The sequence below is a fragment of the Cucumibacter marinus DSM 18995 genome, from assembly GCF_000429865.1.
GTDB classification, from domain to species: Bacteria; Pseudomonadota; Alphaproteobacteria; order Rhizobiales; family Devosiaceae; genus Cucumibacter; species Cucumibacter marinus.
This window is the reverse complement of record NZ_KE386979.1, coordinates 1-55,463: the sequence shown is the minus strand read 5'-3', so window position 1 is coordinate 55,463 and position 55,463 is coordinate 1. Positions and strand designations below refer to the sequence as shown.

Annotated in this window: 60 protein-coding genes and 1 tRNA gene (1 of these 61 running past the window's edge); 34 read left to right on the top strand and 27 right to left on the bottom strand. The window is 62.7% G+C overall.

Going from position 1 to position 55,463, the window contains the following annotated elements:
• Nucleotides 1-571 carry the beginning of a GNAT family N-acetyltransferase gene (locus G489_RS0115840; protein ID WP_029042342.1) on the bottom strand. 593 nt of this gene lie to the left of the window's left edge, so the window shows 571 of its 1,164 coding nt (coding positions 1-571); the start codon lies at nt 569-571; its stop codon lies off the left edge, out of view.
• Nucleotides 568-1,971, bottom strand: a complete 1,404-nt coding sequence (locus G489_RS21045) for an oligosaccharide flippase family protein (protein ID WP_051332731.1) — start codon at nt 1,969-1,971, stop codon at nt 568-570. Before G489_RS21045 ends, G489_RS0115840 begins: the two co-directional genes overlap by 4 nt.
• 173 nt (nt 1,972-2,144) lie before the next feature.
• Between G489_RS21045 and G489_RS0115830 the strand changes: the two genes are divergently transcribed.
• Nucleotides 2,145-2,366 carry a sulfurtransferase TusA family protein gene (locus G489_RS0115830; RefSeq protein ID WP_155889421.1) on the top strand — a complete coding sequence of 74 codons (222 nt, stop codon included), beginning with the start codon at nt 2,145-2,147 and terminating at the stop codon, nt 2,364-2,366.
• Between the two features lie 37 nt (nt 2,367-2,403).
• Here the strand turns inward: G489_RS0115830 and G489_RS21040 are convergent, their stop codons facing one another.
• Both G489_RS21040 and G489_RS0115820 read right to left on the bottom strand, forming a co-directional pair.
• Nucleotides 2,404-3,522: a D-alanyl-D-alanine carboxypeptidase family protein gene (locus tag G489_RS21040; protein WP_051332730.1), complete on the bottom strand. Its 1,119-nt coding sequence runs from the start codon at nt 3,520-3,522 to the stop codon at nt 2,404-2,406.
• Nucleotides 3,523-3,701: 179 nt separating this feature from the next.
• Nucleotides 3,702-4,274: an NADPH-dependent FMN reductase gene (locus G489_RS0115820; protein ID WP_029042340.1), complete on the bottom strand. Its 573-nt coding sequence runs from the start codon at nt 4,272-4,274 to the stop codon at nt 3,702-3,704.
• Between the two features lie 182 nt (nt 4,275-4,456).
• Here G489_RS0115820 and G489_RS21035 point away from each other — a divergent pair, with 182 nt between their 5' ends.
• Together G489_RS21035 and G489_RS0115810 are read left to right on the top strand one after the other, a co-directional pair.
• Complete coding sequence (locus G489_RS21035; RefSeq protein WP_035873178.1) at nt 4,457-4,876, top strand: winged helix-turn-helix transcriptional regulator; 420 nt, start codon at nt 4,457-4,459, stop codon at nt 4,874-4,876.
• Nucleotides 4,877-4,949: 73 nt separating this feature from the next.
• The gene (locus G489_RS0115810) at nt 4,950-5,603 is read left to right on the top strand and encodes an HAD family hydrolase (protein WP_029042339.1); all 654 of its coding nucleotides are present in this window, start codon (nt 4,950-4,952) and stop codon (nt 5,601-5,603) included.
• Between the two features lie 45 nt (nt 5,604-5,648).
• On the opposite strand, the gene G489_RS0115805 is transcribed toward G489_RS0115810, so the two are convergent.
• Entirely contained in the window at nt 5,649-6,611 is a 963-nt protein-coding gene (locus G489_RS0115805; RefSeq protein WP_029042338.1) for a threonine ammonia-lyase, read from the bottom strand.
• A gap of 175 nt (nt 6,612-6,786) precedes the next feature.
• Between G489_RS0115805 and G489_RS0115800 the strand changes: the two genes are divergently transcribed.
• Nucleotides 6,787-7,428, top strand: a complete 642-nt coding sequence (locus G489_RS0115800) for a LysE family translocator (protein WP_029042337.1) — start codon at nt 6,787-6,789, stop codon at nt 7,426-7,428.
• A 215-nt stretch (nt 7,429-7,643) separates the two neighbouring features.
• Here G489_RS0115800 and G489_RS0115795 read toward each other — a convergent pair.
• Nucleotides 7,644-7,730 (bottom strand) — tRNA-Leu (locus G489_RS0115795).
• A 279-nt stretch (nt 7,731-8,009) separates the two neighbouring features.
• On the opposite strand from G489_RS0115795, the gene G489_RS0115790 reads away from it, so the two are divergent.
• The 4 genes from G489_RS0115790 to G489_RS0115775 all read left to right on the top strand — a co-directional run bounded on the left by G489_RS0115790 (nt 8,010) and on the right by G489_RS0115775 (nt 9,665).
• Entirely contained in the window at nt 8,010-8,219 is a 210-nt protein-coding gene (locus tag G489_RS0115790; RefSeq protein WP_029042336.1) for a cold-shock protein, read from the top strand.
• A 61-nt stretch (nt 8,220-8,280) separates the two neighbouring features.
• Complete coding sequence (locus tag G489_RS0115785; RefSeq protein ID WP_029042335.1) at nt 8,281-8,481, top strand: hypothetical protein; 201 nt, start codon at nt 8,281-8,283, stop codon at nt 8,479-8,481.
• Between the two features lie 94 nt (nt 8,482-8,575).
• Nucleotides 8,576-9,157: a YqaA family protein gene (locus G489_RS0115780; protein ID WP_029042334.1), complete on the top strand. Its 582-nt coding sequence runs from the start codon at nt 8,576-8,578 to the stop codon at nt 9,155-9,157.
• Between the two features lie 10 nt (nt 9,158-9,167).
• A complete protein-coding gene (locus G489_RS0115775; RefSeq protein ID WP_029042333.1) occupies nt 9,168-9,665 on the top strand; it encodes a disulfide bond formation protein B in 498 nt (165 codons plus the stop codon).
• A gap of 21 nt (nt 9,666-9,686) precedes the next feature.
• Here G489_RS0115775 and G489_RS0115770 read toward each other — a convergent pair whose 3' ends face one another.
• The 3 genes from G489_RS0115770 to G489_RS0115760 all read right to left on the bottom strand — a co-directional run bounded on the left by G489_RS0115770 (nt 9,687) and on the right by G489_RS0115760 (nt 11,655).
• On the bottom strand, nt 9,687-10,244 hold the full coding sequence (locus G489_RS0115770; RefSeq protein WP_029042332.1) for an HNH endonuclease: 558 nt from the start codon (nt 10,242-10,244) through the stop codon (nt 9,687-9,689).
• 101 nt (nt 10,245-10,345) lie between these two features.
• On the bottom strand, nt 10,346-11,023 hold the full coding sequence (locus tag G489_RS0115765; protein WP_035873172.1) for an alpha/beta hydrolase: 678 nt from the start codon (nt 11,021-11,023) through the stop codon (nt 10,346-10,348).
• A complete protein-coding gene (locus G489_RS0115760) occupies nt 11,020-11,655 on the bottom strand; it encodes a DNA-3-methyladenine glycosylase family protein (RefSeq protein ID WP_029042330.1) in 636 nt (211 codons plus the stop codon). The genes G489_RS0115765 and G489_RS0115760 overlap by 4 nt, the downstream gene beginning before the upstream one ends.
• Before the next feature lie 59 nt (nt 11,656-11,714).
• Between G489_RS0115760 and gluQRS the strand changes: the two genes are divergently transcribed.
• Nucleotides 11,715-12,608 (top strand): tRNA glutamyl-Q(34) synthetase GluQRS, encoded by an 894-nt coding sequence (gene gluQRS, locus G489_RS0115755; protein ID WP_051332729.1) that lies wholly within the window; start codon nt 11,715-11,717, stop codon nt 12,606-12,608.
• Here the strand turns inward: gluQRS and G489_RS21030 are convergent.
• A complete protein-coding gene (locus tag G489_RS21030) occupies nt 12,605-13,579 on the bottom strand; it encodes an NAD-dependent epimerase/dehydratase family protein (RefSeq protein ID WP_162142447.1) in 975 nt (324 codons plus the stop codon). The genes gluQRS and G489_RS21030 overlap by 4 nt on opposite strands.
• Nucleotides 13,580-13,689: 110 nt before the next feature.
• Between G489_RS21030 and G489_RS21025 the strand changes: the two genes are divergently transcribed.
• From G489_RS21025 to G489_RS0115725, 5 genes are all read left to right on the top strand, one after another.
• Nucleotides 13,690-14,640 carry a LysR family transcriptional regulator gene (locus tag G489_RS21025; RefSeq protein WP_081691631.1) on the top strand — a complete coding sequence of 317 codons (951 nt, stop codon included), beginning with the start codon at nt 13,690-13,692 and terminating at the stop codon, nt 14,638-14,640.
• A gap of 3 nt (nt 14,641-14,643) precedes the next feature.
• Nucleotides 14,644-14,841 carry a twin transmembrane helix small protein gene (locus G489_RS0115740; RefSeq protein ID WP_029042328.1) on the top strand — a complete coding sequence of 66 codons (198 nt, stop codon included), beginning with the start codon at nt 14,644-14,646 and terminating at the stop codon, nt 14,839-14,841.
• 1 nt (nt 14,842) lies between these two features.
• Nucleotides 14,843-15,427 carry a cob(I)yrinic acid a,c-diamide adenosyltransferase gene (locus tag G489_RS0115735; protein ID WP_029042327.1) on the top strand — a complete coding sequence of 195 codons (585 nt, stop codon included), beginning with the start codon at nt 14,843-14,845 and terminating at the stop codon, nt 15,425-15,427.
• A 36-nt stretch (nt 15,428-15,463) separates the two neighbouring features.
• Nucleotides 15,464-16,144, top strand: coding sequence for a rhomboid family intramembrane serine protease (locus G489_RS0115730; protein ID WP_029042326.1), 681 nt, complete (start codon nt 15,464-15,466; stop codon nt 16,142-16,144).
• 68 nt (nt 16,145-16,212) lie between these two features.
• Nucleotides 16,213-16,404 carry a putative motility protein gene (locus tag G489_RS0115725; protein WP_029042325.1) on the top strand — a complete coding sequence of 64 codons (192 nt, stop codon included), beginning with the start codon at nt 16,213-16,215 and terminating at the stop codon, nt 16,402-16,404.
• Nucleotides 16,405-16,434: 30 nt separating this feature from the next.
• Here G489_RS0115725 and G489_RS0115720 read toward each other — a convergent pair whose 3' ends face one another.
• Nucleotides 16,435-17,019: a TlpA family protein disulfide reductase gene (locus tag G489_RS0115720; RefSeq protein ID WP_051332728.1), complete on the bottom strand. Its 585-nt coding sequence runs from the start codon at nt 17,017-17,019 to the stop codon at nt 16,435-16,437.
• Nucleotides 17,020-17,164: 145 nt separating this feature from the next.
• Between G489_RS0115720 and argH the strand changes: the two genes are divergently transcribed.
• Entirely contained in the window at nt 17,165-18,556 is a 1,392-nt protein-coding gene (gene argH, locus G489_RS0115715) for an argininosuccinate lyase (protein ID WP_029042323.1), read from the top strand.
• A 5-nt stretch (nt 18,557-18,561) separates the two neighbouring features.
• Complete coding sequence (gene lysA / locus G489_RS0115710; protein WP_035873164.1) at nt 18,562-19,827, top strand: diaminopimelate decarboxylase; 1,266 nt, start codon at nt 18,562-18,564, stop codon at nt 19,825-19,827.
• Nucleotides 19,828-20,034: 207 nt separating this feature from the next.
• On the opposite strand, the gene G489_RS0115705 is transcribed toward lysA, so the two are convergent.
• Both G489_RS0115705 and G489_RS0115700 read right to left on the bottom strand, forming a co-directional pair.
• A complete protein-coding gene (locus G489_RS0115705; protein ID WP_029042321.1) occupies nt 20,035-20,448 on the bottom strand; it encodes a response regulator in 414 nt (137 codons plus the stop codon).
• Nucleotides 20,448-21,317 (bottom strand): zinc-ribbon domain-containing protein, encoded by an 870-nt coding sequence (locus G489_RS0115700; protein WP_029042320.1) that lies wholly within the window; start codon nt 21,315-21,317, stop codon nt 20,448-20,450. Before G489_RS0115700 ends, G489_RS0115705 begins: the two co-directional genes overlap by 1 nt.
• A 190-nt stretch (nt 21,318-21,507) precedes the next feature.
• On the opposite strand from G489_RS0115700, the gene ftsE reads away from it, so the two are divergent.
• The 4 genes from ftsE to G489_RS0115680 all read left to right on the top strand — a co-directional run bounded on the left by ftsE (nt 21,508) and on the right by G489_RS0115680 (nt 24,492).
• Entirely contained in the window at nt 21,508-22,167 is a 660-nt protein-coding gene (gene ftsE, locus G489_RS0115695) for a cell division ATP-binding protein FtsE (RefSeq protein ID WP_029042319.1), read from the top strand.
• Nucleotides 22,160-23,086, top strand: a complete 927-nt coding sequence (locus G489_RS0115690; protein WP_029042318.1) for a cell division protein FtsX — start codon at nt 22,160-22,162, stop codon at nt 23,084-23,086. Before ftsE ends, G489_RS0115690 begins: the two co-directional genes overlap by 8 nt.
• A gap of 134 nt (nt 23,087-23,220) precedes the next feature.
• The gene (locus tag G489_RS21020; RefSeq protein WP_051332727.1) at nt 23,221-24,027 is read left to right on the top strand and encodes a lysophospholipid acyltransferase family protein; all 807 of its coding nucleotides are present in this window, start codon (nt 23,221-23,223) and stop codon (nt 24,025-24,027) included.
• Nucleotides 24,028-24,138: 111 nt separating this feature from the next.
• Complete coding sequence (locus G489_RS0115680; RefSeq protein WP_029042317.1) at nt 24,139-24,492, top strand: hypothetical protein; 354 nt, start codon at nt 24,139-24,141, stop codon at nt 24,490-24,492.
• A 126-nt stretch (nt 24,493-24,618) separates the two neighbouring features.
• Here G489_RS0115680 and gloB read toward each other — a convergent pair whose 3' ends face one another.
• Nucleotides 24,619-25,386 (bottom strand): hydroxyacylglutathione hydrolase, encoded by a 768-nt coding sequence (gene gloB / locus G489_RS0115675; protein WP_029042316.1) that lies wholly within the window; start codon nt 25,384-25,386, stop codon nt 24,619-24,621.
• A gap of 169 nt (nt 25,387-25,555) precedes the next feature.
• On the opposite strand from gloB, the gene G489_RS21015 reads away from it, so the two are divergent.
• The 3 genes from G489_RS21015 (at nt 25,556) to G489_RS0115660 (ending at nt 28,429) form a co-directional block, all read left to right on the top strand.
• Nucleotides 25,556-26,293 carry a class I SAM-dependent methyltransferase gene (locus tag G489_RS21015; protein ID WP_035873278.1) on the top strand — a complete coding sequence of 246 codons (738 nt, stop codon included), beginning with the start codon at nt 25,556-25,558 and terminating at the stop codon, nt 26,291-26,293.
• Nucleotides 26,294-26,396: 103 nt separating this feature from the next.
• A complete protein-coding gene (gene hisC / locus G489_RS0115665; protein ID WP_029042315.1) occupies nt 26,397-27,485 on the top strand; it encodes a histidinol-phosphate transaminase in 1,089 nt (362 codons plus the stop codon).
• Nucleotides 27,485-28,429 (top strand): prephenate/arogenate dehydrogenase family protein, encoded by a 945-nt coding sequence (locus G489_RS0115660; RefSeq protein ID WP_029042314.1) that lies wholly within the window; start codon nt 27,485-27,487, stop codon nt 28,427-28,429. The genes hisC and G489_RS0115660 overlap by 1 nt, the downstream gene beginning before the upstream one ends.
• A 9-nt stretch (nt 28,430-28,438) precedes the next feature.
• Here the strand turns inward: G489_RS0115660 and G489_RS0115655 are convergent, their stop codons facing one another.
• Nucleotides 28,439-29,494 carry a DUF2125 domain-containing protein gene (locus G489_RS0115655; protein ID WP_029042313.1) on the bottom strand — a complete coding sequence of 352 codons (1,056 nt, stop codon included), beginning with the start codon at nt 29,492-29,494 and terminating at the stop codon, nt 28,439-28,441.
• Between the two features lie 12 nt (nt 29,495-29,506).
• Here G489_RS0115655 and G489_RS0115650 point away from each other — a divergent pair, with 12 nt between their 5' ends.
• Nucleotides 29,507-30,031 (top strand): gamma-glutamylcyclotransferase, encoded by a 525-nt coding sequence (locus G489_RS0115650; RefSeq protein ID WP_029042312.1) that lies wholly within the window; start codon nt 29,507-29,509, stop codon nt 30,029-30,031.
• A 128-nt stretch (nt 30,032-30,159) separates the two neighbouring features.
• Nucleotides 30,160-30,420 (top strand): hypothetical protein, encoded by a 261-nt coding sequence (locus G489_RS0115645; RefSeq protein ID WP_029042311.1) that lies wholly within the window; start codon nt 30,160-30,162, stop codon nt 30,418-30,420.
• Nucleotides 30,421-30,580: 160 nt separating this feature from the next.
• On the opposite strand, the gene fumC is transcribed toward G489_RS0115645, so the two are convergent.
• The 4 genes from fumC to G489_RS0115625 form a co-directional block, all read right to left on the bottom strand.
• Complete coding sequence (fumC, locus tag G489_RS0115640; protein WP_029042310.1) at nt 30,581-31,969, bottom strand: class II fumarate hydratase; 1,389 nt, start codon at nt 31,967-31,969, stop codon at nt 30,581-30,583.
• A 34-nt stretch (nt 31,970-32,003) separates the two neighbouring features.
• Entirely contained in the window at nt 32,004-32,402 is a 399-nt protein-coding gene (locus G489_RS0115635; RefSeq protein WP_029042309.1) for a hypothetical protein, read from the bottom strand.
• A gap of 152 nt (nt 32,403-32,554) precedes the next feature.
• On the bottom strand, nt 32,555-32,737 hold the full coding sequence (rpmF, locus tag G489_RS0115630; RefSeq protein ID WP_029042308.1) for a 50S ribosomal protein L32: 183 nt from the start codon (nt 32,735-32,737) through the stop codon (nt 32,555-32,557).
• A gap of 144 nt (nt 32,738-32,881) precedes the next feature.
• Nucleotides 32,882-33,571, bottom strand: coding sequence for a biosynthetic peptidoglycan transglycosylase (locus G489_RS0115625; RefSeq protein WP_029042307.1), 690 nt, complete (start codon nt 33,569-33,571; stop codon nt 32,882-32,884).
• Between the two features lie 207 nt (nt 33,572-33,778).
• Between G489_RS0115625 and G489_RS0115620 the strand changes: the two genes are divergently transcribed.
• Nucleotides 33,779-34,687, top strand: a complete 909-nt coding sequence (locus G489_RS0115620) for a polyprenyl synthetase family protein (protein WP_029042306.1) — start codon at nt 33,779-33,781, stop codon at nt 34,685-34,687.
• Nucleotides 34,688-34,706: 19 nt separating this feature from the next.
• Here G489_RS0115620 and G489_RS0115615 read toward each other — a convergent pair whose 3' ends face one another.
• The 5 genes from G489_RS0115615 to ispG all read right to left on the bottom strand — a co-directional run bounded on the left by G489_RS0115615 (nt 34,707) and on the right by ispG (nt 37,528).
• A complete protein-coding gene (locus G489_RS0115615; RefSeq protein WP_029042305.1) occupies nt 34,707-35,108 on the bottom strand; it encodes a DUF1761 domain-containing protein in 402 nt (133 codons plus the stop codon).
• 86 nt (nt 35,109-35,194) lie between these two features.
• Nucleotides 35,195-35,461 carry a hypothetical protein gene (locus G489_RS0115610; protein WP_029042304.1) on the bottom strand — a complete coding sequence of 89 codons (267 nt, stop codon included), beginning with the start codon at nt 35,459-35,461 and terminating at the stop codon, nt 35,195-35,197.
• A gap of 83 nt (nt 35,462-35,544) precedes the next feature.
• Nucleotides 35,545-35,907 carry a hypothetical protein gene (locus G489_RS0115605; RefSeq protein WP_029042303.1) on the bottom strand — a complete coding sequence of 121 codons (363 nt, stop codon included), beginning with the start codon at nt 35,905-35,907 and terminating at the stop codon, nt 35,545-35,547.
• Between the two features lie 16 nt (nt 35,908-35,923).
• The gene (locus tag G489_RS0115600; RefSeq protein WP_029042302.1) at nt 35,924-36,271 is read right to left on the bottom strand and encodes a hypothetical protein; all 348 of its coding nucleotides are present in this window, start codon (nt 36,269-36,271) and stop codon (nt 35,924-35,926) included.
• 24 nt (nt 36,272-36,295) lie between these two features.
• A complete protein-coding gene (ispG, locus tag G489_RS0115595; protein WP_029042301.1) occupies nt 36,296-37,528 on the bottom strand; it encodes a flavodoxin-dependent (E)-4-hydroxy-3-methylbut-2-enyl-diphosphate synthase in 1,233 nt (410 codons plus the stop codon).
• Between the two features lie 439 nt (nt 37,529-37,967).
• Here ispG and G489_RS0115590 point away from each other — a divergent pair, with 439 nt between their 5' ends.
• Together G489_RS0115590 and G489_RS0115580 are read left to right on the top strand one after the other, a co-directional pair.
• Complete coding sequence (locus G489_RS0115590; protein ID WP_035873156.1) at nt 37,968-39,164, top strand: multidrug effflux MFS transporter; 1,197 nt, start codon at nt 37,968-37,970, stop codon at nt 39,162-39,164.
• A gap of 141 nt (nt 39,165-39,305) precedes the next feature.
• The gene (locus G489_RS0115580) at nt 39,306-39,791 is read left to right on the top strand and encodes an EVE domain-containing protein (protein ID WP_035873151.1); all 486 of its coding nucleotides are present in this window, start codon (nt 39,306-39,308) and stop codon (nt 39,789-39,791) included.
• Here the strand turns inward: G489_RS0115580 and pyc are convergent.
• Together pyc and G489_RS0115570 are read right to left on the bottom strand one after the other, a co-directional pair.
• Entirely contained in the window at nt 39,769-43,218 is a 3,450-nt protein-coding gene (pyc, locus tag G489_RS0115575) for a pyruvate carboxylase (RefSeq protein WP_029042298.1), read from the bottom strand. The genes G489_RS0115580 and pyc overlap by 23 nt on opposite strands.
• Before the next feature lie 90 nt (nt 43,219-43,308).
• Nucleotides 43,309-43,722 carry a TIGR01244 family sulfur transferase gene (locus G489_RS0115570; protein WP_029042297.1) on the bottom strand — a complete coding sequence of 138 codons (414 nt, stop codon included), beginning with the start codon at nt 43,720-43,722 and terminating at the stop codon, nt 43,309-43,311.
• A gap of 146 nt (nt 43,723-43,868) precedes the next feature.
• On the opposite strand from G489_RS0115570, the gene G489_RS0115565 reads away from it, so the two are divergent.
• The 5 genes from G489_RS0115565 to G489_RS0115540 all read left to right on the top strand — a co-directional run bounded on the left by G489_RS0115565 (nt 43,869) and on the right by G489_RS0115540 (nt 52,249).
• A complete protein-coding gene (locus tag G489_RS0115565; RefSeq protein WP_029042296.1) occupies nt 43,869-45,749 on the top strand; it encodes a hypothetical protein in 1,881 nt (626 codons plus the stop codon).
• An 810-nt stretch (nt 45,750-46,559) separates the two neighbouring features.
• Entirely contained in the window at nt 46,560-48,170 is a 1,611-nt protein-coding gene (locus tag G489_RS0115560) for an ABC transporter substrate-binding protein (protein WP_029042295.1), read from the top strand.
• 195 nt (nt 48,171-48,365) lie between these two features.
• Nucleotides 48,366-49,322 (top strand): ABC transporter permease, encoded by a 957-nt coding sequence (locus tag G489_RS0115550; protein ID WP_029042293.1) that lies wholly within the window; start codon nt 48,366-48,368, stop codon nt 49,320-49,322.
• 12 nt (nt 49,323-49,334) lie between these two features.
• Nucleotides 49,335-50,555 (top strand): ABC transporter permease, encoded by a 1,221-nt coding sequence (locus G489_RS22700; protein ID WP_035873148.1) that lies wholly within the window; start codon nt 49,335-49,337, stop codon nt 50,553-50,555.
• Between the two features lie 5 nt (nt 50,556-50,560).
• Nucleotides 50,561-52,249 (top strand): ABC transporter ATP-binding protein, encoded by a 1,689-nt coding sequence (locus G489_RS0115540; RefSeq protein ID WP_029042291.1) that lies wholly within the window; start codon nt 50,561-50,563, stop codon nt 52,247-52,249.
• A gap of 52 nt (nt 52,250-52,301) precedes the next feature.
• On the opposite strand, the gene G489_RS0115535 is transcribed toward G489_RS0115540, so the two are convergent.
• Entirely contained in the window at nt 52,302-53,420 is a 1,119-nt protein-coding gene (locus G489_RS0115535) for a glycine betaine ABC transporter substrate-binding protein (protein ID WP_029042290.1), read from the bottom strand.
• A gap of 367 nt (nt 53,421-53,787) precedes the next feature.
• Here G489_RS0115535 and G489_RS0115530 point away from each other — a divergent pair, with 367 nt between their 5' ends.
• Complete coding sequence (locus G489_RS0115530; RefSeq protein ID WP_029042289.1) at nt 53,788-54,990, top strand: ABC transporter substrate-binding protein; 1,203 nt, start codon at nt 53,788-53,790, stop codon at nt 54,988-54,990.
• The last annotated feature ends 473 nt before the right edge of the window (nt 54,991-55,463 follow it).

Below are 55,463 nucleotides of genomic sequence, written 5' to 3'. Positions count from 1 at the left end.
TCGGCTCGGTCTGCCCCGCAACCGCGGTCAGCACCGGCCTCGCGAACCGCTCCCTCGCCACGAAGCGAATAGCGCCGACATGGCCAGCCGCCTGTTCGAGCGCGGCGACGGTCGGGCTCGACAGATCGACAAAATCGGCCCGCCAGCCCCCGGTCTTTGTCAGCCCTTCAACCAGCGCTTCGGCGGCCAGCGGCATGCCCGCATCGACAAGCGGCATGCCATTGGCAAAGTGTGGCGCGCCGAGACCTCGCCCGAGCATGCCAGGGGGGCGGCGTCTCAATCGCGGCCCCAATACCGGCGCGAAGCCGCGCAAGATGCCCCGGCTGTCATGGACCAGCAGCAGCGAGACATCGCCCGCCCCCGCCAGACCTTCGATCGCGCTTTCGAGAATCGCGGGTTGGCAGAACGGGTTCGGGTCGAGCGCTGAAGCATTGAGCGCCCCAATCTCCATGGCAAAGCGGCTCAATTCATGCGCCGGGCGAAACTGCGCGGTCAGCCCGTGGGCCGCGATACGTGGCGAAGAGATTGTGAGTTCGGGCGCCTTGCGCAGCGTTGTCGAGGTGAGGCTCATCGGGCACCTCCCGGTTTCAAGACCGACCAGATGAACACGTCGACCCCGGTATGGCGTTTGACGAGCGTGCCCAACAGCAGCATTTCGAGCCCCATGGTGATCGCGGTGGCGGTCGCCGCCCCCATGATCCCGAGGCGCGGAATAAGCAGGAGATTGAGCGCGATATTGGCAACGAACGCCCCCGCATAGACAAAAGCCGTCTGCTGCTGGGCACCGGACATCATCAACACCGATGAGGTCGGCCCCGCCGCGCTGCGAAGCACGAGCCCGAGCGCCAGCACCCCGAGCACCGGCAGGCCGGCGGTGAAGCCTTCACCATAGAGCCCCAGCAACCAGTATCCCGCCCCGACGACCAGGATCGAGAACCCGACCGAGGGAATGAACATCCAGCGCGTGCCGTCCTTGAGCGCGGCGGCAAAGCCCTCTTCGTCCCCCGCGTGATAGAATTTGGCGAAACGCCGCTCGAGGCTCGCCCGCACAGCGAAATAGGCAAAAGAGACGATCACCATGGTCTTGGCGGCGGCGAAATAGACCGACACCTGCTCGGGCGGCACCAGAAAGCCGAGCATGGCAATGTCGGTATTGGTCAAGAGCAGATAGAAACCTTCGACGAACAGGATCGGCAGCGACACCGCGAACCACGCCTTGGGGGTGAAAACCCGCGGCCCGGCGGGAAGCTTGTGGCGCAGCCGCGTGATGATGAACACCGCCTGCACGATGACGACCGACAGCGAAGCCAGAACCGTCGCGATCATTGCCGAGGGCGCATCCGCCGGCCATCCGGCGAGCAGCAACACACCCATCACCGCAAGCACCACCAGCGGGCGCTGCAGATAGACCGGGATCAGCGCCACCCCGTTCCAGCCAAAGGCCCGGGCCACCCCGTCCTGCGCCTCCGAAAGCGCGAACAGCGGCAGACAGAAGGCGGCAATGGTGACCGGCACCATGAAAGGCTGCGAGAGAAGGCCGGGAAACGCATGGATCGTGGCCACGCCGATCACCGCAACGGCGACCGCAAGCCCGGTGACGATCACGGGCACCCCGATCACCACCCCGCGCAGCCGCGCCTCGTCTCCTGCGGCTTCATACTCACCCACAAACCGCACCACCGCGATATGCAGGCCGAGCGGCGAAATCGAACCGATCAGCACCACCCAGGTCCAGGCGGTGACATAGATCCCGAAGGAAAAATCGCCCAGAAGCCGGGCAAGAACGATATGCAGGGCATAGGCCATGACCGCGCTGAAGGCGCGGATACCGAAGGCAAACAACGCCCCGCGCGCTGCCGAGGCACGCTCGGACTTGCCGAAGGCCAGCTGGCTCGCTCGGGACACGAACCCGTCGAGCCTGCTGCCGGATCCGGTGTCCTTTTGCGCCTGTGCTGTATCGGTTTCAGCCATAAACGGTTTCCCATCCCCCGGTTGCCGCACCTTGGCGCGCCCGGCTTTAAGAGGGGGTTTGAATCCGCTGCCGTGCCCAGATATCCGGGCACATGCTTAAAGGGGTGTTAACCCGGTGGCCGGCACGCCAACCCATTGACGCCAGACGGCAAACCGGCTCTATGCGCCCCGATATGGATGAAATCCTCGACACACGCGGGCTCAAATGCCCCCTGCCCGCCCTCAAGGCGGAAAAACGCCTCGAAAGCCTGCCCGCTGGCAGCCGGTTGACCGTTCTGGCAACCGACCCGATGGCGCGTGTCGACATTCCGGTGCTGTGCAACCGGCTGGGTCATACCCATCAATCGAGCGAGGCGGACGGGGTCTATCGCTTCGAGATTACCGTGACGAGATAACCGCAAGGGCGGCGCCTGACGGTTCAGGCGCGGCCCGCTAGCGGTTAGGGCGAGGCCTCGGCAGCGGCACGCCGCCACCAGCCTCCACCGTCACCACCGCCGGCAGGATTTGGATCGGCGCGGCATAATAGGGCCGTTTGCGCGGCAGCGGGATATCGCGCAGGCGCCCGAGGATCGAGACCCGCACCTCGCGCGGCGCAATGTCGTCATCGAGATAGCTTGGCTGCCCTTCAAGCCCGAAGGGGAAGTCGCGCTTGCGCTCGGCGACATAATCCGCCGCTTCGCTGCCACACAGATAAGGCCGCATATCGGTGGGCTGCCCCCCGGTATTGCCCAGATTGGTGATCAACCGCCCGGTGCCGCGCAATTGCCCCGAAAACCCGCGATCGAGTAGCGAAGCCGCCATTTCGCCGCGTTCGCGGCCAGAGGAGCCACCGAAAACCACCGCCATCAGCGACCGGCCGCGCCGGTCCGCCGTGGCAACGATATTCAGCCCCGACGAACACACATAGCCGGTCTTCATGCCGGTCGCGCCGGCATAGCCGGTCAGAAGATCGTTCTGGCTTTCGAGCCGCGACTTGCCGAAGCGCAGCACACGGGTCGCGAACATGTCGTCATATTGCGGATATTGAGCGCGGATCGTCAGCGCCAGCAGTGCCATGTCCCGCGCGGTCGTATACTGGTCGGGATCATGCAGCCCGTTGGCATTGGAAAAATGCGTGCCGGTGAGCCCGAGCCGGGACGCGGCACGGTTCATCTCGGCGACGAAATTCTCTTCGGTCCCGCCCACCGTCTCGGCGATGGCTGTCGCCACATCATTCGCCGATTTGACGATCAGGATATAGAGTGCGTCTTCGAGCGTCAGCGCGGTGTCGACCGGAAAGCCCATTTTCGAGGGTGGTGCCTTGAGCGCATTCCGGCTCATGGTCACAGGCGACGACAGGCTCAGCCGCCCCCTCGCCACGGCCTCGAAGGCGAGATAGGCGGTCATCAGTTTGGTCAGCGACGCCGGATGCCAGGGCTGGCCGGCCTGTTGCTCGTAGAGCACTTCACCGGACTGCATGTCGATCAGCAATTGCGGGATCGCCATGGCTGGCCGGACCGCCAGCAACAAAGCCATCATCAGCGCCAGAAGCAGTTTTGCCGGCCGCACCATCTCGGGGATCTGTCCTCACTACGATATCCGGTGCCTTTTAGCAGGGCCGGGCCTGCGGTTTCAAACCCCCTTCGCCATCATCAACGCGGATGTGAGGCCGCCAATCACAACTATCTTCCAACAGAAGGCCGCACTCCGGGGTGGAACGCGGCCTTCATGGTCAGCGATGAAGCGAAACCTCAGGCGGCATAGGCCTGTTTGGTGCGCGCATCGCGCAGCGCCACGCCCCACCAGACCAGCTGGTTGATGAGCGCCGACGCCGATTCGGCGTAAAGCTCTTCCTGCTTGACGGTTCCGTTCTCGTCGAACTGGGTCCAGGCGAAGGGGAAGCTGACCGCATCGCGCACGCTCATGGCGTGCAATTCGGCAAACACCTGGCGCAGCTGTTCAACCGCGCGCAGACCGCCCGACACCCCGCCATAGGCGACAAAGCCGACCGGTTTGGCCTGCCATTCGGGCTTCAGCGCATCGACAGCGGCCTTCAGCGAGGCGGGATAGCCGTGATTATACTCGGGGGTGATGACGACGACCGCATCGGCGTCATCGATCCGGCGGGCGTAATCCTTCAGCCCTTCGGTCGGCTCTCCGCCCATGCGCTCGGGCAGATCGACATCGATCAGATCGACGATATCGAGCGTCACGTCATTGCGCTTGCGCGCTTCGCCCTTGAACCAGTTGGCGATCACATCGGCAAACCGGCCTTCGCGGGTGCTGGCGATGATGACGGCGAATTTCAGCGGGGTATTGGACATTTCGGCCCTCCTATAGGCATGCCGGGAAGATTACGGTCCGGCACTCACTCTCATTTGGTAACTTGCGTAAAAATCTGTCTCTGGTATCAACCGAGAACAAAGCCTATATTGGGAACCCGAAGCGAACCGCAAGAACGCACACCCGGGTGAAGAACGCACACGGAAGTGGAAAGGGAACACAGATGTCACTGAAGCAGGCTGACGACCACACCCAATGCCGCGCCATGAGCGATGTGCTGAACCGGGTGGGTGACAAATGGTCGGTCATGATCGTCGGACGGCTGGGCGACCAGACGCTGAGATTCTCCGAGATCCGGCGCTCCATCGGCACCATCTCGCAGCGCATGCTGACCCTCACCCTGCGCAATCTCGAGCGCGACGGGCTGGTGACCCGCACCGTTTACCCCGAAGTGCCGCCGCGGGTCGAATATGCTCTCACCCCGCTCGGACAATCCCTTCGCAAGCCGATCAACGCTTTGTGGGACTGGTCGGTCGATCACTATGAGGACATCACCGCGGCCCGTGCGGATTACGACGCCGACCAGGACGAAGCCGCCAAGCCGATCCGCCGGCCTTATGCCGGACGCGAGGCCCAGGGCTGACCGCCGGCCCGATCCCGCCATTGCCAAGAAATCCGGAATCGGGTGAGGGTCGGGGTCTTTGGAGATACTCCCCATGCCGACCCGTCCCGCCTTCGTCGTTTTCGACTATGACGGCGTGCTCGCCGATTCCGTGAGTGCCTGGTATCAGGTCATCACCGAGGAGCTCATTGCCATTGGCGCCCCGGCAACCCTTGATGACGTCAATGCCCGCTATCGCGGAACTTATTTTCTCGACTCGGTGGATGTCATGCGTACGGATTACGGCATCGACATCCCTGAAGGCTGGGCCGAAAGGGTGATCGCCCGCGGCCTGGTCGCCATCGGCGAAACCCCCGATCCGATTCCCGGCAGCCCCGGCGCGGTGCAGGCACTGCATGAGGCCGACATGCCGCTGGCGGTCGCCAGCGGCTCGAAAATGACCACCCTGCGCACCGGCCTCGCCCATATGAAGCTCGACCGCTTTTTCGGCGAGCACGTCAATTCGAGCTTCGATATCGGCTATCACAAGCCCGAACCCCATGTGTACGAACATGCGTGCGCGCGGCTCGGCATGGATCCCGGTCTTGGCATCGCCATCGAGGATTCCCCGGCCGGGGTCAAGGCAGCGGTCGCCGCCGGGCTGACCGTAATCGGGCTGGCGCACGGCTCGGATGAAACCCTGCTGCGCGATGCCGGCGCCCACCGCATCTGCCCGCATATGGACGATCTCGCCGAACTGGTTCTCTAGATCGATTCGGGCAGATCGAATGCTCGCGAGCGAGAGCGGATTCGATCACGCTGTGCTGGTCAGGATCCGGCCAAAATCGCCCGGCCCGATATTGCCGCCGCAAATCACAAGGCCAATTACCGCATCCTCGGGCACACGCTCGGCCAGCGCCTTGAGCCCCGGCGCCAGTGCCCCTGCCGCTGGTTCGGCATAGATCCGGCCCTTGCCTGCCAGATCGGCCATCCCGGCAAAGGCCGAGGTCTCGGATACAAGCAGAATGTCTTCGACAAGCCGCTGTGTGGCATCGAGCGCCATGGCATCGACTTCGGGCACCGCCAGGGTTGGAATGGCGCCACTGACCGCAACCGTTTCCGGTTTTCCGGCAGAAAGCGCAGCCGTCATCGACGCAGCCTCTTCAGTTTCGACACCCCAGATTCGGATATCGGGATTTCGCGACTTGATCGCCGTGGCTGCACCGGCAAGCATCGCCCCGCCACCCACCGCGATCAGCACATCTGTGATTTCGGGATGGTCCTCGACCATCTCAAGGCCGAGCGTCCCGTGACCGGCGGCCACATGGGGGTCGCCGCAATCATCCATCAGGGTCAGACCTTCACCAGCCAGCACCTGTCCGCGCGCAAACGAGGAGGTGACATCCGCGGTAATCTCGAGCCTGGCGCCGGTATCGGTCACTGCATCGCGCACCGCCTGGGCAACCTGTTCCGGCATCACGATCGTTGCGGCAATTCCGGCGTCCCGCGCGCCGAGCGCCACCGCCAGGCCGAAATTGCCGCCACTGACCGCGACCACGCCCTTGCGTTTTTCCTCATCGCTGAGCTGCGCCATGCGGAAGAGTACGCCGCGCGGCTTGAACGAGGATCCCAGTTGCAGGGTCTCGAGTTTGACCACCACCTGCCGTCCTGCCCAGGCGCTCAATCCGGGGCTTGCAACGGTGGGGGTCCTGACAATCCGGTCCCTGAGAAACACGGCTGCGTCTTCGATCAACCGGGAGTTGAGATTCGTTGCCATGGTTCCGCCCTGCCCGGATCGTCGCTGATGAAAGCAATTGTCACAGCATGGCGATACCCGTGGCCCATGCCAACCATCAATGCCAGATGGACGATCTCAACTTCCATTTGTGTTACCGCTTGCCCGGCCTCATGGCACACACTAACCTCGCCTTTTACTGTCCCGGGACGCCACCATGCCATCGCTCGACCTGATTCTTGCTTTCGTGCTTGCCTTGTTGATCTTTGCCGCCATGCCGGGTCCGGCCATGCTTTACACGGCCGCGCGCACCATTGCCGGCGGCCGCCGCGCCGGCATGATGGCCGCGCTAGGCCTGCATACCGGCGGCTATGTGCATGTGATCGCCGTCACCCTGGGTCTGGCCGTGCTGTTCCACGCCGTGCCAGCGCTCTATACCGCGCTCAAGATCGTCGGTGCTGCCTATCTGATCTGGCTCGGCTGGCGGCTGATCCGCCCCGGCAAGCAGGCCGATGACGGCATGGATACCGTTTCCGCGCGCCCTGTCACCAGCGGTCGCCGTGCGTTCCTGCAGAGCATCGTGGTCGAGATTCTCAATCCCAAGACCGCGATCTTTTATCTGTCATTCCTGCCCCAATTCGTCGATCCGTCGGCGAGCCTGCCGATCTGGGCGCAGTTTCTGATCCTGGGCACCATCGTCAATCTGGGTTTCACCATTGGCGATCTGATCTGCGTGGTGCTTGCGGGGCTGGTGGTCGAAAAGCTGCGCAAGTCCGCCCGCGCCGCAGCCTGGACCCGCCGCATCGGCGGCGGGGTGCTGATCGGGCTCGGGGCCAATCTGGCGCTCAACCGGGGCTAGAAAGAGCGTTCTGCCGCGCGCAAACGATGAGCCAAATGAAACGTCTCCGAGCGGCGCAAGCGCCGTCGGGCAACTTTTTGCCCGCGCCGCGGAGACGGTGAGCGCAGCAACCTCGTCGTGAGCCCATTGCCATTCGAGCATAGCTCTCATGGCCTCCTCACCTTCGAAAGGTCCACCGGACCTTTCGATCGATCTGTGATCAACCGGTTTCGGAGTGGTGCCCCCCGCCGGAATCGAACCGGCACTCTGTTACCAGAACCAGATTTTGAGTCTGGCGCGTCTACCAATTCCGCCAGAGGGGCCCGCTGCAAAACCGCCTCAGGCGGATCGCGAACGGGCGGGACTATAGTCATCGCGACAAGCCCGTCAATTGGCGAATACCTGCTCTGCCTTGATTTTACCGCCAACCTACAGCATAAACACTGGATACGTTTTCTGCCGTCAATGGCGTTCTGATCTGCCGGCTCTGCCGGATCGTTTGGCTCCCACTGATTTCGCGAACGTTACACCCGGTCCGCATGTCGCGTACCGGGACATCAATCCCTGCCATCAGGCGGGGCCAAACCAAGGACTGCACTGCCATGACCAAGGGCACCGTTAAATTCTTCAACACCACCAAAGGCTTCGGCTTCATTGAACCCGAAGACGGCGGCAAGGATGCCTTCGTTCACATTTCCGCCGTCGAGCGCTCCGGCCTGACCAGCCTCGCTGAAGGCCAGAAGGTTTCCTACGACCTCGAAGCCGGCCGCGACGGCCGCATGGCTGCGATCAACATCGAGATCGCCGAATAACTGCCTTCGTCCGGAGCGGACCGCCGCTCCGGACACGCCAGCCCGGATGGATGGAAGTATCATGATTACCGCCCGTACCCTTGCCACTGAACGCCGCCGCGACGTCCAGGTGGAACGCCAGGAAAAAGCCCTTCGCGAGCATCGCGAGGCTGAAGCCCGCCGCCGTGAAAACGCCGAAAAGCTGCGCGCCCTGCGCCTGGCTGAACAGCGCAAGGCCGACCGTATCGCCGCCATGCGCCGCATCAGGGCCGCCCGCGACTGACCGGACTTGGTCCGTATCTGGTTCGGCCACTTTTAATTGACACTTAGCAAAGCCGCGCTACACCTCTGACCGGATCAATTTCGGGAAGTTTGCCGTGCTGCGCCGCTTGTATGACTGGGTTCTGTCGCTCGCCGGCGCCCGCTATGCCCCCCAGGCCCTTGCCGTCATCTCCTTTGCGGAAAGCTCGTTCTTTCCCATTCCGCCCGATGTCATGCTCATCCCCATGGTCGTGGCCAAACGGGCGAAATGGGCGTTCTACGCGCTGATCTCGACCCTGTCCTCGGTCGCCGGCGCCTTTCTCGGCTATGCGATCGGCGCGTTGCTGTTCAAGACCATCGGCGAACCGATCCTGCATTTCTACGGCGCCGAACACACCTTCGAGCGGCTGGTCGAATGGTACAATCAATGGGGCGGCTGGGGCATTTTCCTCGGCGCGGTCACGCCCCTGCCCTACAAGGTGCTCACCATTTTCTCTGGTTCGGTCGGCTTCAACCTGTTGGTTTTCGCCGGTGTTTCCGTTGTCGGGCGCGGGCTGCGCTTCTTCCTGGTCGCCGGTCTCCTCTACTGGTTCGGCGAACCCATCCGCGCCTTCATCGAAAGGCGGCTCGGCCTCATGTTCGCCTTATTCTGCATCCTTCTCATCGGTGGCTTCCTCGCCCTCAGATTCCTGAATTGAAGGCTGCTTCATGACCCCATCGCTTGGCACCGACCGCAACCTAGCCAACGCTGCATTTCTTCTGGCGCTTCTGGCCCTGCTGACGGCCCTCGGCTTCCAGTATCTGGGTGGATTCGAGCCCTGCGAACTGTGCTACCAGCAGCGTTGGCCCTATTATATCGGCCTGCCGCTCCTGGCGGTCACACTATGGGCCTGGCAAAAGCTGGGCAAAGCGGCGCGCCTCGCGCTGACCACCATCATTACCGCGCTGTTTGTCTGGGGCACCTATCTCGGGGGTTACCATGCCGGGGTGGAATGGGGCTTCTGGCCGGGACCGGACACCTGCTCGGGGCTGGGCGGCGGCATCAGCTTTGGCGATCTCGACAATCTCGACGCCTCGCGCGTCGTGCCCTGCGACCGCCCGCAGATCCGCATTCTCGGCCTCAGCTTCGCCGGTATGAACGCCATTGTTTCGTTCGTGATTGTGGTGCTGCTCGGCTCTTCGCTCTATCGCCAGACCCGCGACTGAACCGCCGCGGACAAACCCCGCTTACGGCTCAAGCTCGGTATCCCAGTAGAGATAATCCATCCAGCTCTCATGCAGATAGTTGGGCGGAAACGCCCGGCCATTATTGTGCAGGTCGTGCACGGTCGGATGGAAGGGCTTCTGCCAGGGATGCATGTTGATCTGCGCCGGCAGCTTGTTGCCCTTTTTGAGGTTACACGGCGCGCAAGCGGCGACCACATTGTCCCAGGTCGTGCGCCCGCCAAGCGAGCGCGGGATCACATGATCGAAGGTGAGGTCTTCGCGTGACCCGCAATACTGGCACTGGAACCGGTCGCGCAGGAACACATTGAACCGCGTGAAGGCCGGGTGACGCGCCGGCTTCACATAGGATTTGAGAGAAACCACGCTCGGCAGCTTCATCTCGAAGCTGGGGCTGTGGATCACCCGGTCATATTCCGAGACGATGTTCACACGATCAAGACAAACGGCCTTGATCGCGTCCTGCCAGGACCAAAGCGACAAGGGATAGTAACTCAGGGGCCGATAGTCAGCGTTAAGGACCAGGGCCGGAAGGGATTCGGGTGACACGTTGACGGTCACACCAGCCTCCTTGGGGTAAGGAATCACCTCGGGTTACAAATTACGCTCGGGATAGTCTTATCGGGATATGTCAGCGGTGTGAAGCTGACGCGGAACTTTGCTTAAGGTTCTGGCGACACGCCCGAAATCAGTTCCGTGAGGAAAAGTGTGGCAAAGCCGAGCCCGTCCATCGGGATCGAGTGCCCTGTATTCTCCGCGATCAGCAGCCGGCTGTTCACATCCATCTCGCCCAGCAGCCGGTGCGCCAGGGAGCTGGCGGCCGCCGGCACCACATCGTCCTCGGCCCCATGCACGAGACAGACAGGCGGACGCGATCTGAGATTGGTCGCGATCGAGTTGGGTGCCACCAGCGATCCGGAAAAACTGACCACACCCTTGACCGCCTCGTACCGCCGCAGGGCCACATCGAGCGCCATCATCGCCCCTTGCGAAAACCCGGCAAGGATCAGGTCTTCGGAGCCGAGCCCGGTCCGCTCGAGCTCGGCCTTCACGAACCCTTCGATCACCGGACGCACACCATCTGCGCCCGGCCCCATGGTCATCGGGTCGATCTCGTCGAGCGGAAACCATTGATACCCCGCCGGGTTGATGTCGCAGGGCGCGGGCCCGTTGGGCATCACGAAACCCATATCGGGAAACCGGTGCATCCAGAATTGGGCAAGGCTCGCCATGTCTGCGCCATCCGCGCCATAGCCATGCAGGATGATCATCAGCTGCTTGGCGGAACCGCCCGATTTCGGATCGACCCGCACGCCGTCGAGCCCGGTTGAAGTCGTCACAACGCTACTCCTTCGCGTTCCTTGGTGGCGGCAAAATAGCGCCAGAACAGGCGCGCCGCCGCGCCCCTGTAGGGCGCCCAGTCCTCGGCGATTTCCCGCACCAGCTTTTCGCCGGGCCGCTCCTCATGGCCGAGCGCCACCCCGACCATCTTCTGCAGCGCCAGGTCGCCGGCGGGAAAGATGTCGGGATGTCCGAGGCAAAACAACAAATAGATTTCCGCTGTCCACGGCCCGATGCCCTTGAGCGCCGTCAGCGCCGCAATCGCCTCTTCGGGCGGCATAACCTCGAGCGCATCATAATCGATAAGCCCGTCCCGTTCCGCCGCCGCCACACCCGCAAGCGTTGCATATTTCGAGCGGGACAACCCGCATCCCCGGATCGCGTCTTCGGGATGGGCGAGATAGGCCGCACCCGTCACCTGTCCGTCGAACAACGCCTCGAACCGCTTCTGGATCGCCCCGGCACTCGCAACCGAAAGCTGCTGTGCGTTGACGATGGTGGCAATACCGGCGAAGCCGCGCTGACCGGGCCGCAGGGACACCTCGCCGGAGACCGCGCGCACTTCATGAAGCCGCGGATCGAGCGCGACAAGCGCATCGAGATGCGCATTGAGCACGTCGAGATCGCGGATCGGCGCTGGAGAGGCGGGGCGGGCCATGATAGGAACCGGCGGGTCAGGAAATAGGGACGATGGTCGATCCATCACAACCGATTTTGCCGCCAGCGCCAACCGTTTTGCGTTTCGCACCCAGCCCCAACGGCCATCTGCACCGCGGCCATGCCTATTCGGCCCTGTTTGCCGAGGCCATGGCCCGACGGCTCGGCGGCGAGTTGATCCTGCGCATCGAGGATATCGACACGACCCGCTGCAAGCCCGAGCTTGTCGACGCCATGCGTGAGGATCTTGACTGGCTGGGCATCCATTTCGACGGTGAAACGGTGCGCCAGTCCAACCGTTTCGATCTCTATGGGTTGGCCGCCGACCGGCTGCGCGCCGAGGGGCTGATCTATCCGTGTTTCTGTTCGCGCGCCGATATTGCCGCCAACGCGACCGGTGAAACCGACCCCGATGGCGCGCCGGTCTATCCCGGCACCTGCCGCCATCTCGATCCGCACATGGCTGAACAGCGCATTGCCGGCGGCGCCAACGTCGCCTGGCGTCTGGATATGGACGCCGCACTGGAGCGGACCGGCCCGCTAACCTGGGCCGAAATGAATGCTGAAACGCTCGCCATTTCTCATATCGCCGCCGACCCCATGGCCTGGGGCGATTGTGTTCTGGTGAGAAAGGACACCCCCACCAGCTATCATTTGAGCGTTGTCGTCGATGATGCCGAACAGCACATCACCCATGTCACCCGTGGCATGGACCTTTACTTCGCCACTGCCATTCATCGGGTCTTGCAGACCCTGCTCGGCCTGCCCGCGCCTATCTACTGCCATCACAAGCTGATCGCTGACGATGACGACAAGAAGCTCTCAAAGTCGCGCGGCTCGATGAGCCTGCGCGACCTGAGAGATGAGGGGTTGAGCGCGGCACAACTGCGCCGCGAGCTCGGCTTTCAATCTGCGGCCGCCGGTTAGGCGACGACCACCGCGCTGGCGCTCGCACCGGCCTTTTGATCTTGCGGCAGATAGGATCGCGCGGTCCGGGCCACCGCTTCCTTGAACGGGGTATGAAACCCTTCGCCGAGCAGCGTCTCGAGCCGCGGGTCTTCAAGCCGCTGCGGCGTCTTCCACAGATAGCGCATCTGGTAGACCGAGCGCATCAGCTTGGAGAAGGGCGCCATCAGCGCCAGCATCCACCAGAAGAATTTCTTGACCTTGTACCGCTCCGGCAGTGCCGCCTGGACCGCGGCAACCAGTTCTTCGCCGGTCGCGAAATGCCCTGAAAACTGGAAGCTTTCGAAGGCACCGAGCTGATCGCGCTTTTCGCCGAGTACCGCGAAGGCGCGGCCGAGATCGGGCAGATAGGCCCAGCTGTGCCCGGTCTTCATTTCGCCAGGATAGGTGATCGCCTTGCGGGCGAAATCCCGAGAAATGCCGAGATCGAACCAGCTTTCGAAAGCGCCCGGCCCGTAGAAATCGCCGGCCCTGAGGATCGCGACCTGGATGCCGTCTTCACGGGCGGCGCGCTTGAGCCGGTCTTCCATGCGCTTGCGGATCGCGCCGCGCTCATGCGGCGGCTTTTGCGGCGTGTCAGGCCGCAGCACCAGCTGGTCCGGCGAATAGTTATAGACATTGCCGGGGAACAGCATCGTCTTGCCGCTGTCCTTCATGGCGGCGATCGCCGCCTCGAGCTGGGCTTCGGCGCGCCCGTTATACCATTTGTGATAGGGCAGATTGAGCGCGTTGACGACAATGTCCGCATCCGCGATCGCCGCCTTGAGCGAGGCGGTATCCTCGACCGTGCCCTGCCGGAACGTAACGCCCGGCGGCACTGCCCGTGCCGACCGCCCGAAACCGGCAACTGTGAACCCGGCATTGACGAAGGCCGTGGCGGCCGCCTGGCCGATCCGGCCATTGATACCCAGAACTGTGACTGAACCCTTCATGATCATCTCCCGTGATTGACGAGATCAATCTATCAATTCATAATTGAATTTACTTCAGCCAAGAATGAAAGTTATTCATTCATTTTTGAATAGAATAGGAGGCACGGCGTATGGCCGACCTGGAACCGGACTGGCATTTGTGGCGCTCGTTTCTCGGCGTGCTCGAAGCGGGGTCGCTCTCGGCCGCCGCCCGCAAGCTCAGCGCCTCTCAGCCGACGCTCGGGCGGCATATCGAGGAATTGGAGACCGCGCTGGGGACGGTCCTGTTTGAGCGCACCACGCGGGGCCTGCACCCGACCGCCATGGCCGAGAAGCTCGCCGCCTCGGTGATCGGCGCCCGCGATGCCTTGGGGCATGCCCGCACCCTGGCCGCCGGGGCCGCCGAAACGCTGGAAGGCAGTGTGCGCATCACCGCATCAGACGCGGTGTCTCACTTTGTCCTGCCGCATCTCCTGCCCTCGATCCGTGCCGAATATCCCGAAATCCAGCTCGAACTGGTGTCCTCCGATCTGGCGAGCAATCTCTTGTTGCGCGAGGCCGACATCGCCATCCGCATGTTCCGTCCCGGCCAGCTCGAAGTGATCGGCAAGAAGATCGGCCAGATGCCGATCCGCGCCTGCGCCCATCGCGCCTATCTCGACCGGCGCGGCACGCCACACACGGCCGAGGAGATGCGCGGACATGATCTCATCGGCTTCGACAAATCCGAGGACATCATCAGGGTCGCCAAGGCCATGGGACACGAACTCAGGCGCGAGGATTTCATCTATCGCACCGACAGTCAGACCCTCATATGGGAGATGGTCAGGGCCGGGCTCGGCATTTCGTTTGCCCAGGGCCAGCTCATTGAACTGACCCCCGGGATCGAGGCCATCCTGCCGCAAATGCACATTCCCCCGCTCGAGGTCTGGATGGTCACGCACCGGGAATTGACCACCGCGCGGCGCATCCGCGTAGTCTATGACCTGTTGGGCGAGCTGATGAAGGGTTATATAGACGGCAAGCCATGGCCCCTGACCGAAGGGACCGATTCGAAACCGCATGACGAAGGCAGCGCCTAGACCATGGTCATCAACATTCTCATCATGATCGCCCTGGCGGTCGTCGTCCTGATCCTCGGGGCCGGCCTGTGGAACATGTTTCGCGGCGGCGACGGCAATCTCAGCCAGAAACTCATGCGCGCACGCGTGATCGCACAATTCGTGGCGGTGGTTCTGTTGATGCTGGCCCTGTTCGTCTTCTCGCCGGGCGGAGGCAGCTGAGATGGTCAAGCTCAACAAGATCTACACAAAAACCGGTGACGACGGCACCACGGGGCTCGTTTCCGGCCCGCGCCGCAAGAAGCACGACCTCCGCGTCGAGGCCTATGGCACGGTCGATGAAACCAACGCCACGGTCGGCATGGCGCGGGTGGCGGCGATCGGCATGACCCGCATCGACACCGTCCTCAGCCGTGTCCAGAACGATCTGTTCGACCTCGGCGCCGACCTTGCCACCCCGGGCCCTGATGCCGAGCAGTATCACGAGCCCTTGCGGATCACCGAACCGCAGGTCGAATGGCTTGAGCGCACCATCGACAAGTTCAATGAGGAGCTGGAGCCTCTGAGAAGCTTCGTGCTGCCTGCCGGCACCCCGCTTTCGGCCGCGCTGCACCTGGCGCGCACGGTTTCGCGCCGTGCCGAGCGCCGGGTCGCCGAGCTGATCGAGGCGGAACCCGAAACCTCGGCCATCGCAATGCGCTATCTCAACCGCTTGTCGGATCTCTTGTTCGTGCTGGGCCGCATCGCCAACGGGCTGGGCAAGAACGATGTCCTGTGGGAGCCGGGTCGCTTCACCGGCAAGAACTAGGACCCGAACCAGGTCGTCGGCCGGGAGGGCCATTCAATGTTCTACCCGGTCCATGATTCGAACCCGATCCGGTATCTGAAGCGCGAATATGTGAACTGGTCGATCATTCTGGCGACCTTTCTCATCTTCGTCGTCCAGCTTGCCATGCCTGTGGCGCTCGAGAACCGGTTCTTCGTGGCCTTCGGCATGGTGCCCGGCGTGGTCCAGGGCATCTATGCCGACCCCTTCCCCCTGCTGCCCGACAAGGCGACGCTTGTCACCTACGCGTTCCTGCATGCCGATTTCTGGCATGTGGCCACCAACATGCTGTTCCTCTGGGTGTTCGGCGACAACGTCGAGGACGCCATGGGCCATGCCCGTTACCTCGTCTTCTATGTGGTGTGTGCCATCGCAGCCGCCCTCGCCCACATGCTGTTCAATTTCGGCTCCAGCGGTCCGTTGATCGGCGCCTCGGGCGCCGTTGCCGGGGTCATCGGTGCCTACCTGGTGCTTTATCCCAAGGTGCGGGTAATGGTGATCGTCAGGCTGATCATTCCCTTGCCGGTGCCGGTGCCCGCGCTGTGGGCGCTGGGGGCATGGATCGGTCTCCAGCTCGTCTTCGCGCTGATCCCGAACGACGATCCGGTGGCCTGGTGGGCGCATATTGGCGGTTTCATCGCCGGGGTGGCGCTGATCCCGCTGTTCAAGCGCCGCGAGCTGGCGCTGTTTGGCCGGTAACGGCGCCAGTGGCAATCGCAGCGTTAGGGTGAACGCTATCTTAACCTTGTGGCCCTAGGGTTCGGGCCATGGATATGTCAGTCGCTCTTCAGGCCGTTGCTCTCAAACAGGCCCAGACCCAGCAGACCGCTCAAATGCTCATGACCAAGAAGAATCATGAGATGGAGCAGCAGCTCGTTGACATGATCACCCAGTCGGCTGAGAACCTCAAAGCCATGCCGGCCCCCGGCACCGGCGCGCGGGTCGACAAATCCGCCTGAGGCCGGCCCATCTGAGGCCAGCCGCCGTCCCTACCCGTTCGAACCGTCTTCCCGCGCGAGATCGATCGCGGTCTCGATGAGCCCGTGTCCGTCTTCGGTATCCCATTCCGCGGGTCCCGCCAGCACGCCCCACTCGCAGCCCTTGGGCGACAAAAGCAAAGTCGCCGGCAGGCCGATCGCCACGCCTTTCTGCTTGAGCGTGTCGAAGCTCTTGAATGTCTGATCCGAATAAAGCGGCAGATTGCCGGTGCCGGTTTCGGCGATGAACTGTTTGGCCTTGCCGATACCGTCATCCCCGATATCGAGATTGATCGTCGTCACCTCGAAATTCTCGCCCCCGAACTTCTCCTCGATCGCCGAGAGTGCCGGCATCTCCGCCCGGCAGGGCGCGCACCAGCTCGCCCAGAAATTGACCAGCCGCACCTTTTCCGGCAGCGCCGTGAAGCCGACCGTCTGGCCTTCCGGCGACTGGAACCGCAGATCGTTATGGTCACGCCCTTCGGCCGTGGCCCGGAAGGCGGCAAGCTCGCCGGCAGCCGCCTGATCGATCCGCTCGCGCGCTGCCGGATCGGCGGCACAGGACCCGCCCGAACCCCCGAAGAGATTGTTTGTCACCCCGCCATTGCTCCACCAAAGGGCGGTCGCTATACCTACCGCCACTGCGGTCAGCACCCCCAGACGCCAAAGGCGTGAGGGTGCTTTCGCGTTCGCGGTCTCGGGGGCGGGGCCATTGTCTGTCATAGGATTTACCGGTGCTGATATGAGCAATCGCATGTGGGGTGGCCGCTTCGGGGCCGGACCCGACGTCATCATGGAAGAGATAAACGCCTCGATCGGCTACGACAAACGCTTCTATGCGCAGGATGTCGCAGGCTCTGTCGCGCATGCCACCATGCTGGCCGAAACCGGGATCCTCACGGCCGAGGACCGCGATGCGATTATCAAGGGACTCGAAGCGGTCAAAGCCGAGATCGAACAAGGCTCGTTCAACTTTTCGCGCGCGCTCGAAGACATTCACATGAATATCGAGGCGCGGCTGAAGGAACTGGTCGGCGAGCCCGCCGGCCGGCTGCACACCGCCCGCTCGCGCAACGACCAGGTCGCCACCGACTTCAAGCTCTATGTCCGCGACGCCATCGACATGCTGATCGGCCAGGTCCGTACCCTGCAAAAAGCCTTCCTCGACCGCGCCGAGGCCGAGGCCAATACCGTCATGCCCGGCTTCACCCATCTGCAGTCGGCCCAGCCGGTCACCTTCGGCCACCATATGCTCGCCTATGTCGAAATGCTCGGCCGCGATGCGGGCCGGCTCGAGGATGCGCGCAAGCGGCTCAATGAAAGCCCGCTTGGCGCCGCCGCGCTGGCGGGCACCAGTTTCCCCATAGACCGGCACATGACGGCAGAAGCCCTCGGCTTCGACCGGCCAGCCGCCAACTCGCTCGATGCCGTCTCCGACCGCGATTTCGTCATGGAAACCGTGGCCGCCTGCGCGATCTGCGCCGTTCACCTGTCGCGCTTCGCCGAGGAACTTGTGATCTGGTCCACCCCCCAATTCGGCTTCGTGCAACTAAGCGACAAGTTCTCGACCGGCTCCTCGATCATGCCGCAAAAGCGCAATCCCGATGCCGCCGAACTGATCCGCGCCAAGCCGGGCCGCGTGCTCGGCGCACTCACTTCGATCATGACCGTGATGAAGGGCCTGCCGCTCGCCTATTCAAAGGACATGCAGGAAGACAAGGAAATGACCTTCGACGCCCTCGACAGCCTGTCCCTGGCGCTCGCCGCCATGACCGGTATGGTCGGCGACCTGACGGTCAACCGGGAGAAGATGAAAGCCGCCGCCGGGGCCGGTTTCGCCACCGCCACCGATCTGGCCGACTGGCTGGTGCGGGTCGCCAATGTGCCCTTCCGCGACGCCCACCACATCACCGGCACGCTGGTCGCCAAAGCCGAGGAAAAGGGCTGCGATCTCGACGGGCTGACCATCGAGGATTTCAAGGCCGTCGACGAGCGGCTCGATGCCCGCGCCTTCAAGGTGCTCTCGGTCGAGGCCTCGGTCTCCTCGCGCACCTCGTTTGGCGGCACCGCGCCCGACAATGTCCGCACCCAGGTCGAAACCTGGCGCACCGCGCTCGCAAGCAAGGACGCCTGAGGAAAATGGTCCATCACTTTGCCTATCGCGGCGGCGTGCTGCACGCCGAAGATGTCGCGCTGACGGAAATCGCGGATGCCGTCGGCACGCCGTTCTACTGCTATTCGGCCGCCACCTTCCGGCGCCATATCAATGTCATGCAAAAGGCCTTTGCCGGGCGTGAAACCCTGATCGCCTACGCCATGAAGGCCAATTCCAACCAGGCCATCCTGACCCTGCTGGCGAAGGAAGGCGCGGGCGCGGACGTTGTGTCGCTGGGCGAACTCGAGCGCGCGCTTGCCGCCGGCATCGCGCCGCACAAGATTGTTTTTTCCGGCGTCGCCAAGACCGAGGCTGAGCTTCGGCGCGGTCTCGAGGCCGGCATTCGCTGCTTCAATGTTGAATCCGAACCCGAGCTCGAACGCCTTGACGCTGTCGCTGGAGCCATGGGCAAGACGGCCGCCGTTTCGGTGCGCATCAACCCCGACGTCGATGCCGGCACCCATGAGAAGATCTCGACCGGCAAGGCCGAGAACAAGTTCGGCATCCCCTTCGAACGAGCCCACCCGGTCTATCGGCGCATCGCCGAACTGGAGCATCTGGAAGCCCGCGGCGTCGATATGCATATCGGATCGCAGATCACCGCGCTCGACCCGTTCGACAATGCCTTTCGCCTGCTCAACGAGCTGGTGCGCGATCTGCGCGCGCAAGGCCATGCCATCCATCACGTCGATGTCGGGGGCGGGCTGGGCATCCCCTATGCTGCCGGCGTCAGCGCCCCGCCGGGCCCCGAGGACTATGCCAAGGTCGTTTTGCGCCATACCGCCGATCTAGATTGCGAACTGATCGTCGAACCGGGCCGCGTCATCGCCGGCAATGCGGGGATCCTCGTCACCCGTGTCGAATATGTGAAACAGGGCGCCGAGCGCACCTTCCTGATCGTCGATGCGGGCATGAACGATCTGATCCGCCCGACCCTTTATCAGGCCGAGCATGACATCTGGCCGGTCGCCGAGGCCGATGGCACGACCCGTGTCCATGGCGATGTGGTCGGCCCGGTCTGCGAGACGGGCGACTATCTCGCCCGGGGTCGCGAACTCCCGGCGGTCGGCGAAGCGGGGCTGATCGCGGTGATGGGCGCGGGCGCCTACGGCGCGGTCATGGCCGGAACCTACAATTCCCGCCCGCTGGTGCCCGAGGTGCTGGTCGATGGCGACCGCTTCCATGCCATCCGCCCCCGGCAATCGATCGAGGACCTCATTGCATTGGATTCAGTCCCGGACTGGCTTTAGAGCACGGGGCGCATCCTCTCGCGCCGCCCCGGCCCCCGAGCCGGGGCCCGTCCGCACTTGGCATGAAGGTCCCGGGTCAAGCCCGGGACAGCGCAGCGGTTCAGCAATCCCGCTTCCAGACAACAGCCGTCATTCCCGTGAAAACGGGAATCCAGCGGCGGGAAGTCCTTCCCGCCAAGAAGGCCACTTCAGCCCGTTATTGAGCCCCTACTCGTCATTGGCGGCGCGGTCGGCCAGCGAAACGACCTCGGCAGGCCGTCCATCAAGCGCCTCGGCGACCTTGTCGCGCAAAACCGCCAGCTCGAACGGTTTCGGGATTACGTCGTGGACCAGCGCCTCGAGCCCGTGCGCGCGTTCGCGCTGGTCGGCAAAGCCGGTCATCAGGAGAATGGTGATCTCGGGATATTGGTCCGCCGTGGTCAGCGCCAGGGCGATCCCGTCCATCACCGGCATCTTGATATCGGACAAAAGCAGGTCGAACCGGCCTTCCTGCTCGATCAGGGCCTCGGCAGCGAGCCCGCCATCCTCGGTCTCGACAACCTCATGCCCGTCCATCGCCAGGGCCTGGGCCACAAAGGCGCGTACGCTTTGATCGTCTTCGGCCAGCAATATCCGCGCCATCAGTTCTGTCCTCGTACACTATTGGTGACGATTGACGGTGTCTCAGGGATACGTTTCCCGGGTTCGAATCGCAAGCGCACAGCGGCCACATTCGGGGGCGGCGCCGCCAGCTGGGTCTCGAACTTCATGCTTTCTCCGGCCTGTAACACCGCCGCGTTGGGTACAACGCTCCACTCATAAATCTGTTCGCCTTCGGCATCGTTAAGCGTCACCCGGACCGAGGGAACATAGACGAGCTTTTCCGTCACATTGGAAACCCGGGCCTCGATCACCAGCAATTCATGGCCATTGTTCGAGGCGCGCACGGTCCGCACATCCGAGAAGTCGAGCCCGACGATATTGATGTTCATGCCCACAAGCCGATAGAGCGAGGCGAGATCGGGCACGAGCCTGACAATGGGGCCGGCAAGCGTGAAAAAACCGATCAGGATCGCCACCGCCGCCACCAGCATGGTGCTGCCGAATATCCGCCGGATCCGGGCCGCCGGCAGCCTTGCGGCAATCGCCCGGCGTCTGCGCGCGGCCACCCGCGCCTGCGCCCGCTCGCCAAGCCCGCGCCGCTTGCGCCTCGATTTGCCCTTGGCGGCGGCGGGGGGTGCGTCGCCCGTTTCAGCGGGCTCTTCAGAAGGTGGTTCGGTCTTTGTCTTGACCGGGATCGCCGGCGCCGGCTCCGCGGCCCCCATGGCCGCATCGAGCGCCTCTTCCTCTTCGCTTGATACCGCAACCTGCGCTACCGGCGGACGGGCGCTTGCACGGTCCGCATGCCAGGACTGGTGACAGCTCGCGCACTGCACGGAACGGCCGTTCTCGCCGATCGCCTGATCGGCCACCTGGTAGTTGGTGTGGCAATGCGGGCAGGTAATGATCATCGAAAGCCGGCCGGGACATTAAACTGGGCCCGGCCACCAGGGGCAGCCGGGCGCCAAACCCTAGCGGCAATTGTGTTAAAATCTCCCCAAAGGCGCCGCAATTGCGCTCTATCGGGGCCGTTCACACGGGGGCCAAAACAGGGCGGTGCTGTTATGATCCACGCGCTCAGATGATTCGAAAGGGGCCGGGGTGATTGAGTTCGATCAAGTGGGGTTGCGCTATGGCTTCGGCCCGGAAATCCTGCGCGATCTGACCTTTGAGATTTCTCCCGGATCCTTTCATTTTCTCACCGGCCCGTCCGGCGCCGGCAAGACCTCGCTCCTGCGTCTTCTGCTTCTCTCGCTGCGGCCCAGCCGCGGCCGCATTTCAATGTTCGGCCAGGACGTCACCCGGCTCGAGCGCGACCGGCTGTTGCAGATGCGCCGGCATATCGGCATCGTCTTTCAGGAATTCCGCCTGCTCGACCACCTCACAACATTCGAGAATGTCGCCCTGCCGCTCGCCGTGCGCGGGCAGCCGCCCGAGGCCTATCGCGAGAACGTCGAGGAATTGCTCGACTGGGTGGGCCTGGGCAATCGCATGAATGTGTTGCCGCCGCTCCTTTCCGGCGGGGAAAAACAGCGCGCGGCCATCGCCCGCGCGGTGATCTCCAAACCCGATTTGCTGCTGGCAGACGAACCCACCGGCAATGTCGATCCCGAGCTCTCCGATCGTTTGCTGCGCCTGTTCGTCGAACTGAACCGCATGGGCACCACGATCATCGTCGCCACCCATGAGACCGGATTGCTCAAGCGCTTCGATTATCCGCGCATGACGCTGCAGAACGGCACGGTGACCGCCCATGTTTGAGGCCCTGTTCGGAACCCGCCCCGATGGCATGGCCATCGTCCCCCGCCGTTCGGTCGCCGGGCGCACGCTCATGCTGCTCATCGCCATCATGACGTTTTTGAGCTGCATCACGCTGGGCGGGGTGATCCTCGTGCAGCAATCGGCCATCGCCTGGTCGTCCGATATCGGGCGCGAACTGACCATTCAGGTCCGCCCCGTCGAGGGCGCGGATATGGAAGCCAGCATTCGCGATGCCGTCGCGCTCGCCGAATCGACCAGCGGCGTCGGGTCGGCCCGCGCGCTCAGCGCCGAACAGGGCACTGATCTGCTTGAACCCTGGCTCGGCAATGGGCTCGACCTCACCTCGCTCGAAATCCCGCGCCTGATCGTTGTCACCCTCGATGATCCGCGCAATGCCGATATCGAGGCGCTCAGGCAGAACCTTTCGGCTTCCGTGCCCGGTGCCACGCTGGAGACACACGCGCTGTGGCGCCAGCAGCTCAACGCCATGGCCGGCACGCTGGTGATCTCGGGAACGCTTGTGCTGTTGCTGATCCTCGCCGCGACTGCGCTCGCCATCGTCTTTGCGACGCGCGGCACCATGGCCCAGAACCGCGATATCGTTGACGTCCTGCATTTCATCGGGGCCTCGAACCGCTATATCGCCACCGCCTTCCAGGGCCGGTTCCTCACCATCGGCCTGCAGGGCGGTGCCATTGGCGGCGGCGGCGCGCTCGTGTTTTTCATGCTGGCGAGCTTCATCACCGCCTCTGTGCTGCCGGCGCCCGATGCCAGCCAGCTCACCACCTTTTTCGGCGGCTTCCTGCCGGGCCTGGCAGGCCTGTTCGGGCTGGTGGTGATGGTGCTCATCATGGCCGGTCTCACCGCCTGGACCTCGCGGCTCACCGTCAACCGCTTCCTTTCCCAGATCGGGGCATGAGACCGCGATCGGGCGAAGACCGTGCCGCGGCGGCTTGGCATTTTCAATTCCTGAGGCTTTGCGCTAGATAGCGGCACCCGATTGCCGGGGCCGCGCCCCGTAAACCAGACCTGCAACCAGACCGGAATCGCCCCTTGATCGTTCAGGCCATTCGCTCCTTGCTGTTTTACGCCCTGTTTCTCGGCCAGACCGCCATTCTCGCGATCATCGTCGCACTGTTGAGCTATGTGCTGCCGGGGCGCATGGGTTTTGGCATCGCCGTCTACTGGTTCCATTCGAGCCTGTTTCTCTTGCGCTGGGTGGTGGGCATCCGCACCCGTGTCACCGGCGCCGAGAACATCCCCAAGGGCGGTTGCCTGATCGCCGCCAAGCACCAGTCGGACTGGGATATTCTCGCGCTTCTGCCGCATCTGCCGCGCCCCGCCTTCATCGCCAAGAAGGAGTTGATGGACATCCCCTTCTTCGGCCGCGCCGCGCGCAAATACGAGACGATCACCATCGACCGCAAGCGCGGTGGCGAGGCCATGCCGCAGCTCATCGAAGGGGTCCGCGGGGCCATGTCGCGCGATTGCGAGGTCGTGATCTATCCCGAGGGCACCCGCCGCATGCCGCTCGCCGACCCGGCCTATCGCTGGGGCACCGCCAAGCTCTATTCGGCACTCAACGTTCCCGTGGTGCCGGTGGCGCTGAATTCGGGCCTGTTCTGGGGCCGCAACAGCCTTATTCTTTGGCCCGGCACCGCCGAGATGCACATCATGCCGCCGATCCCGCCCGGCCTCGATACCGAGACTTTCCAGGCCCGCCTGGTCGAGACCATCGAGACCGAATCCGACGCACTCATCCAAAAGGCGGTCGATGCGGGGCTGGCCCGCCCCTTTGATTCGGAAATGCGCGAACGCCTTGCGGCCCGGACCCAAGGCAAAACACTACATATTGAATAAATCTTTGTGAAACCCCATAAATATGGTAGAGGGTTAACAAACCCTGTTGACGATTGAACGCATTTGTTCTAGTTATGTTCTTCGTCCCGGGAGACAGGGAAAGGCAGGGCAATGGGACATCACACGACCCCGACACTGCATGACGGAACGGCAGAATCGGTGCGCTGGATAGGGCGCTCCGGCCGCCACTACTGGCTGCGCCCTGTGCCCCTGGCCGATCTCAGGGTTGGTGACACCATGATTTCCGTGCTGGCCGCTACCGATGGGGCCGGTGAGCGCGTGAGCTGGTGCGGCACCGCCTTCGAGCTGATCGAGGACCCGGCCACCCGCAACCTGTTCCGCTCCGCTCTCGGGCGCGCCAGCGCGGCCTACCAGATCGCCAGTCCGCGCGACGACGCCGAACGGCTGGCCATGGTCTGGGACCTCGAGCGCGCCACCCGCTCGCCTGCCAGAAACGTCGCCTGAGACCGCATCCGGACACAACCCGTCCCGAGCCGTAAATCCGGGCCTTGGATTTACGGCCGATTCTCGTGTGATTCCGGGCGATTTACAGGCTATTCTGAAGGCGTTTCAGGCGCCGTGATGGTACGCCTAGAAGTTGTCCTTGCCCTTGCGGATCGCGGCAAACACCTCGAATGGCTCGGCGCCGTCGAGCCCCATCCGCCGCGCCAGCGCCGGGTCATCGGCCCTCAGAAACGGGTTGGCCTTCTTGTCGATACCGAGATTGAACGGCACCGTCGGCTTGCCCCCGGCCCGCAATTTGGCCACTTCCGCCGCCCGCACCTGCAGGTCCGCATTGTCACCGTCGACGCTCATCGCGTAGCGCGCATTGGCCTCCGTATATTCGTGCCCGCAATAGACCGTGGTCTCATCCGGCAATGATCTCAGCCGCTTGAGCCCTTCCCACATGCTTTCCGGATCGCCCTCGAACATCCGTCCGCAGCCGAGAGAAAACAGCGCATCGGCACAAAACAGCGTCGGTCCCTCGGGATCGAAATAGGAGATATGCCCCAAAGTGTGGCCCGGCGTATCGATTACCTCGAAGCGCCCTGCGCCAAACTCGACGACATCCCCGCCGCCAACGGTTTCATCGAGCCCCTCGATCTTGTCCGCCTCACCTTTCGGGCCGATCACGCGCGCACCATATTTAGCCTTGAGCGCTGCAATCCCGTCGGTGTGGTCGCCATGGTGATGCGTAATCAGCACCGTGTCCGGCTGCCATCCCGTCCGCCCGATCAACGCCTCATAGGCATCGGGACTGGCCGCATCGATCGCTGCCGTGCGCCCGGTTTCCGGGCAATGCACAAGCACCGCATAGTTATCGCTCAGAACGATGCCGCTCTCGATCTCGAATCCCATGACGTTCTCCTTTTCCGCGGCGCGAGACTAGGGGCTTCGCCCCGGCTCTGGCAACATGTCGATGTCACCGCCCGGCCGGATTGCAACCTTGATCAGGGTTGGCGGGTCCGGCGCGCTGGTGCAGATTGGACCGGCGAAGCCGGCACGCTTCGGGGGAGCCCAACCAGCCATGGCCATCGACATTACCGAACTTGTCGAGTTCTACCGCACACCGCTGGGGCGCATTGCGCGAACACTTGTGTCGGACGCTGTGCACCAGCTTATCGGCGATGTAACCGCCCAGCGCGTCGTCGGGCTTGGTTTTGCGACCCCCTATCTTTCCCAATGCCGCGAGCATGCCGAGCGCGTCATTGCCATGATGCCGGCGCGCCAGGGGATCATACACTGGCCGAAAAACGCCCCCACCCAATCTGTCCTGGTCGATCCGCTCGAACTCCCGCTCACCGATGCCGCCATCGATGTAGTTGTCGCTGTTCACGCCTTCGAGCACGTCGCCGACACCGAAGAACTGATGCGCGAGCTCTGGCGCATCACCGCGCCCGGAGCCCGGCTGATCGTCGTCGTGCCGCGCCGCCGCGGATTGTGGGCCCAGCGCGACAACACGCCCTTCGGGCATGGCCACCCCTTCTCGAAAAGCCAGCTCGGCCAGCTCCTCAAATCCCACTCCTTCATCCCCGAGCTTTGGCGCGACGTGCTCTATCTGCCGCCCGCCGACTTCAAGCCGCTCCTGAAATCCGCGCGACTGTTCGAGGGCGGCGGCAGGCTCTTGGGCTCAGCGCTGGCCGGTGCCACCGTGGTGCGGGCCCTGCGTCAGTCCTATCCTGCCATCGCCCGGCGCCAGCGGGCCTCACGCTTTGTCCGCCTGCCGGAAATGGCCCCGCAACCGGCCCTCCCGACCCGGGGCTGAAGCGCAACCGCCGGGTTTGATACTTTTCTTTACACGCTGAAACCCTTGCCCTTATGGTGCGCCGCATTCATGCCGCCCGTGGCCCAAACCCCGGATTATCACAGTGACCGAACGTCCCCAGCCGCAACCCGGCATTCTCGAAATCGCGCCCTATGTCGCCGGCAAATCCGGCGCGCCGGGCGCCACCGCACCGATCAAGCTCTCGAGCAATGAGTCCCCGCTCGGCTGCAGCCCGAAGGCCGTCGAGGCTTTCAAGGCGATGGCCGACCGGCTTGCCGACTATCCGGATTCGAGCGCAGCAAAACTGCGCACCGCCGTCGGCGAGACCTATGGCCTCGACCCGTCGCGGCTGGTCGTCGGCGCCGGCTCGGACGAATTGCTGCACCTGATCGCCCAGGCCTATCTTGGCCATGGCACGGAAGCCGTGATGAGCCAGTACGGCTTTCTGGTCTACCCCATCGTCACCCGCGCCGCCGGCGCAGAGCTGGTGGTCGCGCCCGAAAACGACTACCGCACCGATGTCGACGCTATTCTCGGCGCAGTGACCGAGAAGACCCGCGTTGTCTTCCTCGCCAACCCGAACAATCCCACCGGCACCCATATCGGTCCGGCCGAGCTGGCGCGCCTGCATGCGGGCCTTCGCCCCGATATCCTGCTGGTGCTCGATGCGGCCTATGCCGAATACATCGACGACGAAAACTACGAGCCGGGCATCGACCTCGTCGATCGCTCCGAAAACGTCGTCATGACCCGCACCTTCTCCAAGATCGGTCTTGCCAATCTGCGAGTCGGCTGGCTGTACGGCCCGCCCCATGTCGTCGATGTGCTCAACCGCATCCGCGGCCCGTTCAACGTCAATGGCGCGGCTCTCGCCGCCGCCGAGGCCGCTGTCCGCGATACCGGTTTCACCGCCCGCTTGCGCGAGCACAATTCGAAATGGCGCGACTGGCTGACCGCGGAACTCAGCGGCAATGCCATGCGCGTGCTGCCCAGCCAGTGCAATTTCATCCTCGTCTTCTTCCCTGATGAAGAAGGCCGCACTGCTGCAGACGCCAATGCCCTGCTGACCAAGAACAACCTCATCGTGCGCGAGATGGGCGCCTATGGCATGCCCGATGCGTTGCGGATTTCGATCGGCACCGAAGAGGCCATGCGCAAGGTCGCCGAGGTCCTCAAGGGACTTGGGCAATAATGGCTGAGACGCCGCACTTCCAGCGCATCGCCCTGATCGGCATCGGGCTGATCGGGTCTTCGATCGCCCGCGCCGTCAAGGCGCTGGGGCTGGCCGACGAGATCGCGGTCCAAACGCGGCGCGAGGAAACTCTCGAACGTGCCCGGGCGCTTGATCTCGGCACGTCCTACCATTTGAGCGCCGAAGACGCGGTCGAGGGTGCGGACCTGGTCATTCTGTGCGCCCCGGTCGGTGCCTACGGCGCCATTGCCGAGACCATTTCGGGCGCCCTCAAGCCCGGCGCCATCCTCACTGACGTCGGCTCGGTCAAGGAATATGTGGTCGATGTCGTCGCACCGCATGTGCCCGATGGCGTGCATTTCATTCCCGGCCACCCGATTGCCGGCACAGAGAATTCCGGCCCCGATGCCGGGTTTCCCGAACTGTTTGTCGGCCGCTGGTGCATCCTGACCCCGGTCGAAGGCACCGAGGAGACCGCGATCAACAAGCTCGGCGCCTTCTGGTCGGCAATGGGCAGCGCGGTCGAGGTGATGGAATGCAAGCACCATGATCTTGTGCTCGCCATCACCAGCCACCTGCCCCACCTGATCGCCTACAATATTGTCGGCACTGCTGACGATCTGGCCGGAGTGACAAAGTCCGAGGTCATCAAGTTTTCGGCCTCCGGCTTTCGCGATTTCACCCGCATCGCCGCGTCCGATCCGGTGATGTGGCGCGATGTGTTCCTGACCAATCGCGAGGCCGTGCTCGAGATGCTGGGGCGGTTCTCCGAGGACCTGAGCGCCTTGCAGCGCATGGTGCGCAATGGCGACGGTCCCGGCATGCAGGCCCTGTTCACCCGCACCCGCGACATCCGCCGCAATATCATCGAGGCTGGCCAGGACACGCCCATGCCCGATTTCGGGCGCGGCGCCGGCGCATCAAAGGACGACGACGCCGAATAGGCCGGCGAACTAGAAGGCCGGCTGGGTCTGTAATGCCAGGATCGGGGTGGGCAGGTACGGCGCAAAAAGCTTGCCGTCCCGGATCGTCACCGGAGTGCGATAAATGCCGTTTTCGTCCGGCACCCCGATGATCAGCGGTGCGAAATCGCCCAGCATCGACAGATCGAGCTTGTCCATCAGCCCAAGCGATTCCGCTTCGGCCTCGACCTCGGCGAACCCGTTCTCGTTGAGCGCCACCGTGCCGGTCAAATCGAGCGACATCCCTTCGGCGCTGAAGTCGAGCGTCTCGATCGCCAGTTCGCCACCTGCCTGCTGCCAGGCCCTCAAACGTTGATCTTCGGCCCAGCCCGCCACCCGGTTGTCCCACTGGCTCAACAGTGCCTCGACCGACACGCTGCCACCTGCAAGCCCCGCCTCGGGGCTTTCAATGCCTTCGGCCGTCACGAAGGCCATCAGCCCGTCGGTCTCATCGACCGTCTTGACGAGATGCAGTTCGCCATGCCGGGCCTCGAAGATCTCGTTACCGAACAACAGATTGGTCAGCTTGAGTGTGTCCGTAACCACCGAGAAGCGCTCGAGCCTGGGGTCGGCGAAATCGAACCCCTCGAACCTCAGGCTTGCCTCCAGATTGCCGAACTCCATTTCGGTCTCGCTGCCCGAAAACGCATCGGCAATCCGCACCGGGCTTTCGGCGAATCCGATGAAATGGTTGGGCCGGTAGACAAGCGCGGTCACGCTCAGCTGAGGCGTGGTGACGGTATAGTCCTGATAGGCAAGGCGTGCATCGTTGCAGCGCACATCGAAGCGGAACGGAAACCCGGCCACTGAGGACGAGCCGCAATCAAGGCTGGCATCGCCATCCGGCCCGTCAAAGGCGAGCGGTGAGTTGAGCTGCCCCGACACCTGGTTGGCGACATAGAACCAGCCCCCTGTCCAGATGGCGGCGACGAGGATGACGATGAAACCGAGAATGACAAACGGGCGCATGGCCGTGTCATAGACCGGTTCGCGCGCCGCGTCACCTGTTGCCTTGCCGCATCGCGGGCGGGTAAATGAATGCGTCACGAGGAGGCCGGCGTGTCCGACGATTTGCAGTGGGTTTTTGGATATGGGTCGTTGATCTGGCGGCCCGGTTTCGAGTTCGCAGCCCGCGAGCCGGCCCTGCTGCACGGCGCTCACCGCCAGCTTTGCATCTACTCTTTTACCCATCGCGGCACACCGGAAACCCCCGGCCTGGTGCTTGGACTCGAACGCGGAGGATCGTGCCGTGGCGTTGCCTTCGCGGTCCGGCAAAGCGATTGGCCGCCCGTGCTCGACTATCTGCGCGCCCGGGAATTACAGAACAACGTTTATCACGAGCGCTGGCGCCCGATCCGGCTCGCCTCCGGCGTCACAGTGCCGGCCCTGACTTATCTCGCTGATCCCGCTCACATCCAGTATGCCGGGCACCTGCCGCGCGAAGAACAATTGCGTCTGGTGCGCCAGGGCCACGGCAATGCCGGCCCGAACCGGGACTATGTGATCAACACCGCCGCGCATTTGAGTGAATTGGGGCTCAAGGATCCGACCCTTGAATGGTTGAGCCGCAAGCTCGCCGAATAGCATCTCAGGAGCGGGAAAAGTTAACAAACCCTTATCAACTGGCACGCTGATTGCGTAGTATGGGGTACGGGCCCCATAAACTGTCTCAAAATGAAACAAACGGCCCGCAATGACACAAGGGAAGCGTCATGCAGGGCCATCGCCCGACAAAAGGTTCCGAATCGGGACTCCACCTGCCGGTAATCGCCGGGCCGCGCTCCGATCGGGGCCGGCAGCCCGTGCCTCCGGCGGCGAGCTTTCTTGCGCATCAGCTTTCCGATCACCTGCGCGCCCGCCGTGAAGACGGCAATCGTGGCACGGTCGCCGAGGCCATGCGCGCTTATGCGGAAAACCGCCAGCGCCTCGCACGGCGCATGCCGGCCGGTTACGGGCTGAGCGCCGACGTCTGAGGGGCTGTGCGGCCGAGGCGATACACCTTGCTTCGTATCGCGACATTCCCGCCGCGCCCTCATGGTGAGCCTGTCGAACCACGAGGGCGGGATGGAATACCGGACGTGCGCCACCCTTTGAGCATAGCTCTCAGGATGAAGTGAGACCTTCTGTCAGCCTTTACTTCGGGCCAACCATGTCTTCGGGCCGCACCCACTCGTCGAACTCGGCTTCGGTCAGAAGCCCCAGCTCCACGGCCGCACCCTTGAGTGTGCCGCCTGTCTTGTGGGCGTGCTTGGCGATCTTGGCCGCGTTGTCATAGCCGATCTTGGTGTTGAGCGCGGTCACCAGCATCAGCGAGTTGTTCATCAATTCGGTGATGCGCTCGCGATTGGGTTCGATCCCGACCGCGCAATTGTCATTAAAGCTCTCCGCGGCGTCGGCCAGCAGCCGGATCGACTGCAACAGATTATACGCCATCACCGGCTTGAACACGTTGAGCTCGAAATTGCCCTGGCTACCCGCGAACCCGATGGTCGCATCATTCCCCATGACCTGGGTCACGACCATGGTCATCGCCTCGGACTGGGTCGGATTGACCTTGCCCGGCATGATCGAGGAGCCCGGCTCGTTTTCGGGGATGATCAGTTCCCCAAGACCCGACCGCGGACCGGAGGCGAGCCAGCGCACGTCATTGGCGATCTTCATGCAGGCGGCAGCAAGCTGCTTGAGCGCGCCAGAAGTGCCGACAAAGGCATCATGTCCGGCCAGATAGGCGAACTTGTTAGGTGCGGTCTCGAACGCTTGTCCGGTCAGTTCGGCGATCTTCGCCGCAACCTTGACCGCATAGTCTGGATGGGTGTTGAGCCCGGTGCCAACCGCGGTACCGCCCAGCGCAAGTTGCCGAAGCTGAGGCAGGGTTGCCTCGATCGCCGCCATCGCATTGTCGAGTTGAACCACCCAGCCCGAGATTTCCTGCCCGAGCGTCAGTGGCGTTGCGTCCTGAAGATGTGTACGGCCAATCTTGATGATGTCGTTGAACGCCTCGGATTTGGCGGCCAGCGTGTCGCGCAGCTTCTTGACCCGCGGCATCAGATAGGTCTCGACCGCGATCACCGCCGCGATATGCATGGCGGTCGGATAGGTATCGTTCGAGGACTGCGACTTGTTGACATGATCATTGGGGTGCACCGGGGCCTTCGAGCCCATCTCTCCGCCTGCAATCTCGATGGCGCGGTTGGAGATCACCTCATTGACGTTCATGTTCGACTGGGTGCCTGAGCCCGTCTGCCACACAACCAGGGGGAAATGATCGTCGAGCTTGCCCTCGATCACCTCATCCGCCGCCTGGCAGATAAGGTCGCACAGCTTGTCGTCGAGCAGCCCGAGATCCTTGTTGGTGAGCGCCGCGGCCTTTTTGAGAACGCCGAAAGCATGCACCACCTCGATCGGCATGGTCTCCTTGCCGATGGCAAAATTCATCTTGGAGCGGGCGGTCTGGGCACCGTAGTACTTGTCCGCCGGCACCTCGATTTCGCCCATGGAATCGCTTTCGATGCGTACGCTCATGGCTCGCCCCTCTTTGGATGTGATTTCAATTGCTTCAGTTGATGCTGACGTCCCGTGACGCGGACCGGATCGACACCGTGAACCCGCTGACCGTATCGATAAACGACATCACCAGGCACAAAAAGAACAGAGATGTCGCAGCCAGCGGAATGGTTAGAAATTCAACGAGATAGACCACCGACACCCCGGTCGACAGCATGTGGTCGAGCACGGTGTGACGCCCGAACTTCGCCGATTTGATGATCTCGAAAAACAACAGCACCAGTGCTGCAACAAGGATCAGGTCCGAGACCGACATGGTCCAGACCCCGCCCGAGATCAGCCCGACCTCGATGATCGGCGCGGTCCATTTGCTGGCTGTGACCCCGAACAGTCCGAAACCGACGACATTGTAGATAATCAACGGCAGGATCAGTAGCGGTGGAATCCACATCTTACCCTCCTTGGTGGCCCCCGCCGGTTGCTTGCGCCCATCGACAATGGGAGCCGGTCACCGGCGTTCCGCGCCCGGAGTTTGCCCCAAACACAAAAAAACAGCCAGCCCCGGCTGGGACTGGCTGCTTAAATTCGCATGCGATATGCGCCTTACTTGTCGCGCGGTTCGAGAACCTGACGGCCGCGATACATACCGGTCTTGAGATCGATATGATGAGGCCGGCGCAGTTCGCCCGAATCCTTGTCTTCGACATAGCTCGGCGTCTTCAGGGCATCGGCAGACCGGCGATGGCCGCGCTTCATGCCGGAGACCTTGCGCTTGGGGACAGCCATGAGAAACTCCATTCAATAAAGGCCCGACCCGGAAATCACCCCGGGGGCCTCAATCAACGCCTTTTTGGGTTGGCGCGCGTTATATAGCCGCCAAAGCCGTTTGGCTACCCCCAACTTGCAGAACTTGCAAGCTCTGCTGACCCGCTATTCGAGCAGCACCGGACCATCATAGAGACAGGCGACAAACGGTGCCCCGGCCCTGGCCCGCCGCTCGATGATCGAGGCCACCCGTCTGATATGCGAACTGGGCCGCCCCGGATGGCGGATATGGGGGTTCGGCAATGCCGTCGCCAGCAGTGCCGCGCGCTCCCAGGTCAGCGCATCCGCATCGATCCCGAAGGCGGTCATGGCCCCGGCCTCGACCCCGAATTCGCCCACCGGCCCCCACTCGGCGATGTTGAGATAGATCTCGAAAATCCGCTTTTTGGGCAGCACGAGGTCGATATAGAGCGCCAGCGGGATCTCGAGCGCTTTGCGGAAATAGGACCGCCCGTGCCAAAGAAACAGATTCCGCGCCACCTGCATGGTGATCGTTGAAGCACCCCGCGGGGTCTCGCCCGCGAAAAGGCGCCGCACTTCATCACGCAACGCCCGCGGATCGACGCCGGGATGACGGCAGAACTGCCCGTCTTCGCTCATGATCACCGAGGCCTTGAGCCGGTCCGAGATGGTGTCGATATCGCGCCAGACCCGCGTCACCGGCTGGCCGGTGACCTGACGATAGAGCATCGGCGTCGAGACCGGCGGCACCACCCAATAAACCGGCACCAGAACGAGCGGAATGGCGATGATAATTCCCGCAGCAAGAAGCGGCCAGCGCACAAGCCGCCACAGCCGGGAAAACCATCCCCGCCTAGTGCCATCCTTTTTGGCGGTTCTGTCCGGTTTGTTTTTGCGCACCCGCTTTGCCATCGCGCCCGTTTACTGCAATTGGGGGCCGACTGTCTTTGTTCTTTTGCGAAGCCGGCTTGGTTCTTTTGCGAAGCCGGCTTGCTCCGGTCCGGGCAACGGGCTAGCTAGGCGGGGACGAGGACCAACCGGATGACCGACCCCCGACTGAACTCCGCCATCACATCGGCCGCCAAGGATGTCGAAGACTATCTCGCCAGCCATCTCGACCCGGCCGGCAATCCCGATCTTGCGGGCACGCCCGAGCGCCTGCTCGCAGCGATGCGGCATGGGGTGCTCGGCGGCGGCAAACGCCTGCGGCCCTTTCTTGTGCGCCAGAGCGCAGCGCTGTTCGACATCGCGCCGGAGGCCAGCATTCCAGCGGGCGCGGCGCTCGAACTCGTGCATTGTTTCTCGCTCGTCCATGACGATCTGCCCGACATGGACAATGACGAATTGCGCCGCGGGCAACCGACCGTCTGGAAGGCCTTCGACCCGGCCCTCGGCATCCTCGCCGGTGATGCGCTTTTGTCCGAGGCCTTCGTGATCCTGGCCGATCCCGCCTGCCACGCTGACGCAGCGGTCCGCGCCGCGCTCATCGCAGAGCTCGCCCGCGCCACCGGCCCCACCGGGATGATTGGCGGTCAGGTTCTCGATATCGAAGGGGAAGACAAACCGCTGACGACCGATGAAATCATGACCATGCAGCGCATGAAAACCGGTGCGCTGATCCGCACCGGACTGCGCATGGGCGCAATCCTCGGCAGTGCAGGCTCGAAGGAGCGGGAGGCTCTCGACCGTTGGGCGGAAGAAGCCGGCCTCGCCTATCAGATCGCCGACGATATCCTCGACGTGACGGCCACCAGCGAGGCGCTGGGCAAAACCGCCGGCAAGGACACCGACCAGGACAAGTCGACCCTCGTGGCCCGGCTCGGGCTCGACGGTGCCCGGCAAAGGCTCGCCGCGTGCATCGAGGTGGCCGATGCGGCACTCGCCCCGTTTGGCGACCGCGCCGCCTCGCTGACTGCGCTCATTCGTTACTTTGCCGAGCGTCAGCGTTGAACCTGCTGGCGGATCGGGGTTATCGCCAGAGCCCCAGGATCAGTCCCATGACAAGAAACGCCACGGTCAGATAGCCGCCATTGATGAGGATGTAGCTCCAGCTCCGCCGCTCGAACAGCGCCACGATGCCAAGTCCGAGCGCTGCCCAGCCAAGCCCGGCGGCCAGCGCCGCCCCGACGGCAAACCCCAGCGTCACGCCCTCGAAACTCACGAATGCGGCCAGGTTCGCGGCCATGATCAGGCTGAACAGCGCCGACACCCCGAAAATCATCGCCGGATTGCCTTTGCCGACATCTTCCTCGGTGAAGCCATTGGCCCGCATCCAGGCCTTTTGGAACAGGAGCGGGGAATACCACAGCCCGCCAATAAGGAAATTCGCCAGCGCCGCGGCGATCACCGCCAGCCAGTTGATTGAATCCATCGCCCTACCTCCACGTCGACGTCAGCACAAAATGAACCGATCCGAAGCAAAGGTCTTGGACAAAAATGACCACGTGGACGAATGGATCAGGTGACCGTGAAGCCGCCAGGCTGAAAGCCTGAATGGGTGGCGGTGGTCACCGAGACATTATGCGACCCGACAGGTGCCTGTTCGAGAATGATAATGTCGACTTCGGCCACGCCGTCACCCGGACCGACCCGGACAGCCATCACGACGATGCCGGGCCCAAAGGAGACATTCATATCCTCGGTATAGGCATCGCCGGTGATGGTGACGGTCATTTGCGTGCCGCGCGCGCCAGTCGCCGGGCTGATGGTCTGCAAGATGCTCATGAGTTCCTCCACCTGCCCAAAGCCTAAGCCACCCGGCGGCGGCCGGATATCGTGGAAACCACAATGGAGGGAAACCCGTTTGCCTAGCGCCTAGTCGGCTTGGGCTTCAGCGCGGCGGCGAAGTCATGCGAGCGCTGGAACCATGCCTGGAGCGTGTCGATATCGTCATAAAGGCTCTCGGGGATCGCGGCATATTCCTTCTGCACAAACCCCGGATAACCCTCATGGAGCCCCGCATCATAGGTCTCCAGAAACTCGGCGAGATCCGCCTTCGAAAGCCTGATCCCGATCCTGTCGAGCTTCGACATCTGGGCATACATGTTCCCGTTGATCGAACAATAAGGGTTCTGATCGCCCTTGAGTTCGACCCCTTCCACCCCGGCGATCATCTTCTCGAAGACCGCCCGGACTTTCGGATCAGGGATGTGCTTTGGGGAACCGGTCATTCATCCATCCGCGAGCTCAAACAATAAGGCCGGCCCATCTGGCAACAAGGAGCAGTAATCCGGCGACCATGATAGTCCCGAAAAACCGGAAGGTGTACCGGGTCACGCGTTCTGGCAAAAACGTATCGAACACACGCCCGTCTTCGGCGCCGTAACGCTCGGCCAGGGCTGTGAGCGGGCAGCGCATGCCATTGCCAAGAAACACCACGGTCTCGATAGCCAGCAGACCGAGGGCCACCCACAACCAGGTCCCGGAAGACCCCGTAACGCCGGCATAGAGCAGCACAAAGGTGGAAATCGCCATAACCACATAGATCGCGGTATGGACGAACCGAACTGCAGCAAGTCGATGAGCATCGGTCATCGCTTTCCCCCTCGGGAAGAAAGCTTACTCCGCCGCGCTCGATTCTTCGCTACCGAATTTCTTTTCGATATAGTCGGCAACCATCTGCTTGAACTCTTCGGCAATGCCCGGACCACGCAGGGTCGTGGCTTTCCTGCCGTCAATGAAAACAGGTGCCGCAGGGTTTTCGCCGGTACCGGGCAGCGAGATGCCGATATCGGCGTGCTTGGATTCCCCCGGGCCATTCACGATGCAGCCCATCACCGCGACCTTGAGCCCTTCGACCCCCGGATAGCGCTCGCGCCATTCCGGCATCGAGGCCGAAAGATGTCCCTCGATATCCTTGGCCAGCTCCTGGAAAACTGTCGAGGTGGTGCGCCCGCAACCGGGGCAGGCGGTGACAACCGGCAGGAACTGCCGGAACCCCATGGTCTGCAGGAGCTGCTGCGCCACCTGCACTTCGAGCGCACGGTCGCCGCCCGGCTCCGGGGTCAGCGAAATGCGGATCGTGTCGCCGATCCCCTGCTGCAACAAAATCCCGAGCGCCGCTGAAGAGGCGACGATGCCCTTCGAACCCATGCCGGCCTCGGTCAGCCCCAGATGCAGCGCATAATCGGCGCGCGCGGAAAGCTCTTCATAGACCTTGATGAGGTCCTGCACCTGGCTGACCTTGGTCGAAAGGATGATCCTGTCACGACCAAGCCCGATTTCCTCGGCCCTTTCCGCGCTCAACAGCGCCGACTGGATGATCGCCTCGCGCTGCACCCGCGCGGCCGACCAGGGCTCGGCCCGGTCCGCATTCTCATCCATCAGCCTGGTCAGCAATTCCTGATCGAGCGAGCCCCAATTGACCCCGATGCGCACCGGTTTGCCATACTCGATGGCCGTCTCGATCATCTGCCCGAACTGCTTGTCGCGCTTGTCCTTGAACCCGACATTGCCCGGATTGATACGGTATTTGGCAAGCGCCTCGGCGCAGGCCGGGTGATCGGCCAAAAGCTTGTGCCCGATATAGTGAAAGTCGCCAATCAGCGGCACATCGACCCCGAGCGCCATCAACCGGTCGCGGATATGCGGCACCGCGGCTGCGGCCTCGTCGCGGTCGACGGTGATCCGCACAAGTTCCGATCCCGCCCGGGCAAGGCTCGCGACCTGGCGCACCGTTGAATCGATATCGGCGGTATCGGTATTGGTCATTGATTGCACGACCACCGGGGCGCCGCCGCCCACGACCACGTCGCCAATCCTGACCCCTACTGTGTGTCGCCTGTCGAGCATTTGACCGTCCTAACCGGAATTCATGACACCGATATGGTGCGCGAAGCGCCACCTGTCCATCCAAGTGCGCCCCGCGCCACCTGTCCATCTCAGCGTGGCTGCTGCCTGCATCCACAGGCCGGGCGCGGCGCCACGGGGATACGCTTTTGGCACCCGGCTGGCAATATCGGCGCCGGGCCAGGCCAGATTGTCACCATGTGGACACAGCAGGCCTGGAATTCGATGGAGGGGACTTATCGCAGAACTTGCGCGGTGATATGAGAACACCGCGATCCGGCAGCGATCAATTTCACTCGATCAATGGCCGGGCCGACACACGCACGGCCCATGCCAACTCCGGCTCCACCCCATCGGCAGCAATGTCGATTCGTCACGTTCATATTCGACGTGATTCTGAGCGGCGCTCTGGCGCCGCACTTCGATATTTAAGGACTGAACAATGAAACTCGATTTGATCAAATTCGCCCTGATCCTGGGGTTGATGAGCGCCGTCGGTGCGTTCGCCATCGACATGTATCTGCCGGCCATGCCGGCCATTGCCGAGGATTTTGGCGCCCCTGTCGCCGCCGCGCAGCTGACGCTCATGTCCTATTTCCTGGCCTTCGGCGTCAGCCAGCTATTCTATGGCCCGGCCAGCGACATGTTCGGCCGCAAGCTGCCGATCTTTTTCGGCATGGGCCTGTTCGTGCTCGCCTCCATCGGCTGCGCCATGGCGCCCAATATCGAAACCCTGATCGGCCTGCGTGCCGTGCAGGGCCTTGGCGCGGCCGCGATGATGTCGATCCCGCGCGCGATCGTGCGCGATCTCTATACCGGGCAGAAGGCGACCCGCCTGATGTCGACCATCATGCTGGTGATCTCGATCTCGCCGATGCTGGCCCCGCTGCTCGGCAGCCTCGTCATCGTGCCGTTTGGCTGGCGCGCCGTGTTCCTCGCCATCGCCGGGACGACGTTGCTCGCTGCCCTGATGGTGACCCTGGCGCTGCCCGAAACCCTCGAGCCTGCGCGACGCACCCCGTTCAAGGGCCGGGCCATGCTCAAGAGCTTCGGCATCCTGGTGCGCGATCCCTCTTTCATGGGCCTCACCTTTATCGGCGGGCTCGGCATGGCGGCGTTCTTCACGTTCCTGGGCAGCGCATCCTTTGTCTATATGGACCATTTCGGGCTCTCGCCGACCGAGTTCTCGGTGGCCTTCGCGCTCAACGCGGCCGGCTTTTTCACCGCAAGCCAGTTCGCAGCCAATCTGATGGGCAAGTTCGGCGCCCACCGCCTCATCCGGGTTTCCACTGCGGGCTATGCGGTGATGGTGATCATCCTGCTCGCCCTGTTCGCCGGCGGCATGGGATCGCTGCCGCTGCTTGTCGTGATGTTCCTTCTCGCCAATGCCTTCATGGGCTTCATCATGCCCACATCCATGGTGCTGGCGCTCGAAGAGCACGGTGAGATCGCAGGCGCTGCCGCATCTCTCGGCGGCACGCTGCAAATGGTGGCCGGCGCGATCGCAATGACAGTGTCGAGCATGGTTTTCGACGGCACGCCGGTCCCCATGCTCGAGGTCATTGTCGCCTGCGGCCTCGGTGCCTTCGTTCTGGCCCTGATCACGGTCAAGACCCCGGCTGCAGTGGCTGCCGAATAGGCAATGGCCGGCATCGATCAACGACGCAGCAACGCCGCCCTCGCCGCGGCGGCGCTTTTCTTGAAGGACCGCTCGAAGCCTCCTGACACGTTCTGACAGTGCCCCGTGTTACCTCTCCCTCCAGAAAAAGGGAGAGGATATATGCCGGCTCTGAATGCAAATGATGCTACCCGCTACTGGATTGCCGTAGCTTCGGCAGAGCACGCAAGACGCGGCGCTACCGATGGCGGATTCATGCAGGTTTGCCACGGCAAAGGCGCACCGCTGAGGCGGATCGCGCCCGGTGATGGCGTGGTCTATTATTCTCCGACCGAGACCTTTCGCGGCACGGACAAACTGCAGCGCTTCACGCTCATTGGCCGGGTTCGCGACAACACCATCTACACAGCCGACATGGGCAATGGCTTCGTCCCCCATCGCCGTGACGTCGATTACGCCGCCGCGCGTGAAACACCGATCCGCCCCCTGCTCGACCAGCTCGAGTTCACAAAAGGAAAGCGGAACTGGGGGTACCAGTTCCGCTTCGGTCTGTTCGAAATATCGGAGGCCGACTACCGGCTCATCGCCGAAGCGATGAACGCCAGGTTCAATTCGGGCGCACCGGTCACTCAGCCTCTTCCAGCCTGACCAGCAGATCCTTGGCGTCGACCTGGTCGCCCGGTGAGACGATCACCTCGGCCACCGTACCGTCCGCCTCCGCATGGATGGCGGTTTCCATCTTCATGGCCTCGATGGAGAGGAGCACATCCCCTGCCGTCACGCTCTGCCCGGCCTTGACCGCCACGGTCGAGATCACGCCCGGCATCGGTGCACCGACATGCAAGGCGTTGCCGCTCTCGGCCTTGGGCCGTGCAACCACCGAACCAGCCATCGACCTGTCCGGTACCATCACAGAACGCGGCTGTCCGTTAAGCTCGAAGAACACCCGGACATTGCCCTTTTCGTTTGGCTCGGAATGCCCCTGATACTGGACGACCAGCGTCACACCTTTCTCGAGCTCGATATAGGTCTCATCGCCCTGTTCCAGCCCGTAGAAATAGATCGGGGTCGGCAGCACGGCGGTCGGGCCGTAGGTCTCGGCCGCGGCCATGAACTCGGTGAAGACCTTGGGATACATCAGATAGGAGGCGAGCCGGAAATCGTCGATCTCGGTGCCCGTCGCTTCCTCGGCCTTCTTGCGCTCGGCCTCGAGATCGGCGTCCTCGAGATAGGCACCAGGCCGCTTTTCGAGCGGCTTTTTGCCCTTGAGGACCTTGGCCTGCAGCGCCTTGGGGAACCCCGCCGGCGGCTGGCCGAGATCGCCCTTCATGAACCCGACGACCGAATCCGGAAACGCCACATCCTTGTTCGGGTCTTCCACATCGGCCCTTGTGAGCCCGGCGCTGACCATGGCCAGCGCCATATCGCCGACAACCTTGGAGGACGGGGTCACCTTCACAATGTCACCGAACATCTGGTTGACGTCGGCATAGGTCTGGGCAACCTCGTGCCAGCGGCTTTCAAGCCCCAGCGAACGCGCCTGTTCCTTGAGATTGGTGAACTGGCCGCCCGGCATCTCGTGCAGATAGACTTCCGAGGCACCCGAGCGCAGATCGCTTTCGAACGGGCGGTACTGGGTGCGCACGGCCTCCCAGTAGAACGAAATCTCGCGAATGACCCTGGGGTCGAATTCGGGATCGCGTTCGCCACCGCGAAGGGCCGCGGCAATCGAGCCGAAACAGGGCTGCGACGTGGTACCCGAAAAGCTGTCCATCGCCGCATCGACCGCATCGGCCCCGGCATCGACGGCGGCCAGCACCGTGGCCGCTGCAGCGCCCGACGTGTCGTGGGTGTGGAAGTGGATCGGCAGGGAGATTTCCTGCTTCAGCTCGCCGATCAGTTTTCTCGCCGCTGCCGGCTTCATCAGACCGGCCATGTCCTTGATACCCAGAACATGCGCGCCCGCCGCTTCGAGCTCCTTGGCGAGCTTCACATAATATTTGAGATCATAAATGCCGGGATCGGGCGCCAGCATGTCGCCGGTGTAGCAAACCACACCTTCGCAGACCTTGCCGCTTTCGATCACCGCATCCATCGAGACGCGCATGTTCTCGACCCAGTTGAGGCAATCGAACACACGGAAAATGTCGACCCCGCCCTTGGCGGCCTGTTCGACGAAGTATTTGACCACATTGTCCGGATAATTGGTGTAGCCCACCCCGTTCGAGCCGCGCAGCAGCATCTGGGTGAGGATATTGGGCGCTTCCTCGCGGATCGCCGCGAGCCGCTCCCAAGGGTCCTCGGTCAGGAACCGCATCGCCACGTCAAAGGTCGCCCCGCCCCAGCATTCCAGTGAGAACAGGTTCGGCATGCCATGGCTGTAGGCCTTGGCGATCGCGGTGATGTCATGCGTGCGCATGCGGGTCGCCAGCAGCGACTGATGAGCATCGCGCATCGTCGTGTCGGTCATCAGCACGCGATCCTGCGCTTTCATCCAGTCGGCCAGGCCCTTGGCGCCTTCGCGCTCGAGGATTTGCCGCGAGCCTTCGATCACCGGTGGCGGCGCGAATTCAGGCACCACCGGCGCTGCAGCGTTTGCTGGCGGCCGCGGTCGGTCCACGACCTCCGGGTGACCGTTGATGGTCACATCGGCGATATAGGTCAGAAGCTTGGTCGCCCGGTCCTGCCGCTTCGGAATATCGAAGAGTTCGGGCGTGTCGTCGATGAACCGCGTCGTATAGGAATTATCGCGGAATTTGGGGTGCCCGATGATGTTCTCGAGGAAGGTGAGATTGGTCGTCACCCCGCGAATACGGAACTCGCGCAAGGCGCGGTCCATGCGCATGATGGCCTCTTCGGGCGTCGGCGCCCAGGTGGTTACCTTTTCCAGAAGCGGATCGTAATAGCGCGTGATCACCGCGCCGGAATAGGCGGTGCCGCCATCGAGACGCACCCCGAACCCGGTCGCCCCGCGATAGGCGGTGATCCGGCCATAGTCGGGGATGAAATTCTCTTCGGGGTCTTCGGTCGTCACCCGGCACTGCAGTGCATTGCCGTGCAGGACGATATCCTTTTGTTCGGGCACACCCGATTCCGGGGTCCCGATGACCGCGCCGTCCATCACGTGGATCTGCGCCTTGACGATATCGATGCCGGTCACTTCCTCGGTGACCGTATGCTCGACCTGGATGCGCGGATTGACCTCGATGAAATAGAACGCACCGGTGTCCGCATCCATCAGGAATTCGACCGTGCCCGCGCAGCGATACCGGGCCGAGTTCCCGAGTTTGAGGGCCGCATCGGTCAGCCCCTTGCGCTGCTCGTCGCTCAGATAGGGCGCCGGCGCACGCTCGACCACCTTCTGGTTGCGCCGCTGCACCGAGCAGTCACGCTCGAACAGATGCACCAGATTGCCGTGATCATCGCCCAGAAGCTGCACCTCGACATGGCGGGCGCGCTCGATGAGCTTTTCGAAATACATTTCGTCCTTGCCGAACGCGGCCTTTGCTTCGCGCTTGGCTTCAGCGACCTCGTCGCGCACTGCCTTTTCATCGCGGATGACGCGCATGCCGCGGCCGCCCCCGCCCCAGCTCGCCTTGAGCATCAGCGGGAAACCGACCTCGCGCGCCATTTTCAGGCAGGTATCGAGATCGTCCGGCAAAGGCTCGGTTGCCGGCACCACCGGCACATCGGCCTCGATGGCCATGTTGCGAGCGGCGACCTTGTTGCCCAGCGCCCGCATGGTCTCGGGCCGCGGACCGATAAAGGTGATCCCCGCATCGGCGCAGGCTTCTGCGAATTCGGGGCTTTCGGACAGCAGACCGTAGCCCGGATGGATCGCATCGGCGCCCGCCAGCTTGGCGACGCGCAGATACTCATCGATTTGCAGATAGGCCTCGACAGGCCCCAGTCCCTTGCCGATCAGATAGGATTCGTCTGCCTTGAACCGGTGCAGTGCCAGCTTGTCTTCCTCGGCATAGACCGCAACGGTCTTGAGCCCGAGTTCATTGGCGGCGCGGAAGACGCGAATGGCGATTTCCGAACGGTTGGCAACTAGGATTTTCTTGATCGGCACCGGAACCTCGACTGGTTGGAACGGCTGAACGGTCCGCCAGGGGAGCGATGCCCCCGCAGCGGCGTGGCATGGTGGGACGCTGATGCGTCCTCAGGAACGCAGATAGGCGCTGAGATGGTTCATGTCGTAGCCGGCCTTGGAGGCCGAGGACAGAATCTCTTCGGCGGGCAGCGCGCCGGACTGGCTGAGCGCCCACAGGGTTGTCGAGCGGGTGCCGGTGCGGCAATAGCACAGCACCTTGCCCGCCGCGCTGTCGAGCGCATTGCGGGTCGCTTCGATCATGTCGGGGGTGACGCCTTCGCGGCCCATCGGGATCTCGACATAGGTGAGCCCGAGCGCTTCGGCGCGGCTCTTTATCTCCGCGCCGGTGGGCTGGTCGGGGGCTTCCCCGTCCGGCCGGTTGTTGACCACCATCACGAAGCCCGCCTCCTTGATCGCGTCGAGGTCCGAGGGCTGGATCTGCCCGCTGACGCTGACCCGGTCATTGATTGTCTTGAGCTCCATGCAAAGCGCCTCCTCGCTGGTCGTCTGGATTGCGCAACTTATAGAGGGGCAGCCGGTTCCAACGCAACTGTTTGCGCATAGTGAAACCCGCAAACCCGACATGCAGGCAAGGGGAACGCAGAAAACCCTGCTATAATGACAGCATCATGCGCCGATCGCTGTTGCCTTTCGCTCTTTTGCTGGTCCTCGCATTCACCACCGCCACGCAGGCGATGAACCGGATCGGCGTGCGGGTGGTGCAGGGAGAAGGGGCGTTCTACGACACCGTAACCGGCGATCGCTTCTTCCCGCGCGGTGCCAATTATGTCGACTTCAAGCTTGTAGGCCGCCGCTTCGAGGACCGCCCACTCGCCACCGATACGTTCGACCCCGTGCGCATTGCCGATGCTTTCATCCTGTTGAAGGACTTTGGCTACAACACCGTCCGGGTGTTCTTCGATTTGTGCAACACCGGTTCGGTTTGCATCACCGGTCCGGGCCGCGAGGGACTCAATCCCGATTACCTTGACAACATGGCCGAATTCACCCGGATCGCCCGGGACCACGACATCCACGTCCTGTTCACGTCCAACGACATCCCCGACCATGGCGGCTATGGCGAGATCGCCAATCGCGATGCGTCGGAGATGATCGAGGGCTATCGCAACGCGCATTACATCACCCGCGGCGGCATCGACGCCTTTACTGCCTATTGGCGCGACCTGATGGCGGCCCTTGCAGAGCGCGACACCGCCTGGGAGGCGGTTCTGGGCTGGTCGCTGGTCAACGAACAATGGACATTCTCGCAGCAGCCGCCGCTTTCACTCGATCAAGGCATGATCACAAACGGCACCGGAAAAACGTACGATCTGTCGGACCCCGAACAGAAACGCAGGATGATCACCGACAATCTGATCGCGATCAGCGCCGAAGTTTCCACGATCATCAAGGCCACCGATCCCGATGCGCTCGTCACAATGGGGTTCTTCGCTCCACGCTTCCCCAACGAAACCGGCATTGGCGGCGACTGGTTCGTCGACACCGAACCGCTTCTGGCCGGCGCTCCGCTCGATTTCTTCGATTTTCATGCCTACACCGACACCGATCTCGGTATCGCCGGTCAGGCCGAGAATTTCGGCATGCCGCAACACCGCGACAAAGCCGTCATCATGGGTGAAGTCGGCTCGTCCTCGGCCTACATTCCTCGCCTGCAAATGGCGTTGCGGGCCGAACAGATCTGGATGGCGCAAAGCTGTGATGAAGGGTTCGACGGCTGGCTGCATTGGGGCTTCTACCCATTCCCACCCGGCGCCGATCAGCACCCTCCCTACACGCTTCTCTCTCACGACCGGACATTTCTTGAGGGACTGGCGCCCATCAATCGGCCAGACCCCTGTCTGAAGGGAGATTATGAGCCCTCGGTCCTGTTGACCGAAGGCGCAACGGCCACCGCATCGCGCTCCCTGCCCGGCCATCCGCCTGACCACGCCATTGACGCGAACAACGAAACCACCTGGGAAAGCGGCACCGAAGCCCCCGGCCATGTCGAGATCGCCTTTGCGGAACCCGGTCGGCTCGGCGAGGTGAATATCCGCCTCGCCCAATACCCCGAGGGCGAAACCCGAAGCATCATAACGGCCATGCTGGCCGATGGAACCAATGTGTTGATCGGGGACCTGACGCGAAACACAAAGGACAGCGAGGTGCTTTCAGTCCGCCTGCCCGGTGGCCTGCCTGATGTGGCGGGGTTGCGGGTCGAGATCGCCGCCTCTCCAAGCTGGGTATCGTTCTACGAAATCGAAGCGCTACGTGATCCCGGCAAGGATGCGCCCTGCCTTTTGACCGCAAGAACAGCGGTCAATCTGCGTGGGGACGCCTCCACGCAGAACCCGCCCGTCGGGCAGCTGCCTGCCAGCATGGCGGTCATGGCATTCAGGGCGGTCGACGGAGCCGATGGCTTCACATGGTACCGCATGACCGGCAATGCCTTTGTGCGCTCGGATGTGGTCGCCGCAGGGCCCCGCTGCGCGACTCTCCGGGCGGAGTAGCCGGATCTGGTCGGTCCCGACATGTCAGCATTCCAACAAAATGCCGCGTTATCAACATTTTACCAAGGTGAGTCGGGGGCCAAAGTCCTCCGGCGCAACCAAGCTCCGATTCGAAGAAAGGCCATTGTCCCGCGAAATCCGAAATCCATGGGGCACACCGACGCTCCCCGTAGCACATCCGCCCCATCTTCAGCGCAACCCAAGTCAAGGGCGCCTGAAAAACGGCATGAATCCGACCAAGCTCTGCTTTTTATTTTTTTGGAAAAGAACAACAAGATTATCGAATGCCTTCTGGATCATCTATACATGTCTCGCGCGCATTTGACGAAATCCTGATCAACTCTGTCACTGGCCCCCGTTCCGCTTTGATCCAAAACATTTTGGATACCGCGGCGACTGGCCGGAATTGATCTTCGGATAATCTATGGAATTGGCTCAAAAACCTATATAATTCAGATGGATCGGACGTGCGCGGAGTGCACCACTCGTAGTCGGCAGGGCGCCTTTTCCGGATCAGTCAGATTTCCGCCATTTTTGCCGATCGGCAATTTCCGGCTCCACACCAATTCCGGGCCAGTGGACTGATCCTAAGTATCTACGTAGGGATAAGCCCCTAAAACCATTGAAAAAATACCAATTCGCGTTTCTCTTCAAAGCTTTAATCTTCGGGGGGTGGTTTGTTGCGCCTAACCATGTTTGACTAGAGTGCCCATAAACGAAGGGTGGCATCGCTTTATGCGCAACAGGGCGCCAACAAGAAATATGCCGGCAAACGGCAGGTGCTGTGCCGCCACAGTTCATTGAGGAACCATGAAAAACCGTACGAATTCTGAACTGATCCAACACATGGCGAGGGAGGCCAAGCAGGGACGCATCTCCCGCCGTGAATTTATGCAATACGCCACCGCGGCCGGCATGACCGCTGCGACGGCGACCGGGCTGATGACCACCGGCGCATTCGCCCAGCCCAAATCGGGCGGCACCTTCCGCTGGGGTATCCATGACGGCAACACGTCCGATACCCACGATCCCGGCACCTATGTGACCCGCGTGATGATCTTCCTCGCGCACACCCACCGCTCGTATCTCACCCAGATCAATGGTGATGGTTCGCTTGGCCCGGATCTGGCCACCAACTGGACCGCGAGTGAAGACGCCTCTGAGTGGACCTTCGAACTCAACCAGAACGCCAGCTTCCACAGCGGCAAGAAGGCCACCGCCGACGACGTCATCGCCTCGCTCAACCACCACCGCGGTGATGACACCACCTCGGCTGCCAAGGCGCTGCTCACCGATGTCACCGACATCACCAAGGATGGCGACCACGTCGTCACGGTGAAGCTGTCCCGCGGCAATGCCGACTTCCCCTGGCTGATGACCGACTACCACCTGGCCATCTGTCGCGCCAATGACGACGGCACGATCGATTGGCAGTCGGGCGACGGCACCGGTCCGTACAAGATCGACTCGGGTGAGTTCGGTGTGCAGTTCAGCCTTAGCCGCCACGAAGGCTGGCATGGCGAAGGCGCTTATTTCGACAAGGTCGAAATGATCACCCTGAACGATCCGAACGCCCGCCAGACAGCACTTGTGACCGGCGACGTGGACTCCGTGTCCCAGGTCGACCTCAAGACCATGGCGCTGCTGCAGCGTGACCCGAACATCCAGGTGCTGAACGTGCCGTCCGCCGGTGCGATCACCATGCCGATGTTCTGCGACACCGCACCGTTCGACGATGTGAATGTGCGCAACGCGTTGAAGCTCGCGATCGACCGCGACGAGATCATCGAAAAGATCCTGTTCGGCGCAGCAACCAAGGGCAACGACTTCCACCATTCGCCCGCCCAGCCTTATTGGCCGGACGATATCCCGCAGCGCGAATACGACCCCGACCAGGCCAAGTCCCTGCTGAAGAAGGCAGGCGCCGAAGGTCTGACTGTCAGCCTGTCGACTGCCGACAGCGTCAGCGCCGGGGCCGTCGACATGGCCGTTCTCTACGCCGAACAGGCCAAGGCTGCCGGGATCAACGTCAACGTCGTGCGGGAGCCGAACGATGGCTACTACTCCGACGTTTGGCTGGTGAAGCCCTTCACCCTCGTTTCCTGGGGCGCCCGTCCGACGCCGGACGTGATGTATACCCTGGCCTACAAGGATGACGCGGCCTGGAACGAAAGCCACTGGCAGAACGAGCGGTTCAACGAACTGCTGCTGCAGGCGAAGTCGGAGCTCAACGATTCGGTGCGTGCCGAAATGTATCGCGAAATGGCCATGCTGGCCCGCGACGATGGCGGCACCATCATTCCGTTCTTCAACAACTTCGTCTACGGCGCCCGTTCCAATGTGGGCGTGCCGGAGAATCTTGCAGCAAGCTGGGAGAGCGACGGCGGTCGCGCAGCCAGCCGCTGGTGGTTCAACGACTAAGACAATTGAGGCGCCGGTATCCAAAGGGTACCGGCGCTTTCGGTGTGGGCCGGCATCAGCTTGTTCTTTTGAAGCCGCGGCGATCCGCGCTGCTGTTTCAATGGCGCAAGTTCTGTGTCGCGCAGGGTCTGGCCTGCGCACGTCAACGAAAACACAACGCGAACCAACGCGAACCAACGATAAGGGACGAGCATCATGAGTGGTGTATTGGGGATCGTTCTGAAACGGTTGGGGCTGGGCCTTCTGACCCTCCTGATCATTTCGATTCTGATCTTTTTCGCCGTCGAACTGCTGCCGGGCGATATCGCCCAGGCGGTACTCGGCCAGGGCGCAACCGAAGAAACCGTCAACGCCATGCGGCAGCAACTGGGCCTCGATCGACCGGCGCCGGTCCGCTACCTGGAGTGGCTGGCGGGAGCTGTGCAAGGCGACTTCGGGGTGTCGCTGATTTCCGGCAACAGTGTGGGCAATGTCATTGGCCCGCGCTTCCTCAACACCTTGTTCCTCGCCGGCTATGCGGCGCTGATCGCGGTGCCGATCTCGATCATCCTCGGGGTGATCGTGGCGCTGCTGCGCAACTCGCTGTTTGACCGGGTCGCCAACGTGATGACCCTCACCTCGATCTCCTCGCCGGAGTTCTTCCTCGGCTATATCCTGATCCTCTATTTCTCGGTGCAATGGGACATGTTCCCGTCCCTCGCCTCGCTCGGACCGGACATCAGTATCGGGGAATATCTCTACCGGGCCTTCCTGCCAGCCCTGACCATGGTGCTGGTGGTGACCGCCCACATGATGCGAATGACGCGGGCGGCGATCATCAATCTGCTCGCCTCGCCCTATATCGAGATGGCACGCCTCAAGGGCACACCGGCCTGGAAGGTTATCGTCTTCCACGCCCTGCCCAATGCCTGGGCCCCGATCATCAATGTCGTGGCGCTCAACCTCGCCTATCTCATCACCGGCGTGGTGCTGGTCGAGGTGGTGTTCGTCTATCCGGGCATCGGCCAGCTGCTGGTCGACGCGGTGTCGAAACGCGACTTCCCCATCGTACAGGCCTGCTGCCTGATCTTCGCAGCGACCTTTATCCTGTTGAATCTGACCGCGGACGTGGGAGCCATTCTCACCAATCCGCGCCTCAGGCACCCCAAGTAAGGAGGGCGGATCATGAGCATGTTTGTCGTCGGCTATTACGCCCTTCTCATCGCCGCAGCCTGCGCTGCCGCTTATTTCAAACAACGCAGTGCCTTCGTGGTGCTGTTCTCGCTGACCCTGATATCCTTCGTGGTCGGTATTATCGGGGGACAATCCGCCCTCTGGACCATCACAGTCGGTGCCGGGATCCTGGCCCTGGCAGCCGGCACGTCCTACGCGTGGCGTGAGTTCCTCGTCATCCTCGCCGACACCAATATCGGCAAGACGCTGACGGGCAACCAGCTGACATATTCAACGATCATCGGGGTTCTGCTGATCGGGGTTCTGCTGTCCTACTGGATGAGCTGGGGCGTCACCGAATATCTGGTGGCACTGCTGATCGTCATCGTGGCCGCGTCCATGCTGAACCACGAATCGGCCAAGGCCCTGCGAACTGCGCCACTGACTGCCAGTTTCGGCATGTTCGTGGTGTTCACCTATGCGGTAATGGGCATCTTCGCGCCGCTGATCGCCCCGTACGGGCAGGCCGAAGTTGTCACCCAGGCCTTCGCACCCGCGGACGAAAACCTGTTGCTCGGCGCCGACCAGCTCGGCCGTGACATGTTCTCCCGCGTCGTGTTCGGCGCCCGCAACTCGGTGGGTCTCGCCCTTGCCGCGACGGTCCTCGCCTTCACCATGGGCGCGATCGCCGGGCTCTTCGCCGCCACGCGCGGCGGCTGGCTCGACCAGGTCATCGGCCGGATCGCTGACATCATCATGTCGGTCCCGTCCCTGATCTTCGCGCTGCTGATGCTCTCGATCTTCGGCACCAACCTCATTGTTGTGGTTGTCGTTGTCGCGGTCATCTACTCGCCACGCGTCTTCCGCCTCACACGAGCGGTGGCCGGCAATGTGGTGGTCATGGACTATATCGAAGCTGCCCGACTACGCGGGGAGAAGACCTGGTATCTGATCCGCAAGGAGATCCTGCCCAACTGTACGGCACCGCTGATTGCCGAATTCGGTCTCGAGTTCTGCTTCGTGTTCCTGCTGGTCGCCGGCCTGAGCTTCCTGGGTCTCGGCATTCAGCCGCCGACCGCCGACTGGGGGTCGATGGTGCGTGAGAACGCGACGCTCATCTCGTTTGGCGAGATCACCCCGCTGATCCCCGCCGCCGCCATCGCGCTACTTACCGTGGCGGTCAATTTTGTGGTTGACTGGATGCTATACCGGTCCTCGGGCTTGAAGGAGTAGGTTGAATGGGTTCACCCAAGAAAAATGAAGTCCTGCTTGAGATCAAGGATCTGCGCATCGAAGGCTATGCCGACGAGGAATGGATCGAGATCGTTCACGGCATCGATCTGACCCTTCACCGTGGTGAAGTCATGGGCCTGATCGGTGAGTCAGGGGCAGGCAAATCCACCATCGGTCTCGCCGCCATGGGCTTCGCCCGTGACGGCTGCCGGATCTCCGGCGGCTCGGTCGAGTTCGACGGCATGGAATTGACGACCACGCCAAAGGCGGATCTCAGGGCATTGCGCGGTTCGCGCATTGCCTATGTCGCCCAGTCGGCAGCGGCCTCGTTCAACCCGGCCCAGAAGCTGATCGACCAGCACACCGAAGCTCCGGTGCACTACCGGATGAAGAAGCGTCTCGAGGCGCAGGAAGACGCCATGGAGCTCTATGAGCGCCTTCGCCTTCCAAACCCGACCGAGATCGGCTTCCGCTATCCGCACCAGGTCTCGGGCGGGCAGTTACAACGCGCCATGACCGCCATGGCCATGGCGTGCCGGCCGGACCTCATCATCTTCGATGAGCCCACCACCGCGCTCGACGTGACCACCCAGATCGAGGTGCTGGCCGCGATCCGCGACATTGTCGACCAGTTCAACACGGCCGCGATCTATATCACCCACGATCTGGCCGTGGTTGCCCAGATGGCCGACACCATCAAGGTGTTGCTCAAGGGCAATGAGGTCGAGGAAGCCTCGACCGTCGAGATGCTGGAAAACCCGCGGGAGGACTACACCAAGTCACTCTGGGCGGTGCGCAGCTTCAAGCGCGAACAGCGCGCGCGTCCCACCGACGCCACCCAGCCGATCATCTCGGTCGAGCACATCGATGCCTCCTATGGCAATTCCGATGTGAAGGTGCTCGACGATGTCAGCTTCGACATCTATCCGGGCATGACCGTGGCTGTGGTGGGTGAATCCGGCTCGGGCAAATCGACGACCGCCCGCTGCATCACCGGCCTCTTGCCGCCAACGGCAGGACGAATCCTGTTCGACGGACAGGAACTCCCTGCCCGTTACCAGGACCGCTCGAAAGAGCAATTGCGCCAGGTGCAGATGATCTACCAGATCGCCGACACCGCGCTGAACCCGCAAATGCGGATCGGTGACATCATCGGCCGACCGGCGGAGTTCTACGGCAATCTGCGCGGCGGTGCGCTCAAGAACCGGGTCGACGAACTGCTCGATCTCATCGAACTCGAGCCGTCCAAGTTCTACTACCGCTATCCGAGCGAACTTTCGGGCGGTCAAAAGCAGCGCATCGGCATTGCCCGGGCGCTGGCCGCCGATCCGCGTATGATCATTTGTGACGAGGTCACCTCCGCGCTCGATCAACTTGTGGCCGAGGGCATTCTCAAGCTTCTCGACCGGCTGCAGGAGGAACTCGATCTTGCCTATATGTTCATCACCCATGACCTCGCCACGGTGCGTTCGATCGCCGATGAGGTGGTGGTGATGAAACAGGGCAAGGTGGTCGAACAGGGACCCAAGGACGAAATGTTCACGCCCCCGCATCACCCCTATACGGACCTGCTGCTGTCTTCGGTGCCCGAAATGGACCCGAACTGGCTTACGGCCCTGTTGGAGGAGCGCGGCGTCGACAATATCGGGGAAGCGGCCGATACCGGAAAATCGGCGCTCAAGCCCGGCGAATAGGGACGTCCTCAAGGACCGCGAAAAGGGCCGTGCCTTCGGGCGCGGCCCTTGTCTATTCTATGTCTGCTGGCCGGTCCGGCAACCAGCCCTGCCAGACCTCAGGCCATCCCTCGATGAAGAACCGCGCTACCTGGGCCGGGTCGGCATTGCGTTCGCTCTGCCAGGCCAGAAGTGCGTTCATCACCTCCAGCGGCATGGTCGCCCCTCTGAGATAGTCGGCAACGGCCGGCGCATCGGCGAACACCCAGTCCGCCACCGCCAGCACCACCGGCTCCGAGGGGAACGCCGATCGCTGCGGATTGGGACAATTGGGCTGCCCGAGACAGGGAAAGGCATCCGGCTCATAGGTGCCGAGCGAAAGACGATGAAACCCGAACTGGGCCAGCGCCGAATTGGGCTGCCAGTAGTAGAACACCAAAGGCTCCTTGAGCGAAATCGCATCCGCGATCCGCTGGTCCATCTCGAAACGATTGGCCGGGGTGATCACCTCGAACTGGCTCGCCAGGCCGAACGCGCGCAGCAGATTGTCGTTGATCACCGCGCAGGCCCAGTCCGCCGGGCAGGTCAGGAATTTCGGCGCCGGCAGATCGCTCGCCGGTACCGGCTGGGCTGGTAGCGGATTGCCCTCCGCGTCGAGCCCGGGTTCGGGCGCGGGAACCAATGCCCGCATCAGCTCTTCCCATTCCGCAAGCTGGCTGGCGTCTTCAAGCCCGGGATTGGCGGCCGCGAGCGATGCGGGCACGAACCAGCCCTCGAGCGTTCCGCCCGAATAGGTCGAGGCCATGGGGCGCACATTACCCGCCGATATCGCCGAGTTCCAGATTTCGGGGATCCGCGCCACCCACATTTCCGGGGCAACCGCGGGCTGCTGGGTGGTGGCCATGGAAGACCCCGTCGAGGCGATATCGCCGGAGACGATCCGTGCCGGACAGCCAACTTCCTCGGTCAGCAGCAGAAGGTGAATATTGGCAAGAATCGAAGCCGAGGGCCAGCGCATGTCGGCGATCGTGATCTCTTCGCTGCCGCAGGGATCGATCTCCGGTTCCACAACCTCGAGCGCGTCTTCGCCGACAATGTCGTTCTGTGCCGGGGCGGGCTCGATGGCCGGCAAGAAGGTGAGCACGGCGCTCAGCACAACAGCGCCGGACAGCCGCCGCGAAAGATCACGCATTTTGCCTCCTCGAAACCATCCCATGCACCGCAAATCGCCGCGACGATTGCAGAACCTCGGGAGCCGAGCAACCGAAAACCGCCTGCAGACCGTTCCCGATGCATCGCTCCTGCATTGAATGCCCTGAGCGCACAAAACTTGCGCTTCGCGGGTCAGCCGCGCACGAAGGAAACGGGTGACTCTCACCTTAAAATCAGTAATGTAGAGCCCAACGGGGGGCTTTCGGCACCCCGGCTGGCGGGCTTTGTTTGCCACAAGACTTTCTCGTTACCGGCCGTAACTTGGTGTCACGGCAACAACGGGGCGAGCGGGATCGAAGAAGCAGACGGGCCCGGCCGACAACGATCACAGGGAAATAGGGAAGATCATGCGTCACCTGAAAATTGCTTTGACCACGGCCGTCGCTGCCGTGGCGCTTACTGCCGCCCCGGCCATGGCCGAGGGCGCCAAGATCGGTATCCTTCTGGGTTACACCGGTCCGTTGGAAAACCTTGCGCCGCCGATCGGCGATGCTGCGCAGCTCGCGGCCACCCACATCAACGACCAGGGCGGCATCCTTGACGGTTCGCTTGAAACCGTTGTCGGCGACTCGACCTGCGCCGACGCCACCGCTGCAGCCAACGCCGCCGACCGTCAGATCAACGCCGATGGCGTGATCGGCATTGTCGGTGCCATGTGCTCGGGCGCGACCATTTCGGCCGCTAACACCGCCGCCATCCCGGCCGGCGTTGTCATGGTGTCCCCGTCCGCGACTTCCCCGGCCGTGACCACGGTCGAGGACAACGACCTTCTGTTCCGCACCACCCCGTCGGATTCCTACCAGGGTGAAGTGATGGCCCGCCTGCTGCTCTCCAAGGGCATCAACGACATCGCCATCGCCTATGTGAACAACGACTACGGCAAGGGCTTCGCGGATTCGCTGGCAGCAGCCTTTGAAGCCGAGGGCGGCACCGTTGCTGCCAATGAAGCGCACGAAGAAGGCAAGGCCGATTATCGCGCCGAGCTGGGTTCGCTGGCTGCTTCGGGTTCGCAGAATCTCGTCATCCTCGCCTATGCCTCCGGTTCGGGCCAGACCATGCTGCGTCAGGCCATCGAAGCCGGTGACTTCACCGTCTTCGTGGGCGGTGACGGCATGGTGGACGACACCCTGTTCAACGGCATGGATGCCGGTGCGGTCGAAGGCATGATCGCTACCCGTCCGGGCCGCGCTGAAGGCCCTGGTACCGCAGTTTATGCCGATCTGGCCGCCGCTGCCGGTCTCGACCCGATCGCATCGTTCGGCCCGCAGGGCTATGACAACGTGTTTGCGCTGGCCCTGGCTGCCGAGAAAAATGGCGGCGGTGGTGAAGGCCTCTCGGCCGCGCTGCGCGACGTCACCTCCGCCCCGGGCGAAGTGATCCTGCCGGGCGAATGGGAAAAGGCCAAGGCGCTGATCGCCGAAGGCACCGACATCGACTATGAAGGCGCCTCCGGGCCGCTTGAGTTCGACGCTGCCGGCGACGTGCCGGGCACCATCGTCGAAATGACCGTGAACGACGCGTCCTTCGTCGAAGTCGGCCCCGCTATGTAGTGAGCGCCGTGCCGTCAGGCAGAAAGGCTCCGGTGGAGCCTTTCTAGGCGCGAACGCCTTGAGAGCTATGCTCGAAAGGCTAGCAGGTCGCCCGACCGCGAACGCCTTGAGAGCTATGCTCGAAAGGCAGGCCATGAAGTTTAGAGAAGCCCGGGAGCATTCCCGGGCTTTTTGCTTGGTAAGGGCCAATACGCCCGATGCACCCCCTGTCCTCATCTCAAGCCTCCTGATTGTCCGGAGCCCTCGCCCTTCGACGGACTCAGGGTGAGGGGGTAGATTTGGACGCCACTTCTCTCCTCGTCACCCTCGGGCTTGACCCGAGGGTCCATGAGGCATCGCATGTGGATCGGCGGTATTTGACTAGTCACACGCAGCTCCCGCGTGTCCTCTCATCATGGATGCTCGGGTCAAGCCCGAGCATGACGAAGATATGTGGGGCATCGCTTTCCTCCATTCGCTGCTTCCTGGCTTCG

Coding starts and splice junctions, on each gene's coding strand:
- G489_RS21045 (WP_051332731.1), bottom strand. CDS start 1,971: ATGGCTGAAACCGATACAGCACAGGCGCAAAAGGACACCGGATCCGGC.
- G489_RS0115830 (WP_155889421.1), top strand. CDS start 2,145: ATGGATGAAATCCTCGACACACGCGGGCTCAAATGCCCCCTGCCCGCC.
- G489_RS21040 (WP_051332730.1), bottom strand. CDS start 3,522: ATGGTGCGGCCGGCAAAACTGCTTCTGGCGCTGATGATGGCTTTGTTG.
- G489_RS0115820 (WP_029042340.1), bottom strand. CDS start 4,274: ATGTCCAATACCCCGCTGAAATTCGCCGTCATCATCGCCAGCACCCGC.
- G489_RS21035 (WP_035873178.1), top strand. CDS start 4,457: ATGTCACTGAAGCAGGCTGACGACCACACCCAATGCCGCGCCATGAGC.
- G489_RS0115810 (WP_029042339.1), top strand. CDS start 4,950: ATGCCGACCCGTCCCGCCTTCGTCGTTTTCGACTATGACGGCGTGCTC.
- G489_RS0115805 (WP_029042338.1), bottom strand. CDS start 6,611: ATGGCAACGAATCTCAACTCCCGGTTGATCGAAGACGCAGCCGTGTTT.
- G489_RS0115800 (WP_029042337.1), top strand. CDS start 6,787: ATGCCATCGCTCGACCTGATTCTTGCTTTCGTGCTTGCCTTGTTGATC.
- G489_RS0115790 (WP_029042336.1), top strand. CDS start 8,010: ATGACCAAGGGCACCGTTAAATTCTTCAACACCACCAAAGGCTTCGGC.
- G489_RS0115785 (WP_029042335.1), top strand. CDS start 8,281: ATGATTACCGCCCGTACCCTTGCCACTGAACGCCGCCGCGACGTCCAG.
- G489_RS0115775 (WP_029042333.1), top strand. CDS start 9,168: ATGACCCCATCGCTTGGCACCGACCGCAACCTAGCCAACGCTGCATTT.
- gluQRS (WP_051332729.1), top strand. CDS start 11,715: ATGGTCGATCCATCACAACCGATTTTGCCGCCAGCGCCAACCGTTTTG.
- G489_RS21030 (WP_162142447.1), bottom strand. CDS start 13,579: ATGAAGGGTTCAGTCACAGTTCTGGGTATCAATGGCCGGATCGGCCAG.
- G489_RS21025 (WP_081691631.1), top strand. CDS start 13,690: ATGGCCGACCTGGAACCGGACTGGCATTTGTGGCGCTCGTTTCTCGGC.
- G489_RS0115740 (WP_029042328.1), top strand. CDS start 14,644: ATGGTCATCAACATTCTCATCATGATCGCCCTGGCGGTCGTCGTCCTG.
- G489_RS0115735 (WP_029042327.1), top strand. CDS start 14,843: ATGGTCAAGCTCAACAAGATCTACACAAAAACCGGTGACGACGGCACC.
- G489_RS0115730 (WP_029042326.1), top strand. CDS start 15,464: ATGTTCTACCCGGTCCATGATTCGAACCCGATCCGGTATCTGAAGCGC.
- G489_RS0115725 (WP_029042325.1), top strand. CDS start 16,213: ATGGATATGTCAGTCGCTCTTCAGGCCGTTGCTCTCAAACAGGCCCAG.
- argH (WP_029042323.1), top strand. CDS start 17,165: ATGAGCAATCGCATGTGGGGTGGCCGCTTCGGGGCCGGACCCGACGTC.
- lysA (WP_035873164.1), top strand. CDS start 18,562: ATGGTCCATCACTTTGCCTATCGCGGCGGCGTGCTGCACGCCGAAGAT.
- G489_RS0115705 (WP_029042321.1), bottom strand. CDS start 20,448: ATGGCGCGGATATTGCTGGCCGAAGACGATCAAAGCGTACGCGCCTTT.
- G489_RS0115700 (WP_029042320.1), bottom strand. CDS start 21,317: ATGATCATTACCTGCCCGCATTGCCACACCAACTACCAGGTGGCCGAT.
- G489_RS0115690 (WP_029042318.1), top strand. CDS start 22,160: ATGTTTGAGGCCCTGTTCGGAACCCGCCCCGATGGCATGGCCATCGTC.
- G489_RS0115680 (WP_029042317.1), top strand. CDS start 24,139: ATGGGACATCACACGACCCCGACACTGCATGACGGAACGGCAGAATCG.
- gloB (WP_029042316.1), bottom strand. CDS start 25,386: ATGGGATTCGAGATCGAGAGCGGCATCGTTCTGAGCGATAACTATGCG.
- G489_RS21015 (WP_035873278.1), top strand. CDS start 25,556: ATGGCCATCGACATTACCGAACTTGTCGAGTTCTACCGCACACCGCTG.
- G489_RS0115660 (WP_029042314.1), top strand. CDS start 27,485: ATGGCTGAGACGCCGCACTTCCAGCGCATCGCCCTGATCGGCATCGGG.
- G489_RS0115645 (WP_029042311.1), top strand. CDS start 30,160: ATGCAGGGCCATCGCCCGACAAAAGGTTCCGAATCGGGACTCCACCTG.
- fumC (WP_029042310.1), bottom strand. CDS start 31,969: ATGAGCGTACGCATCGAAAGCGATTCCATGGGCGAAATCGAGGTGCCG.
- G489_RS0115635 (WP_029042309.1), bottom strand. CDS start 32,402: ATGTGGATTCCACCGCTACTGATCCTGCCGTTGATTATCTACAATGTC.
- rpmF (WP_029042308.1), bottom strand. CDS start 32,737: ATGGCTGTCCCCAAGCGCAAGGTCTCCGGCATGAAGCGCGGCCATCGC.
- G489_RS0115620 (WP_029042306.1), top strand. CDS start 33,779: ATGACCGACCCCCGACTGAACTCCGCCATCACATCGGCCGCCAAGGAT.
- G489_RS0115615 (WP_029042305.1), bottom strand. CDS start 35,108: ATGGATTCAATCAACTGGCTGGCGGTGATCGCCGCGGCGCTGGCGAAT.
- G489_RS0115610 (WP_029042304.1), bottom strand. CDS start 35,461: ATGAGCATCTTGCAGACCATCAGCCCGGCGACTGGCGCGCGCGGCACG.
- G489_RS0115605 (WP_029042303.1), bottom strand. CDS start 35,907: ATGACCGGTTCCCCAAAGCACATCCCTGATCCGAAAGTCCGGGCGGTC.
- G489_RS0115600 (WP_029042302.1), bottom strand. CDS start 36,271: ATGACCGATGCTCATCGACTTGCTGCAGTTCGGTTCGTCCATACCGCG.
- ispG (WP_029042301.1), bottom strand. CDS start 37,528: ATGCTCGACAGGCGACACACAGTAGGGGTCAGGATTGGCGACGTGGTC.
- G489_RS0115590 (WP_035873156.1), top strand. CDS start 37,968: ATGAAACTCGATTTGATCAAATTCGCCCTGATCCTGGGGTTGATGAGC.
- G489_RS0115580 (WP_035873151.1), top strand. CDS start 39,306: ATGCCGGCTCTGAATGCAAATGATGCTACCCGCTACTGGATTGCCGTA.
- G489_RS0115570 (WP_029042297.1), bottom strand. CDS start 43,722: ATGGAGCTCAAGACAATCAATGACCGGGTCAGCGTCAGCGGGCAGATC.
- G489_RS0115565 (WP_029042296.1), top strand. CDS start 43,869: ATGCGCCGATCGCTGTTGCCTTTCGCTCTTTTGCTGGTCCTCGCATTC.
- G489_RS0115560 (WP_029042295.1), top strand. CDS start 46,560: ATGAAAAACCGTACGAATTCTGAACTGATCCAACACATGGCGAGGGAG.
- G489_RS0115550 (WP_029042293.1), top strand. CDS start 48,366: ATGAGTGGTGTATTGGGGATCGTTCTGAAACGGTTGGGGCTGGGCCTT.
- G489_RS22700 (WP_035873148.1), top strand. CDS start 49,335: ATGAGCATGTTTGTCGTCGGCTATTACGCCCTTCTCATCGCCGCAGCC.
- G489_RS0115540 (WP_029042291.1), top strand. CDS start 50,561: ATGGGTTCACCCAAGAAAAATGAAGTCCTGCTTGAGATCAAGGATCTG.
- G489_RS0115535 (WP_029042290.1), bottom strand. CDS start 53,420: ATGCGTGATCTTTCGCGGCGGCTGTCCGGCGCTGTTGTGCTGAGCGCC.
- G489_RS0115530 (WP_029042289.1), top strand. CDS start 53,788: ATGCGTCACCTGAAAATTGCTTTGACCACGGCCGTCGCTGCCGTGGCG.